Source organism: Pseudomonas sp. FGI182 (assembly GCF_000511325.1).
Lineage (GTDB): Bacteria > Pseudomonadota > Gammaproteobacteria > Pseudomonadales > Pseudomonadaceae > Aquipseudomonas > Aquipseudomonas putida_Z.
The window spans coordinates 4,427,200-4,483,287 of record NZ_CP007012.1; the positions used below are offsets into that span (position 1 = coordinate 4,427,200).

At 63.0% G+C, this 56,088-nt stretch carries 55 protein-coding genes, 2 tRNA genes and 2 pseudogenes (2 of these 59 cut by a window edge); 23 read left to right on the forward strand and 36 right to left on the reverse strand.

The window, feature by feature from the left end; translation table 11 throughout:
* The 3 genes from moaA to C163_RS19445 all read left to right on the forward strand — a co-directional run.
* Positions 1–610: the 3' portion of a GTP 3',8-cyclase MoaA gene (gene moaA / locus C163_RS19435; RefSeq protein ID WP_025340231.1), read on the forward strand. It extends 395 nt beyond the left edge of the window; only the last 610 of its 1,005 coding nucleotides appear in the window; its start codon lies off the left edge, out of view; it ends in the stop codon at positions 608–610.
* 20 nt (positions 611–630) lie between these two features.
* Positions 631–1,530: a bestrophin family protein gene (locus tag C163_RS19440; RefSeq protein WP_025340232.1), complete on the forward strand. Its 900-nt coding sequence runs from the start codon at positions 631–633 to the stop codon at positions 1,528–1,530.
* A 257-nt stretch (positions 1,531–1,787) separates the two neighbouring features.
* The gene (locus C163_RS19445; RefSeq protein WP_025337292.1) at positions 1,788–2,738 is read left to right on the forward strand and encodes an IS110 family transposase; all 951 of its coding nucleotides are present in this window, start codon (positions 1,788–1,790) and stop codon (positions 2,736–2,738) included.
* 233 nt (positions 2,739–2,971) lie between these two features.
* On the opposite strand, the gene moaB is transcribed toward C163_RS19445, so the two are convergent.
* Positions 2,972–3,511, reverse strand: coding sequence for a molybdenum cofactor biosynthesis protein B (moaB, locus tag C163_RS19450; RefSeq protein ID WP_003259533.1), 540 nt, complete (start codon positions 3,509–3,511; stop codon positions 2,972–2,974).
* A 140-nt stretch (positions 3,512–3,651) separates the two neighbouring features.
* Here moaB and C163_RS19455 point away from each other — a divergent pair, with 140 nt between their 5' ends.
* A complete protein-coding gene (locus C163_RS19455) occupies positions 3,652–4,539 on the forward strand; it encodes a LysR family transcriptional regulator (RefSeq protein WP_025340233.1) in 888 nt (295 codons plus the stop codon).
* A gap of 142 nt (positions 4,540–4,681) precedes the next feature.
* Positions 4,682–5,584, forward strand: coding sequence for a DUF6216 family protein (locus C163_RS19460; protein WP_025340234.1), 903 nt, complete (start codon positions 4,682–4,684; stop codon positions 5,582–5,584).
* Here the strand turns inward: C163_RS19460 and C163_RS19465 are convergent.
* Positions 5,550–6,320 carry an AraC family transcriptional regulator gene (locus tag C163_RS19465; RefSeq protein ID WP_025340235.1) on the reverse strand — a complete coding sequence of 257 codons (771 nt, stop codon included), beginning with the start codon at positions 6,318–6,320 and terminating at the stop codon, positions 5,550–5,552. The two genes, C163_RS19460 and C163_RS19465, sit on opposite strands and share 35 nt — an antisense overlap.
* A gap of 377 nt (positions 6,321–6,697) precedes the next feature.
* Between C163_RS19465 and C163_RS19470 the strand changes: the two genes are divergently transcribed.
* From C163_RS19470 to C163_RS19490, 5 genes are all read left to right on the forward strand, one after another.
* Complete coding sequence (locus tag C163_RS19470; RefSeq protein ID WP_013973778.1) at positions 6,698–8,314, forward strand: APC family permease; 1,617 nt, start codon at positions 6,698–6,700, stop codon at positions 8,312–8,314.
* Between the two features lie 23 nt (positions 8,315–8,337).
* Complete coding sequence (locus tag C163_RS19475; protein WP_025340236.1) at positions 8,338–9,264, forward strand: 4-hydroxyproline epimerase; 927 nt, start codon at positions 8,338–8,340, stop codon at positions 9,262–9,264.
* 45 nt (positions 9,265–9,309) lie between these two features.
* Complete coding sequence (locus C163_RS19480) at positions 9,310–10,257, forward strand: dihydrodipicolinate synthase family protein (RefSeq protein ID WP_025340237.1); 948 nt, start codon at positions 9,310–9,312, stop codon at positions 10,255–10,257.
* Between the two features lie 189 nt (positions 10,258–10,446).
* Complete coding sequence (locus tag C163_RS19485; RefSeq protein ID WP_025340238.1) at positions 10,447–12,024, forward strand: aldehyde dehydrogenase (NADP(+)); 1,578 nt, start codon at positions 10,447–10,449, stop codon at positions 12,022–12,024.
* A gap of 2 nt (positions 12,025–12,026) precedes the next feature.
* Positions 12,027–13,274, forward strand: a complete 1,248-nt coding sequence (locus C163_RS19490) for an FAD-binding oxidoreductase (protein ID WP_025340239.1) — start codon at positions 12,027–12,029, stop codon at positions 13,272–13,274.
* A gap of 118 nt (positions 13,275–13,392) precedes the next feature.
* Here C163_RS19490 and xenA read toward each other — a convergent pair whose 3' ends face one another.
* Positions 13,393–14,484 carry a xenobiotic reductase XenA gene (xenA, locus tag C163_RS19495; RefSeq protein ID WP_025340240.1) on the reverse strand — a complete coding sequence of 364 codons (1,092 nt, stop codon included), beginning with the start codon at positions 14,482–14,484 and terminating at the stop codon, positions 13,393–13,395.
* Between the two features lie 50 nt (positions 14,485–14,534).
* Here xenA and C163_RS19500 point away from each other — a divergent pair, with 50 nt between their 5' ends.
* The gene (locus tag C163_RS19500; protein WP_025340241.1) at positions 14,535–14,870 is read left to right on the forward strand and encodes a helix-turn-helix transcriptional regulator; all 336 of its coding nucleotides are present in this window, start codon (positions 14,535–14,537) and stop codon (positions 14,868–14,870) included.
* A gap of 148 nt (positions 14,871–15,018) precedes the next feature.
* Here C163_RS19500 and C163_RS19505 read toward each other — a convergent pair whose 3' ends face one another.
* The 4 genes from C163_RS19505 to C163_RS19520 form a co-directional block, all read right to left on the reverse strand.
* The gene (locus C163_RS19505) at positions 15,019–15,660 is read right to left on the reverse strand and encodes a metalloregulator ArsR/SmtB family transcription factor (RefSeq protein ID WP_025340242.1); all 642 of its coding nucleotides are present in this window, start codon (positions 15,658–15,660) and stop codon (positions 15,019–15,021) included.
* Positions 15,660–16,304 carry a hypothetical protein gene (locus C163_RS19510; RefSeq protein ID WP_025340243.1) on the reverse strand — a complete coding sequence of 215 codons (645 nt, stop codon included), beginning with the start codon at positions 16,302–16,304 and terminating at the stop codon, positions 15,660–15,662. The genes C163_RS19505 and C163_RS19510 overlap by 1 nt, the downstream gene beginning before the upstream one ends.
* Positions 16,305–16,565: 261 nt before the next feature.
* On the reverse strand, positions 16,566–18,203 hold the full coding sequence (mqo, locus tag C163_RS19515) for a malate dehydrogenase (quinone) (protein WP_025340244.1): 1,638 nt from the start codon (positions 18,201–18,203) through the stop codon (positions 16,566–16,568).
* Between the two features lie 329 nt (positions 18,204–18,532).
* Positions 18,533–18,724, reverse strand: coding sequence for a YhfL family protein (locus C163_RS19520; protein WP_003254720.1), 192 nt, complete (start codon positions 18,722–18,724; stop codon positions 18,533–18,535).
* 257 nt (positions 18,725–18,981) lie between these two features.
* Between C163_RS19520 and C163_RS19525 the strand changes: the two genes are divergently transcribed.
* Positions 18,982–19,599 carry a LysE family transporter gene (locus C163_RS19525; RefSeq protein WP_025340245.1) on the forward strand — a complete coding sequence of 206 codons (618 nt, stop codon included), beginning with the start codon at positions 18,982–18,984 and terminating at the stop codon, positions 19,597–19,599.
* Positions 19,600–19,728: 129 nt separating this feature from the next.
* On the opposite strand, the gene C163_RS27760 is transcribed toward C163_RS19525, so the two are convergent.
* From C163_RS27760 to C163_RS19535, 3 genes and pseudogenes are all read right to left on the reverse strand, one after another.
* Positions 19,729–20,364, reverse strand: coding sequence for a methyl-accepting chemotaxis protein (locus C163_RS27760; protein WP_371257965.1), 636 nt, complete (start codon positions 20,362–20,364; stop codon positions 19,729–19,731).
* 222 nt (positions 20,365–20,586) lie between these two features.
* Positions 20,587–21,633 (reverse strand): annotated as a pseudogene (locus C163_RS27765) (cache domain-containing protein); the annotation flags it as partial.
* Between the two features lie 78 nt (positions 21,634–21,711).
* Positions 21,712–22,953: an OprD family porin gene (locus tag C163_RS19535; protein ID WP_025340247.1), complete on the reverse strand. Its 1,242-nt coding sequence runs from the start codon at positions 22,951–22,953 to the stop codon at positions 21,712–21,714.
* 296 nt (positions 22,954–23,249) lie between these two features.
* Here C163_RS19535 and C163_RS19540 point away from each other — a divergent pair, with 296 nt between their 5' ends.
* Positions 23,250–24,191, forward strand: a complete 942-nt coding sequence (locus C163_RS19540; protein ID WP_025340248.1) for a LysR family transcriptional regulator — start codon at positions 23,250–23,252, stop codon at positions 24,189–24,191.
* A gap of 72 nt (positions 24,192–24,263) precedes the next feature.
* On the opposite strand, the gene C163_RS19545 is transcribed toward C163_RS19540, so the two are convergent.
* The gene (locus C163_RS19545; protein WP_025340249.1) at positions 24,264–25,214 is read right to left on the reverse strand and encodes a DUF979 domain-containing protein; all 951 of its coding nucleotides are present in this window, start codon (positions 25,212–25,214) and stop codon (positions 24,264–24,266) included.
* Between the two features lie 4 nt (positions 25,215–25,218).
* Positions 25,219–25,956 carry a DUF969 domain-containing protein gene (locus C163_RS19550; protein WP_025340250.1) on the reverse strand — a complete coding sequence of 246 codons (738 nt, stop codon included), beginning with the start codon at positions 25,954–25,956 and terminating at the stop codon, positions 25,219–25,221.
* 474 nt (positions 25,957–26,430) lie between these two features.
* Here C163_RS19550 and C163_RS27370 point away from each other — a divergent pair, with 474 nt between their 5' ends.
* From C163_RS27370 to C163_RS19560, 3 genes are all read left to right on the forward strand, one after another.
* Positions 26,431–26,574, forward strand: coding sequence for a hypothetical protein (locus tag C163_RS27370; RefSeq protein WP_170978869.1), 144 nt, complete (start codon positions 26,431–26,433; stop codon positions 26,572–26,574).
* A 510-nt stretch (positions 26,575–27,084) separates the two neighbouring features.
* Positions 27,085–27,348: a hypothetical protein gene (locus tag C163_RS19555; RefSeq protein WP_025340251.1), complete on the forward strand. Its 264-nt coding sequence runs from the start codon at positions 27,085–27,087 to the stop codon at positions 27,346–27,348.
* A 135-nt stretch (positions 27,349–27,483) separates the two neighbouring features.
* The gene (locus tag C163_RS19560; RefSeq protein WP_025340252.1) at positions 27,484–27,756 is read left to right on the forward strand and encodes a DUF3077 domain-containing protein; all 273 of its coding nucleotides are present in this window, start codon (positions 27,484–27,486) and stop codon (positions 27,754–27,756) included.
* 53 nt (positions 27,757–27,809) lie between these two features.
* Here C163_RS19560 and C163_RS19565 read toward each other — a convergent pair.
* The 5 genes from C163_RS19565 to dapA all read right to left on the reverse strand — a co-directional run bounded on the left by C163_RS19565 (position 27,810) and on the right by dapA (position 31,514).
* A tRNA-Ser gene (locus C163_RS19565) sits at positions 27,810–27,899 on the reverse strand.
* A gap of 90 nt (positions 27,900–27,989) precedes the next feature.
* Complete coding sequence (gene purC / locus C163_RS19570) at positions 27,990–28,700, reverse strand: phosphoribosylaminoimidazolesuccinocarboxamide synthase (protein WP_004375217.1); 711 nt, start codon at positions 28,698–28,700, stop codon at positions 27,990–27,992.
* A 30-nt stretch (positions 28,701–28,730) separates the two neighbouring features.
* Complete coding sequence (locus tag C163_RS19575) at positions 28,731–29,489, reverse strand: MBL fold metallo-hydrolase (protein WP_012273748.1); 759 nt, start codon at positions 29,487–29,489, stop codon at positions 28,731–28,733.
* On the reverse strand, positions 29,490–30,611 hold the full coding sequence (gene bamC / locus C163_RS19580; RefSeq protein WP_004375223.1) for an outer membrane protein assembly factor BamC: 1,122 nt from the start codon (positions 30,609–30,611) through the stop codon (positions 29,490–29,492). It abuts the gene before it with no gap.
* A 15-nt stretch (positions 30,612–30,626) separates the two neighbouring features.
* A complete protein-coding gene (gene dapA / locus C163_RS19585; RefSeq protein WP_025340253.1) occupies positions 30,627–31,514 on the reverse strand; it encodes a 4-hydroxy-tetrahydrodipicolinate synthase in 888 nt (295 codons plus the stop codon).
* A gap of 259 nt (positions 31,515–31,773) precedes the next feature.
* Here dapA and C163_RS19590 point away from each other — a divergent pair, with 259 nt between their 5' ends.
* Positions 31,774–32,334, forward strand: a complete 561-nt coding sequence (locus C163_RS19590) for a glycine cleavage system protein R (RefSeq protein WP_013973793.1) — start codon at positions 31,774–31,776, stop codon at positions 32,332–32,334.
* A gap of 11 nt (positions 32,335–32,345) precedes the next feature.
* Positions 32,346–32,819, forward strand: coding sequence for a peroxiredoxin (locus tag C163_RS19595; protein WP_013973794.1), 474 nt, complete (start codon positions 32,346–32,348; stop codon positions 32,817–32,819).
* 114 nt (positions 32,820–32,933) lie between these two features.
* Here C163_RS19595 and C163_RS19600 read toward each other — a convergent pair whose 3' ends face one another.
* Positions 32,934–34,004 carry an AI-2E family transporter gene (locus C163_RS19600; RefSeq protein ID WP_025340254.1) on the reverse strand — a complete coding sequence of 357 codons (1,071 nt, stop codon included), beginning with the start codon at positions 34,002–34,004 and terminating at the stop codon, positions 32,934–32,936.
* A gap of 19 nt (positions 34,005–34,023) precedes the next feature.
* Positions 34,024–34,263, reverse strand: a complete 240-nt coding sequence (locus C163_RS19605; protein WP_004375233.1) for a sulfurtransferase TusA family protein — start codon at positions 34,261–34,263, stop codon at positions 34,024–34,026.
* A gap of 122 nt (positions 34,264–34,385) precedes the next feature.
* On the opposite strand from C163_RS19605, the gene C163_RS19610 reads away from it, so the two are divergent.
* Entirely contained in the window at positions 34,386–35,822 is a 1,437-nt protein-coding gene (locus tag C163_RS19610; protein WP_025340255.1) for a M48 family metalloprotease, read from the forward strand.
* Positions 35,823–35,931: 109 nt separating this feature from the next.
* On the opposite strand, the gene nadA is transcribed toward C163_RS19610, so the two are convergent.
* Together nadA and C163_RS19620 are read right to left on the reverse strand one after the other, a co-directional pair.
* The gene (gene nadA, locus C163_RS19615) at positions 35,932–36,990 is read right to left on the reverse strand and encodes a quinolinate synthase NadA (protein ID WP_003254747.1); all 1,059 of its coding nucleotides are present in this window, start codon (positions 36,988–36,990) and stop codon (positions 35,932–35,934) included.
* Positions 36,991–37,263: 273 nt separating this feature from the next.
* Positions 37,264–38,772, reverse strand: a complete 1,509-nt coding sequence (locus C163_RS19620; RefSeq protein ID WP_025340256.1) for a YdgA family protein — start codon at positions 38,770–38,772, stop codon at positions 37,264–37,266.
* A gap of 447 nt (positions 38,773–39,219) precedes the next feature.
* Here C163_RS19620 and C163_RS19625 point away from each other — a divergent pair, with 447 nt between their 5' ends.
* The 4 genes and pseudogenes from C163_RS19625 to C163_RS19635 all read left to right on the forward strand — a co-directional run bounded on the left by C163_RS19625 (position 39,220) and on the right by C163_RS19635 (position 43,817).
* The gene (locus C163_RS19625) at positions 39,220–40,572 is read left to right on the forward strand and encodes an APC family permease (RefSeq protein WP_025340257.1); all 1,353 of its coding nucleotides are present in this window, start codon (positions 39,220–39,222) and stop codon (positions 40,570–40,572) included.
* Between the two features lie 285 nt (positions 40,573–40,857).
* Positions 40,858–41,844 (forward strand): annotated as a pseudogene (locus tag C163_RS27770) (HAMP domain-containing protein); the annotation flags it as partial.
* 102 nt (positions 41,845–41,946) lie between these two features.
* Positions 41,947–42,702, forward strand: coding sequence for a methyl-accepting chemotaxis protein (locus tag C163_RS27775; protein WP_371257966.1), 756 nt, complete (start codon positions 41,947–41,949; stop codon positions 42,700–42,702).
* 155 nt (positions 42,703–42,857) lie between these two features.
* Positions 42,858–43,817: a cation diffusion facilitator family transporter gene (locus C163_RS19635; protein WP_025340259.1), complete on the forward strand. Its 960-nt coding sequence runs from the start codon at positions 42,858–42,860 to the stop codon at positions 43,815–43,817.
* Between the two features lie 233 nt (positions 43,818–44,050).
* On the opposite strand, the gene C163_RS19640 is transcribed toward C163_RS19635, so the two are convergent.
* The 15 genes from C163_RS19640 to aspS all read right to left on the reverse strand — a co-directional run.
* Positions 44,051–44,126: transfer RNA gene (locus tag C163_RS19640), tRNA-Lys, on the reverse strand.
* 60 nt (positions 44,127–44,186) lie between these two features.
* Positions 44,187–44,861, reverse strand: coding sequence for a 7-cyano-7-deazaguanine synthase QueC (gene queC, locus C163_RS19645; RefSeq protein WP_025340260.1), 675 nt, complete (start codon positions 44,859–44,861; stop codon positions 44,187–44,189).
* Between the two features lie 17 nt (positions 44,862–44,878).
* Entirely contained in the window at positions 44,879–45,526 is a 648-nt protein-coding gene (queE, locus tag C163_RS19650; RefSeq protein ID WP_015271468.1) for a 7-carboxy-7-deazaguanine synthase QueE, read from the reverse strand.
* A gap of 160 nt (positions 45,527–45,686) precedes the next feature.
* Positions 45,687–46,493, reverse strand: coding sequence for a tol-pal system protein YbgF (ybgF, locus tag C163_RS19655; RefSeq protein ID WP_004375252.1), 807 nt, complete (start codon positions 46,491–46,493; stop codon positions 45,687–45,689).
* A gap of 6 nt (positions 46,494–46,499) precedes the next feature.
* Positions 46,500–47,000 carry a peptidoglycan-associated lipoprotein Pal gene (pal, locus tag C163_RS19660; RefSeq protein WP_003254755.1) on the reverse strand — a complete coding sequence of 167 codons (501 nt, stop codon included), beginning with the start codon at positions 46,998–47,000 and terminating at the stop codon, positions 46,500–46,502.
* Between the two features lie 53 nt (positions 47,001–47,053).
* Positions 47,054–48,325, reverse strand: a complete 1,272-nt coding sequence (tolB, locus tag C163_RS19665) for a Tol-Pal system beta propeller repeat protein TolB (RefSeq protein ID WP_038408273.1) — start codon at positions 48,323–48,325, stop codon at positions 47,054–47,056.
* 26 nt (positions 48,326–48,351) lie between these two features.
* The gene (gene tolA, locus C163_RS19670; protein ID WP_038408274.1) at positions 48,352–49,449 is read right to left on the reverse strand and encodes a cell envelope integrity protein TolA; all 1,098 of its coding nucleotides are present in this window, start codon (positions 49,447–49,449) and stop codon (positions 48,352–48,354) included.
* Complete coding sequence (tolR, locus tag C163_RS19675; protein WP_003254760.1) at positions 49,449–49,901, reverse strand: protein TolR; 453 nt, start codon at positions 49,899–49,901, stop codon at positions 49,449–49,451. The genes tolA and tolR overlap by 1 nt, the downstream gene beginning before the upstream one ends.
* Before the next feature lie 14 nt (positions 49,902–49,915).
* Positions 49,916–50,611, reverse strand: a complete 696-nt coding sequence (gene tolQ / locus C163_RS19680; protein WP_015271471.1) for a protein TolQ — start codon at positions 50,609–50,611, stop codon at positions 49,916–49,918.
* Positions 50,612–50,613: 2 nt separating this feature from the next.
* Positions 50,614–51,066 carry a tol-pal system-associated acyl-CoA thioesterase gene (gene ybgC / locus C163_RS19685; RefSeq protein ID WP_015271472.1) on the reverse strand — a complete coding sequence of 151 codons (453 nt, stop codon included), beginning with the start codon at positions 51,064–51,066 and terminating at the stop codon, positions 50,614–50,616.
* A 125-nt stretch (positions 51,067–51,191) separates the two neighbouring features.
* On the reverse strand, positions 51,192–52,238 hold the full coding sequence (gene ruvB, locus C163_RS19690; RefSeq protein ID WP_025340262.1) for a Holliday junction branch migration DNA helicase RuvB: 1,047 nt from the start codon (positions 52,236–52,238) through the stop codon (positions 51,192–51,194).
* Positions 52,235–52,852, reverse strand: a complete 618-nt coding sequence (ruvA, locus tag C163_RS19695) for a Holliday junction branch migration protein RuvA (RefSeq protein WP_015271473.1) — start codon at positions 52,850–52,852, stop codon at positions 52,235–52,237. The genes ruvB and ruvA overlap by 4 nt, the downstream gene beginning before the upstream one ends.
* Positions 52,853–52,961: 109 nt before the next feature.
* Positions 52,962–53,486 carry a crossover junction endodeoxyribonuclease RuvC gene (ruvC, locus tag C163_RS19700; protein ID WP_004375291.1) on the reverse strand — a complete coding sequence of 175 codons (525 nt, stop codon included), beginning with the start codon at positions 53,484–53,486 and terminating at the stop codon, positions 52,962–52,964.
* 185 nt (positions 53,487–53,671) lie between these two features.
* Positions 53,672–54,418, reverse strand: coding sequence for a YebC/PmpR family DNA-binding transcriptional regulator (locus tag C163_RS19705; RefSeq protein ID WP_013973810.1), 747 nt, complete (start codon positions 54,416–54,418; stop codon positions 53,672–53,674).
* A gap of 114 nt (positions 54,419–54,532) precedes the next feature.
* Positions 54,533–56,088 carry the 3' portion of an aspartate--tRNA ligase gene (gene aspS, locus C163_RS19710; RefSeq protein WP_025340263.1) on the reverse strand. Its footprint extends 220 nt past the window's final position, so 1,556 of the gene's 1,776 nt are visible here — the last part of the coding sequence; its start codon lies beyond the right edge, outside the window — the gene reads right to left on this strand; its stop codon occupies positions 54,533–54,535.

Sequence of the window (56,088 nt, forward strand, 5' to 3'; positions counted from 1 at the left end):
CTTCAAGCAACTGACCCGCACCGGCGACCTGCACCAGGTCATCGCCGGCATCGACGCCGCCCGCCAGGCCGGCTTCAAGCGCACCAAGCTCAACTGCGTGGTCCTCAAGGGCCGCAACGATCATGAACTGGTCGACCTGGTGCGCTTTGCCATCGACCGCGAACTGGACATTACCTTCATCGAAGAAATGCCCTTGGGCGTGATCAGCGAACATGAACGCGGCGAGTCGTTCTGCTCCAGCGATGAAGTACGTGCGCTGCTGGCCGAGCAGTTCACCCTGGTCGAATCGACCGAGTCGTCCCAGGGCCCGGCCCGCTACTGGCGCCTGGCCGAAGCCGCCAACACTCGGGTCGGCTTCATTTCGCCACACAGCCACAACTTCTGCTCCACCTGCAACCGCGTACGCCTCACCGTCGAAGGCCGTCTGCTGCTGTGCCTGGGCAATGAACACTCGGTGGACCTGAAGCAGGTGCTGCGCGCCCACCCCGGCAACCCTGAACGCCTGGAAAAGGCCATTCGTGACTCGCTGCACCTCAAGCCCTACCGCCATCATTTCGAAGTCGGTGGCGACGTGCAGATCCTGCGCTTCATGAACATGACCGGCGGCTAGGCAGCCGTCTCTGGATTTCCATGATCGTCCACCCCACCCCCGATGTGCTGCGTGTGCTGTTCACCCTCAAGGGTTCGATCGTCAAACGCATTGCCCTGCGCTGCCTGACGGTCACCCTGCTGGCCGCGCTGATCGTGTTGGTCGAGCGACATTTCCCGGCGTTTTTCTACCCGGTCAGCGCCACCCCGTTCACCTTGCTGGGCCTGTCGCTGTCGATTTTCATGAGTTTTCGCAACAACGCCTGCTATGACCGCTGGTGGGAGGGGCGCAAGGCCTGGGGCAAGCTGATCATCGAAACCCGTTCGTTCGTGCGCGAAAGCCTGGTAATTACCGACGAAACCCTGCGTGCCGAACTGTTGCGCAGCCTGTGCGGCTTTGCCCATGCGCTGAATGCACGGCTGCGCAGCGAGGACGAACTGGCCGCCGCCCGGCCCTGGCTGGCCCGGCCCGAAGCGATCAGCCCGCACAACGTGTGCGACGCCATCCTGCGCGAAATCGGCGGGCACTGCTCGCGGCTGGCAGCACAGCAGCAGATCAGTGACTGGCGCTACAGCCTGCTGGAGCAGCGGCTGGTGGGCCTGACCGAAGTGCAGGCCACCTGCGAGCGGATCAAGGGCACGCCGTTGCCGTTCCCCTACACGCTGTTGCTGCACCGCACCATCTACATCTTCTGCCTGCTGCTGCCGTTTGCCCTGGCCGAGCCGCTGGGCTGGCTGGCGCCGCTGTTCACCACCATCGTGGGGTACACATTCTTCGGGCTGGACGCGATTGGCAACGAACTGGAAGACCCGTTCGGGCGCGATGAGAACGACCTGCCGACCGATGCCATGGTGCGGACCGTGGAGCGCGATGTGCTGGCGGGGTTGGGGGAACAACAGCTACCGCCGGCGTTGTTGCCGGTGGACCATGTATTGAGCTGACTGAATGCACTGGCCTGTGCCGGCCCTTTCGCGGGTAAACCCGCTTGTGTCTTGATGGGGGATTAGAATTTGGAGTGAGAGCGGTGAATGGCAAGCTGAATGCCGTAGGTGCCTTGAGCACGTGTGGGAGCAAAAGCTGCCATTCACCGTTCCACTTTGGCGAGAGCCCGAACAGTTGGATGCGGCTCTGATCTCGAATCACAAGCGTGGGCCAAGCCAAAGTCCTCTCACTGTGTTGAGTTTAGGAGGTTTTGGTGATGGCTTCCTTCTTGGGTATCGATGTTTCCAGTCTCTCCCTTGATGCTGCGGTGCGGCCACAGGGCATCAAAATGCATTTAAGCAATGATCCAACAGGGTTTGAGGCGCTACTGGAGAGCCTTCGCAAGCTCAGTATCAAGCGCGTCCTGTTAGAGGCGACGGGTGGCTACGAGCGAGATGTCATGTGTTTTCTACAGGACGCTGGCTACAAGGTCATACGCGTCAATCCCAGGCGAGCCAGGTCATTCGCTGACTCTTTAGGCATCAAGGCCAAGACTGACGCCATCGACGCCGAGGTTCTGGCGCACTATGCCGAAGTCATTCCAGATCAACCCTCTCTGCGAGTCAGCCCCGAACGAGCGCTTCTGCGAGAGTTGCTTCAGCAACGTGATCGGATGGTTCAACAGCGAGATGACGACCTGCGGCGCCTGAAGCAGGTGCAATCGACTGCAGTTGCTAACTACCTGAATGCCAACCTGAAACACTTCAAGGCGCAGATCAAACGGGTTGAGTGTGAGATCGAACAGCAAATCGCGATGCTGAACGACGAACGGGTTGCCCAGCTGATCAAAGTGAAAGGCATTGGGATGGTGACAGCGGGCAAACTAATAGCGCTGCTGCCGGAGCTAGGTCGGGTTGAGTCCAGAGAAATTGCCTCCCTGGTTGGGGTGGCGCCCTTCAACCACGACAGCGGGAAATTCATGGGCAAGCGCTCTATCTCTGGCGGGCGATTTGCGGTCAGGCGATCGCTGTACATGGCATGCCTTGTGGCGATGAAATACAACCCAGCACTCAAGGCTCGTTATCAGTCACTGCGGGAGCGCGGAAAACTTCCCAAAGTCGCTATCGTGGCCTGCATGAGAACGTTCATCGTGCGGTTAAATGCCATGCTCAGAACGGGTACATCATGGCTCGATCTAGTGCTACCGCAGCCTGAAGGTACAACGTAAATCCAGAACGCAGCGTGAGCCGCCTGGAAGCGGGCTTGCCCGCGAAGCCAACACCGTGGTGGATGGCACGGGCTTCGCCCGTGTTCGCGGGCAAGCCCGCTCCCACAGGGATCGCGCCAGCTTTTTGAAATTGAGCAAGACAGTTGCTCCCACAGGGCCGCCACAGGTTTCGAACCCTGCGCGGTACCTGTGGGAGCGGGTTTACCCGCGAAGAGGCCGGTACAGGCGAAAACTCAGCCCCGGCTTGCACAGGCCTCGATCGGCTTCAGGTGCTTGACGAAGTTGCACGGCCGGTGCCGCGCATCCAGCTGCTCCGCCAGGATGCCCTCCCACGCCGTACGGCAGGCCCCGGTGGAGCCCGGCAGGCAGCACACCAACGTGCGGTTGGACAGCCCGGCCAGCGCCCGGCTCTGCACGGTCGAGGTGCCGATATCGAGAATCGACAGGGCCCGGAACAGTTCGCCAAAGCCATCGATGCGCTTGTCCAGCAGGCACTCGACCGCTTCCGGCGTGCTGTCACGCCCGGTAAAACCGGTACCGCCGGTGATCAGCACCACCTGCACCTGCTCGTCGGCAATCCAGGTGGCGACCTGGGCGCGGATCTTGTAAAGGTCGTCCTTGAGCAACGCCCGCGCCACCAGGCGGTGGCCGATCTCCACCGAGCGGCTGGCCAGCAGCTCACCGGAGGTGTCGTTGTCGTAGGTACGGGTGTCGCTGACAGTCAGCACGGCGATGTTGAGCGGTACGAAGACCGCGTCGGGTTGGACGCGCACGGTGGGGCTCCTCGAGTGGCAGTGCCGCCACGCTAGTGGCATGGCCCGGGGGCGTCCAATCGATATGGCGTACCGACTGATCAATGACATCTATCGCAGACGTGGGTTAAGGTCTGCATAACCCGATACCAGGCACTTCCATGGACATCAAGCAGCTCAAATTCCTCATCGCGCTCGACCAGACACGCCACTTCGGCCAGGCGGCGGCGCTATGCCATATCACCCAGCCGACGCTGTCCATGCGCCTGCGCAACCTGGAGGACGAACTGGACCTGGTGCTGGTCAAGCGCGGCCAGCGCTTCGAAGGCTTCACCGAGGCCGGCGAGCGCATCCTGGCCTGGGCCCGTACGCTGCTCGCCGCCCACGACGGCCTGCAGGCCGAGGCCGCCAGCTGCCGCGGCCAGGTAGTCGGCAGCCTGCGCCTGGGCACGGTGCCGCTGGCCAGCTTCAACCCCATGCACCTGCTGCTGCCGCTGCGTGAAAAATACCCCGAGCTGCACTTCCAGATCAGCTCGCTCAGCTCGGAACAGGTCATCGACGGGCTCAGCCGCAACCAGCTCGACCTGGGCATCTGCTACCTGGACCAGGTCAACACCAGCTTCTTCGAAGTGATCGAGCTTGGCACCACCACCATGGGCCTGCTGCACGATACCCGGCACTTCAAGTTCACCAGCGACACCCTGCGCTGGGACGAGCTGGGCGACATTCCGCTGGGCCTGCTGAGCAAGGGCATGCACTACCGCCAGTCGCTGGACCTGAGTTTCCGCAGCCGTGGCCTGGAGCCAAATGCGGTACTGGAAAGCGACTCGAGCTTCCAGCTGATCCAGGCCATCAACACCGGCATGTGCTGCGCGGTCATGCCGCTGGGCTGCGGCCTGGAAGACCTGAGCGAGCACCTGCGCATCCTGCCGGTGGCCGACGCCGCCATCCACAGCCCGGTCGGCCTGCTGCTACGCCGTAGCGAGCCGCGTTCGGCAATTGCCGAGCAGTGCTTCGATGAGGCACGGGCGCTGTTCGTCACGTGCTAATTCACTGGCTAGCGAATTTTCCTACTGCAACATAGGACATTTCGCTAGCGACAAGACGCTCTCCCCGCTTTTATCCTCCTTCGCTCACCAGGCGGTGCGAGAACGCGCAGCCGTTTCTTATCCCATTGTCCAAGGATCTGACATGACGACACCTCCAACCGCTGCCACGCCATTGGTATGGAGTGCCGAAAACTTAGCCCCGCTGGGAGGGCTCGGCCTTCTAGGGATGGTTCTGTTGCTGGTGTGGTTTATCCAAAGCAGAGCCGGGTCGCTCTATTTTCTGCGCGATCTAATCTGGCGAAGTTTTGGTGGAAAAAAAGAGTTCGACGACCTCTCGGAGCTGAACCAGATGCGCAGAGAGTTACGTGAAATCGAGTTTTTCAGATACGAATTCAATATTCCTGCAAACAACTTGCGCGAAGCACGACTCGCTCATCGCTGGATCGTCGCCAACGGTTTTGCCCCAAGCGATATCGGCCGCAGCCGCAGATACATGGATTGGAGCGATTTTGATTCTCCAACATTTGCGGTCAAGCGGTTCACTTGGTGGAAATACACGCTGGTTGTAACATCGATGCTTTTGCTCATCGGGGCATTTACGCCGTTTTCGCTTTTCGGGAATTCGAAGTACTTGATGGTTTCGTTGAAGAACTCACCCGACACGCCCTCGTTCTACCTATCTTCAGACAACATCAAGTTCAAAATGTGGCCAGATAGGGTTCTAATGCCAGAACAATGCCGCTCAGCCGAAACCTTGAAACCCTTTATAGAAGACTTTCCTGAAAAGGAGCTGGACACCGTCTGCTCGTTTTTTATGGACCCTGCCTACGAATCACACGTGACGAAAGGGCTTGAGGCGCAACGTTCGTTACTGGCTGGCATAGCGTTCGCCAGTATGATGGGATTGATTTTGCTGGTACTGAAGCTTGCCCGTATGCAGAGGGCGCAATCGCTGTACCAGCAGTGGCAGAACCGCACTCCGTCCGAGTCACAGGCAACGCCCTCGCCCATTACGCCATCGCCCGCCGATACTGCCTCGGCGTGAAGCCGGTCAGTTGCTTGAACTGGCGGCTGAAGGCGCTGTGGTCGGTATAGCCGCAGCACATCGCCACTTCAGTGATCGGCAGTTCCGAGTGCAGCAAACGGTGGGCGTGCTCCAGGCGCGCCTTGTGGATCATCTGCCGTGGCGTGAGGTGGAACACCCGCTTGCAGTAGCGTTCCAGCTGGGCCACGGAAATGCCGGCGATACGGGTCAGCTCGCCCATGCTGATCGGCTGGTGGAAATGCCGACGGATATGCTCGTCCACCGCCGCCAGGCGCTGGTAGGCGGGGTGGCTGTCGGCGGCTGACTGCAAGTCGACCGAGATGCCGACCAGGCCGATGATCTCGCCGGCCTGGTTGTACAGCGGGCGCTTGTGGGTCAGGCACCAGCCAGGCTCGCGGCTGCCGTACAGGTGCAGCTCCAGCTGGTCTTCCAGCACCAGGCCTTCCTTGAGAACGCGACGATCCTGCTCGGTGTAGCCGGGGCCCAGCTGTGCCGGGAACACTTCGGCGCTGGTCTTGCCCAGCAGCGGTTGCAAGCGCTTGAGGCCACAGCGCTGGACCAGGGTGTTGTTGGCCAGCACATAGCGGGCGGCCGGGTCCTTGATGAAGATCGCGGCGTTGGGGATGGCGTCGAGGATCGGCAGCAGCAGGGACACACCGGCGAGCAGGGCCTCGAGGTTGGCGGGGCGGTGCTGGTCGAGGGACTGGTACAGGGTTGCCAGGGGGGTGTTGGTCATCTGTCGGTTCTCTGTTGGCTGTGCCGGCCCTTTCGCGGGCACGCCCGCTCCCACAGGACCCCACAAATCTCGAATCCTGTGCCGTACCTGTGGGAGCGGGCGCGCCCGCGAAGAGGCCAACGATACCCACATACCTCTACAGCCCTTGCTCGGTATGGCTTACAGCCTATCCACCACCTTGCCATCCCGCCATTTCTTTTTTGCAACTGTGCCGATTTCGTCATCCACCCTGCAGAAAACCATCAAGAACCGCCGCCCCGATCGGTCCACTCTATGCCCCACGCAAGCCGCCCCAAGTCCTACAAGAGCGCGGCCCAAAAAGCCGCATCTCGTGACATCAGACCTGCCTATCCAATAACCAACAAAAAGGCGAACCCATGTCAGGTAAATTCAAAAAACAGTTGTCATTGCTGGACCTCACCTTCATCGGCCTAGGCGCCATCTTCGGCTCCGGCTGGCTGTTCGCCGCCAGCCACGTCTCGGCCATCGCCGGCCCGGCCGGCATCCTGTCCTGGTTCCTTGGCGGCTTCGCCGTACTGTTGCTGGGCATCGTCTATTGCGAACTGGGCGCCGCCCTGCCGCGTGCCGGGGGCGTGGTGCGCTACCCGGTGTACTCCCACGGCCCGCTGCTGGGCTACTTGATGGGCTTCATCACCCTGATCGCCTTTTCCAGCCTGATCGCCATCGAAGTGGTCGCTTCGCGCCAATACGCCGCCGCCTGGTTCCCCGGGCTGACCAAGGCCGGCTCCAGCGACCCGACGGTACTCGGCTGGCTGGTGCAGTTCGCCCTGCTGGGGCTGTTCTTCTTCCTCAACTACCGCAGCGTGAAAACTTTCGCCAAGGCCAACAACCTGGTCAGTGTGTTCAAGTTCATCGTACCGCTGCTGGTGATCGGCGTGCTGTTCACCTTCTTCAAGCCGGAAAACTTCGAGGTCCAGGGCTTTGCCCCGTTCGGTCTGTCCGGCGTTGAAATGGCGGTATCGGCCGGTGGCATCATCTTCGCCTACCTGGGCCTGACGCCGATCATTTCGGTGGCCAGCGAGGTGAAGAACCCGCAACGCACCATCCCCATCGCGCTGATCCTCTCGGTACTGCTGTCCACCGCGATCTACGCCCTGCTGCAACTGGCCTTCCTCGGCAGCGTGCCGACCGAAATGCTGAGCAACGGTTGGGCCGCAGTGACCAAGGAACTGGCCCTGCCCTACCGCGACATCGCCCTGGCCCTGGGTGTGGGCTGGCTGGCCTACCTGGTGGTGGCCGACGCGGTGATCTCGCCCAGCGGCTGCGGCAACATCTACATGAACGCCACCCCGCGCGTGGTCTATGGCTGGGCGCAGACCGGCACCTTCTTCAAGTACTTCACCCGTATCGACGCCGAGTCCGGCATCCCGCGCCCGGCGCTGTGGCTGACCTTTGGCCTGTCGGTGTTCTGGACCCTGCCGTTCCCGTCCTGGGAAGCGCTGATCAACGTGGTTTCCGCCGCCCTGGTACTGAGCTACGCCGTGGCCCCGGTCACCGTCGCCGCCCTGCGCCGCAACGCCCCCGACATGCCGCGCCCGTTCCGGGTCAAGGGCATGGGCGTGCTCGGCCCGCTGTCGTTCATCATCGCCGCGCTGATCGTGTACTGGTCGGGCTGGAAGACCGTGTCGTGGCTGCTGGCCCTGCAGATCGTGATGTTCGTGCTGTACCTGCTGTGCGGCCGCTTCGTGCCGACCCAGCACCTGTCGCTGGCCCAGCAAGTGCGCTCGTCGGCGTGGCTGATCGGCTTCTACGCGGTGACCATCCTGCTGTCGTGGCTGGGCAGCTTCGGCGGCCTGGGAGTACTCGGCCACCCGTTCGACACCGTGGTCGTGGCCGCTTGTGCGCTGGGCATCTACTACTGGGGCGCTGCCACCGGCGTGCCTGCCCACCTGGTGCGCCTGGAAGGTGAGGATGAAAGCGAAGCCTCCTCCGAAAGCTACCCAGGCCAGCGCCCTGCCGCCGTCGCCTCCTGACCCACTCTCGAATGGATATCCCCATGAAACATGTTCACGTCATCGACTCGCACACCGGCGGGGAACCAACCCGCCTGGTGATGAAAGGCTTCCCGCAACTGCATGGCCGCAACATGGCCGAGCAGCGCGACGAGCTGCGCGAGCTGCACGACCAGTGGCGCCGCGCCTGCCTGCTGGAGCCACGTGGCAACGATGTGCTGGTCGGTGCGCTGTACTGCCCACCGGTATCGGCCGACGCCACGTGCGGGGTGATCTTCTTCAACAACGCTGGCTACCTGAACATGTGCGGGCACGGCACCATCGGCCTGGTCGCCTCGCTGCAGCACCTTGGCCTGATCGCACCGGGCGTGCACAAGATCGACACCCCGGTCGGCCAGGTCAGCGCCACCCTGCATGAAGACGGCGCCATAACCGTCGGCAACGTGCCGTCCTACCGCTACCGCCGGCAGGTGCTGGTGGACGTGCCCGGCCATGGTCTGGTGCGCGGCGACATCGCCTGGGGTGGCAACTGGTTTTTCCTCGTCTCCGAACACGGCCAGCGCATCGAGCTGGGCAACCGCGAGGCGCTGACCGAGTACACCTGGGCGATGCTCAAGGCCCTCGAAGCCCAGGGCATCACCGGTGAAAACGGTGCCCCCATCGACCACGTCGAACTGTTCGCCGACGACGCCAACGCCGACAGCCGCAACTTCGTGATGTGCCCCGGCAAGGCCTACGACCGCTCGCCCTGCGGTACAGGCACCAGCGCCAAGCTGGCCTGCCTGGCCGCCGACGGCAAGCTCGACGAAGGCCAGACCTGGGTACAGGCCAGTATCACCGGCAGCCAGTTCCAGGGCCGCTACGAGCGCGACGGCGAACGCATTCGCCCGTTCATCACCGGCCGCGCCTACATGACCGCCGACAGCACCCTGCTGATCGACGAACAGGACCCGTTCGCCTGGGGCATCTGACCCCGGCTTTTTCCAAAAAATCGAATATCGCGAGGAGTGACAACAATGACCAACAACATCTTCACCGGCACCATGCCCGCCCTGATGACCCCCTGCACCGCCGAGCGCAAGCCGGACTTCGACGCCCTGGTGCGCAAGGGCCGCGAGCTGATCGAGGCCGGCATGAGTGCCGTGGTGTACTGCGGCTCGATGGGCGACTGGCCGCTGCTGACCGAAGCCGAGCGCCAGGAAGGTGTAGCGCGCCTGGTGGCCGCCGGCATCCCGACCATCGTCGGTACCGGCGCGGTGAACACCCGTGAAGCAGTATCCCACGCCGCCCACGCGGCCAAGGTTGGCGCCGCCGGCCTGATGGTCATCCCCCGCGTGCTCAGCCGCGGTGCCTCGCTGATTGCCCAGAAGCACCACTTCTCGGCCATCCTGGCAGCCGCGCCGAAGCTGCCAGCGGTTATCTACAACAGCCCGTACTACGGCTTCGCCACCCGCGCCGACCTGTTCTTCGAACTGCGCAGCGAGTTCCCCAACCTGATCGGCTTCAAGGAGTTCGGCGGCGGTGCCGACCTGCGCTACGCCGCCGAGCACATCACCTCCAAGGATGACGACGTGACCCTGATGGTCGGCGTCGACACCCAGGTGGTGCATGGCTTCGTCAACTGCAACGCCACCGGCGCCATCACCGGCATCGGCAACGCTCTGCCGCGTGAGGTGCTGCACCTGGTGAGCCTGAGCAAGCAGGCGGCCAAGGGTGATGCCAAGGCTCGCCGCCTGGCGCGTGAGCTGGAGGCGGCGCTGGCGGTGCTGTCGTCGTTCGATGAAGGCTGTGACCTGGTGCTCTACTACAAGCACCTGATGGTGCTGAACGGTGACAGCGAATACAGCCTGCACTTCAACGAGACCGACGTGCTGACCGACGCCCAGCGCAACTATGCCGAGCAGCAGTACGCACTGTTCCGCAGCTGGTACGCCAGCTGGGCAGCTGAGCAGAACATCGCCTAAGCAGCCACTGCTTTCTCTGTGGGAGCGGGCATGCCCGCGAAGCAGGCGACTCGGTGCCTGGCACCGGCTTTGCCGGTGTTCGCGGGCTCGCCCGCTCCCACAGGTTTGGTGCGAGGCTCAGAAAGTGCCCGCTCCCACAGGGTAAGCAGTACACCCTTGCAACTGCATGTGATTTCCAAAGGAGGCTCCATGACCCTCACAGGCAACCTGCTGATCGGCCAGACACCGGTAACCGGCAGCCGCGAAGCCATCCGTGCCATCGACCCGGCCACCGGCCAGGCGCTGGAACCGGCCTACCTCGGCGGCACCGGCGAACACGTGGCCCAGGCCTGCGCCCTGGCCTGGGCGGCGTTCGATGCCTACCGCGAAACCTCGCTCGAGCAACGGGCACAATTCCTCGAAACCATCGCCATGCAGATCGAAGCGCTGGGCGATGCCCTGATCGATCGCGCCGTGGCCGAAAGCGGCCTGCCCAAGGCGCGCATCCAGGGCGAACGTGGCCGCACCTGCACCCAGCTGCGCACCTTCGCCCGTGTGGTGCGGGCCGGCGAATGGCTGGACGTGCGGGTCGACAACGCCCTGCCCGAGCGCCAGCCCCTGCCGCGTGCCGACCTGCGCCAGCGCCAGGTGGCCCTGGGGCCGGTGGCGGTATTCGGCGCCAGCAATTTCCCATTGGCCTTCTCGGTGGCCGGTGGCGACACCGCCTCGGCCCTGGCCGCCGGTTGCCCGGTGGTGGTCAAGGCCCACGGTGCCCACCCGGGCACCAGCGAGCTGGTCGGCCAGGCAGTGGCAAAGGCCGTGAAGCAGTGCGGCTTGCCGGCCGGTGTGTTTTCGCTGTTGTACGGCTCCGGTCGTGAAGTGGGCATTGCGCTGGTCAGCGACCCGCGCATCAAGGCCGTCGGCTTTACCGGCTCGCGCAGCGGTGGCATTGCGTTGTGCCAGGCGGCCCAGGCCCGTCCGGAGCCGATCCCGGTGTACGCCGAAATGAGCTCGATCAACCCGGTGTTCCTGTTCGACACCGCCCTGCAGACCCGCGCCGAGGCATTGGCACAAGGCTTCGTCGCCTCGCTGACCCAGGGTGCCGGCCAGTTCTGCACCAACCCCGGCCTGGTGATTGCCCGCCAGGGGCCGGCGTTGCAGCGTTTCATCGACGCCGCCAGCGAGCACGTGCGCCAGGCTGCGGCGCAGACCATGCTCACCCCGGGCATATTCAGTGCCTACCAGGCCGGTGTCGGCGCCCTGGCCGCAAACGCCAATGCCCAGGCCGCCGCCAGTGGCCAAGCCGGGCAAGGCCCCAACCAGTGCCAGGCGCAGCTGTTCGTGACCCAGGCCGAAGCGTTCCTCGCCGACCCGGCGTTGCAGGCCGAAGTCTTCGGTGCGGCGTCGCTGGTGGTCGCCTGCGCCAATGATGAGCAAGTGCGCCAGGTGGCCGAGCATCTGGAAGGCCAACTGACCGCCACCCTGCAACTGGACGATGCCGACATCGCCAGCGCCCGCGCGCTGCTGCCGACCCTTGAGCGCAAGGCTGGCCGCATCCTGGTCAATGGCTGGCCGACCGGTGTAGAGGTATGCGACGCGATGGTCCACGGCGGGCCGTTCCCGGCCACCTCCGATGCCCGTACCACTTCGGTGGGCACGGCGGCGATCCTGCGCTTCCTGCGCCCGGTGTGCTACCAGGACTTCCCCGATGCCCTGCTGCCGCAGGCGCTGAAACACGGCAACCCGCTGCAACTGCGGCGCCTGCTCGACGGTAAACGGGAAGGCTGAGCATGGTCGAAACCGCTGAAACCGATATCGCCGTGGTCGGCGCCGGCATTGTCGGCGTCGCCTGTGCCCTGCAACTGGCCCGCCAGGGCCGCCGGGTAACCCTGGTGGACCGCCAGGCACCCGGCCAGGGCGCGTCCTACGGCAACGCCGGGCACCTGGCCACCGAGCAGGTATTCCCGATTGCCGACCTGTCGATTCTCAAACGCCTGCCGCGCATGCTGCTGGACCCGATGGGCCCGCTGCGCCTGGACTGGAAGTACCTGCCCAAGGCCATGCCGTGGTTCACCCGCCTGCTGCTCAACCTGCGCCCGGGCCCGTTTCAGCGCAGCGTGGCCGGCATCCGCACGTTGAACGAAGGCAGCCTGGGTGCCTGGCAGCGGCTGCTGGGTTCGATCGGGCGCAGCGAGCTGTTCCAGGAAGATGGCTCGTTGCTGGTGTTCGAGCGGCCGGAGTCGCGCCAGGCCCTGGAGGCCTTGCGCGCACGCATGCAACAGCAGGCGGTGCCGGTGGACTTCTGGTCGGCCGACACCGTGCGCGAGGCGGCGCCGCAACTGAGCCCGTCGTTGCAGGGTGGGCTGTTCTTCCCACGTACCGGGCACTTCATCGACCCTTACCGGGTGGTGTGCGAACTGTTCGAAGCGGCCAAGGCCAGTGGCGTGCGCTTTATCCAGGCGCAGGTCGATGGCGGGCGGCTGCACAGCGGTGGGGTCAGCCTGGCCAGCGACCAGGGCACGCTCGAGGCCCGCCAGGTGCTGATCAGTTGTGGCGCGCATTCTGCGCGGTTGACCGGCGTGCTGACCGGCAAGCAGGTGCCGCTGGACACCGAGCGCGGCTACCACCTGATGTTGCCTGGCGAGCATCAGCGTTTGCCGTTTGCAGTCACATCGTTGGAGCGCAAGTTCATCATGACGCCCATGGCCGAGGGCTTGCGCCTGGCCGGCACGGTGGAATTCGCCGGGCTGGACGCGCCGCCGAGCATGCAGCGGGCGTGGCAGTTGCACCGCTTGAGCAAGGGGTTGTTCCGGAGGGACCTGAGTGTTGAGGGAGCGACGCCGTGGATGGGCTTCCGGCCTTCGTTGCCAGATTCGTTGCCGGTGATCGACCGGGTGTGTGATGGGCGGGTGCTGTTGGCGTTCGGGCATCAGCACCTGGGGTTGACCCAGGCGGCGGTGACGGCGGAATGGGTGGGGCGGTTGGCCGACAGGGACAGCGGTGCTGATATGGCGGCTTACCGGTTGGATCGGTTTTAGATTCGGGGGCCGCTTTGCGGCCCTTTCGCGACACAAGGCCGCTCCTACAGGGGACCGCGTACGCTTGTAGGAGCGGCCTTGTGTCGCGAAAGGGCTGCGCAGCAGCCCCCGGCATCACTCAGCGATAACGCTCGAGCCAGTGCGCATACGGTGCCGGCAAGGTCCAGGAGGCTTTCTCCACGCCCAACTCCTTGGCCGCAAAGTAAGCCCAGTGCGGGTCTGCCAGGTGCGCACGCCCTACCGATACCAGGTCCAGCTGGTTGGCCTGCAGCGCCGCTTCCGCCAGTTGCGGCGTACCAAACCCCCACGCCGAGGTCACCGGCAGCTTCGCCTCACGACGCACGCGCTCGGCAATCGGCCCCATGAACGCCGGGCCCCATGGGATCTTGGTGTCGGGAATGGTGAAGCCGACACTCACGCTCAGCAGGTCGAGGCCGCCAGCCTTGAAACGGCGCGCCAGTTCGATCGACTCTTCCAGCGTCTGCTCATCCCGGCCGTCGTACTCCAGCACACCAAAACGCGCGGTCAGTGGCAGATTCTCTGGCCATACCTCACGCACCGCTGCCAGGGTTTCCAGCAGGAAGCGGCTGCGGTTGTCGAAGCTGCCACCGTAAGCGTCGGTACGCTTGTTGGAGTGTTCGGAGAAGAAGCTCTGGCCCAGGTAACCATGGGCAAAGTGCAGTTCGATCCACTCGAAACCGGCATCGCGCGCACGGCGGGCGGCATCGACGAAGTCCTGCTTGACCCGGGCAATGTCGTCCAGGGTCATCTCGCGCGGCACTTGTGGCAGGTGCGCGCCGAAAGCGATGGCGGACGGGGCGATGGTTTCCCAGCCGCGAGCGTCGTCGGCGGCAATGTGGTCGTCACCTTCCCACGGGCGGTTGGCGCTGGCCTTGCGCCCGGCGTGGGCAATCTGAATACCCGGCACGGAACCGGCGGCCTTGATTGCCTGCACCACCGGCACGAAAGCCTGGGCGTGAGCATCGCTCCAGATACCGGCGCAACCGGGGGTGATGCGCCCTTCCGGTGCCACGGCAGTGGCCTCGACCACCAACAGGCCGGCACCGCCACGGGCCAGGCCGGCCAGGTGCACGTGGTGCCAGTCGTTGATCATGCCGTCCTCGGCCATGTACTGGCACATCGGCGGAATGGCAATGCGGTTGCGCAGGGTGACGTCCTTGAGGGTATAGGGTTCGAACAAAGCGGACATGGGCAAGCTCCCGGGTTATCTGATTACGATAGTTCGATCATAATCGAACTATGGCAATTAATGATAGCCCCGTTATCATGACGACCATGCGAGCCTATCAACATCCCAATTCTGAAGACCTCACCCTGGAACGCCTGCTCTATGCCCTGAGCGACCCGGTGCGCCTGGGTATCGTGCGCCACCTGGCGGGCGTGGCCGAAGCCAGCTGCGGCGAGCTGGACGGTGGCCGGCCGAAGTCGAGCATGTCCCACCATTTTCGCGTGCTGCGTGATGCGGGGTTGGTGCATACCCGCAATGTGGGGACTACCCATATGAATTCGTTGCGTAGCGAGATGCTGGGGGAGCGGTTTCCTGGGTTGCTGGACTGCATTCTGCGCCAAGTTTGATCTGCCAGGCTGACACGGTCCTTGTAGGAGCGGCCTTGTGTCGCGAAAGGGGCGCGTAGCGCCCCCAGATTTTCAGCTTCGCCGCTCAAATTGCCGGGGCCGCTTTGCGGCCCTTTCGCGACACGAGGGCACTCTTACACTGACCGCATCAGCCTGCAGGTTTGGAATGGACAGCAGGGTTATTTTTGCCCAGGGCAAACCGGCACACCTGCCCTCCCCTGAGCATGCACTCCTCATGGCTGACCTCGGCCCCACCCAAGGCCCCGATCAGCGCCAGGTCCAGCTCGCACACCACCGGGTGCGCCTTGGCCAGGTGATGGAATACGCAATTGTGCGCAACGATCTGCGGCTCACCCCCCGAGCGGAAGAACACCTGCGCCTCGTACCCGGCATTGTTCATGTGCTCGACGATGCGTGCTTCATCCACCACTTGATGCTCCAGGTCCGCCGCCAGCTTGCGCCCCAGCTGGCGCATCAGCGCCAGCAACGCCTCCTGCCCCAGCAAGCCGGCCACTTCCGCAATCAGCAGGTTGGCCAGCAACGGATACTGCCGCGGGAACAGTTCGCGGGCCTGTTCGGTCAGCTCGTGCAGCTGCTCCGGGCGGCGCCCGGTGGGCCGGGTAGCGCCACGCTTGACCAGGCCGTCGCGCTCCAGAGCCGCCAGGTGCTGGCGCACCGCCGTGCGGGTGATGGCCAGGGCCTGCGCCAGGTCGTCGATGCTCATGCCGGCCGGCTGGAGCAGCAACGCATGGAGCAGGTCCTGTTGGGTACGGCCCAAGCCTTCGAGCATCAGAATTTGTCCGGGAACTGTTTGACCAACGCCGCAGCCAGGGCGTCGGACAGGGTCAGAATATGCTCGCGCATCATCGCCCAGGTGCGCGCCTCGCCCACGTAGTCAGCGGCCGCCAGCTGGTCGATCTGGGCCACGTGGTGCCCGCCGTGGGCGCTGAGCAGCGTCAGCAGGGTCGGCTCGGGCAGGTTCGGGTTGGCCTTGGCCAGGAACGCAGCGATGGCCTTGGCATTGCTGGTCAGCTCATTGACCGCGGCTTGCTGGCCTTTTTTGTCCTTGGCCACGGCGGCGTCGCTGTAGTGCTTGATGGCGCCCCAGTGGCCGGCCAGCAGTTTCAGCAACTGATCGGCGGCGGGCTGGCCGTACAGCGGGGCAATGCTGTTGGCGATCCTGGTGGCGTCGGTAACCACCTCCTTGGCAGCGACTTCAGCCTCCTTGGCGTTGCCGGCCTGGTTGGCGACAGCATAGTTGCGCACCCAGAAGATGTGCTCGACCCAAAGGTCGCGCAGGGCCATGCGCGTGGTCATTGCAGCAGATTCGGCGGGTTTGGCGGCGGGGGTTTCGCTGGAGTAGGAGTAGCTTTGGCTCCATGCCGGCTGGGTACACAGGGCGAGCAGCAGTAAGGCGGCAATCTTGATGTTCATGACGGCACCCTCCTGGAGGGGGATCGACTGACAAGATTAATTTAAGCATCAAAATATGTTTTTATTGGATTCAGCCCAGATTTCAGATCAGTGGTTCTGCTGTACCGGCCTCTTCGCGGGCTTGCCCGCTCCCACAGGTACACCACAGCTTTCGAGAACCGTGATGTACCTGTGGGAGCGGGCGAGCCCGCGAAAGGGCCGGTACAGGCAACAAAAAAGCCACGAGGTCTCCCCCGTGGCTTCTGTCACAACAATGGCCGCTTACAGCGCCATGTCATTCTCAGGCTTGCTTTCGACCGACTGGCTCGGTGCAACCGTGGTGCCGACGCTTTCGTCGATCACCGGTGGCTTCTCGAGCTGCAGCACTTCAGCGGTGTAGTTCCACTCTTTCTGGGTGGCCGCCGCCGAGTCGTTCAGCTTGGTGCCGTAGCTCGGCACGATCTGCTTGATCTTGGCCTGCCACTCAGGGGTAGCGACCTTCTCCTTGAACACGGTTTCCAGCACGTTCAGCATGATCGGTGCCGCAGTCGAAGCACCTGGCGATGCACCCAGCAGGCCGGCGATGGTGCGGTCTTCGGAAGCGACCACTTCGGTGCCCAGCTTCAGCACGCCGCCCTTCTCGGCATCACGCTTGATGATCTGCACGCGCTGACCGGCCTGCCACAGGCGCCAGTCTTCCTTCTTGGCGTTCGGGAAGTAGGTACGCAGGGCTTCGAAGCGGTCGTCGTCAGACAGCATCAGCTGGCCAGCGAGGTATTCCACCAGCGGATACTGATCGATGCCTACCTTGGTCATCGGCCACACGTTGTGGGTGGTGGTGCTGCTCAGCAGGTCCAGGTACGAGCCGTTCTTCAGGAACTTGGTCGAGAAGGTGGCGAATGGGCCGAACAGGATCACGCGCTTGCCATCCAGCACGCGGGTGTCCAGGTGCGGAACCGACATGGGTGGCGCACCGGTCGAGGCGATGCCGTAGGCCTTGGCCATGTGCTGCATGGCCACGGTCGGGTTCTCGGTCACCAGGAACGAGCCGCCCACCGGGAAGCCTGCGTATTCCTTGGCTTCAGGAATGCCCGACTTCTGCAGCAGCTTCAGCGCGCCGCCGCCGGCACCGATGAACAGGAACTTGGCGTCGGTGGCCGATTCGCTACCGTCCTTCAGGTTCTTGTACTCGACGTGCCACGAGCCGTCCTTGTTGCGGGTGATGTCCTGCACTTCGCTGGACAGCTTCAGGTCGAAGTTTTCCTGGGTTTTCAGGTGGCCGACGAACTGGCGGGTGATCTCGCCGAAGTTGACGTCGGTGCCGATTGGCGTCCAGGTCACGGCCAGCTTCTGGTTAGGGTCGCGGCCTTCCATCATCAGCGGGACCCACTTGGCGATCTGCGCGTGGTCCTCGGAGTACTGCATCGGGCGGAACAGCGGGCTGGCCTGCAGTGCGTCGTAACGCTTCTTCAGGAACTTGATGTTGTCATCGCCCCACACGAAGCTCATGTGCGGCGTGGTGTTGATGAACGAGTGCGGGTTCTTCAGCACGCCCTGGCGGACCTGCCACGACCAGAACTGGCGGGAGATCTGGAAGGCCTCGTTGATTTCGATGGCCTTGGTGATGTTGACGTTGCCGTCCTTGTCTTCCGGGGTGTAGTTCAGCTCGGCCAGCGCGGAGTGGCCGGTACCGGCGTTGTTCCAGCCGTTGGAGCTTTCTTCAGCCACGCCATCCAGGCGCTCGACCATTTCCATCGACCAGCTTGGCTCCAGCTCGTGCAACCACACGGCCAGGGTCGAGCTCATGATGCCGCCGCCGACCAGCAGCACATCTACTTTCTTGGTTTCTGCGGCGTGCGCTTGCATGACGCTTGCAGCGACAGCCAGACCCAGCAAGGTCTTGCCAGCTTTCTTGAACATTGATCGATTCCAGTCAGGAGAACAGGGGGCGGGCCTGTGGCTGGCCCAGGTAAAGCATGTTCTGCAGCGCAGGCTTGTTGTTGATCATTGTTCAGCAGCCAGAGAACCAGAAAACGACTCGGCCTTTTGTCGAATTGACCGACAAGGCTGAATCGTTTTTCCGATTGTAGCTTAAATGCCAGCACAAACAAATTGCCACCCGGAGCGTCAAGGCGACGGGTTGCCTCAGTGGCAGATTGTCACGCGGAAAAACAAAAACCCCCAATCACGTAAAATGACCGGGGGCCTTGGATCACGCCGCAAGCGTCGCGATCAGGGTACCGCCAAGATTACTGCTGCTGAGGCAGTTTATCGATCGGGCCGCAGCCACCGATGATCTTGGAGATGGAAACCGAAGGGTGGAACAGGTAGTCGTAGGTGCAGTTTTTCGGCTGGTTGTAAACCTGGCCAGTGCAACCCGACAGCAGGGCAACACCCGAAACGACAGCAACGGCTACGGTAGCCTTGAACAGCTTTTTCATACTAAGTCCTTTAAATGAATCATCTTCGGCCATCATTCTGATGGCGGCGGGATGATACAGAACCCAGGCATTGGATCCAAGCCGCAAAGTGCACTGGCTGGTTGCACGTGTGCAACAACAAGTTGCCCTTGTAGGAAATTTCTCGCACTTCTGAAAATTCAGAGCTTGTTTCCAATTTCCTGGTAGACGGTTGAAAAGCGGGCCGGTGGCGACGATAGTCTTGAGCTCTGCCTACGCACCACCAACAGGAGTTCCCCATGCTCGGCGTCACCGACTACGGCGCGTTCGTCATCGCCTTCATCATCGTCCTGGCCATCCCCGGCCCGGGCAACTTCGCCCTGATCACCGCCACCGGCAAGGGCGGGATCAAGGCCGGCATGGCCGCGACCTGCGGGGTGATCCTGGGTGACCAGGTGCTGCTGTGGCTGGCGGTGGCTGGCGTTGCCACCCTGTTGGCGGCCTACCCTGCCGCCTTCCACGTGGTGCAGTGGGCCGGTGCTGCGTACCTAGCCTACCTGGGCCTGCGCATGCTGCTGAGCAAACCCGGAGGCGCGCCGCGGGCCAGCCGCATGGACAACGGCCAGTACCTGCGCCAGACCATGATGATCACCCTGCTCAACCCCAAGGCGATCATGTTCTACATGGCGTTCTTCCCGCTGTTCGTCGACCCGGTGAAGCACCAGGGGCTGGTGACCTTCGGCTTCCTCGCGGCGACAGTGGCGGTGGTGACGTTCCTGTACGGGTTGATTGCGGTGGTGCTGACGCACCAGTTGGCCGAACGCATGCGCGCCAATCCACGGATTGCCAATATGTTCGAGCGGTTGGCGGGGGCTTGCCTGGTGGGGTTTGGCATCAAACTGGCGGCAATGCGCTGAAGGCCCTGGGGGGCGCTTTGCGCCCCTTTCGCGACGCAAGGCCGCTCCCACAGGGTGGATGACTGCCTCCCTAGTACTGCGCTGAACCTGTGGGAGCGGGCATGCCCGCGAAGAGGCCGGCCCAGGCAATCAGATACGGAAGCTGCCCACCAGTTCGCGCAGACGCTGTGCCTGAGCTTCGAGGTCGGCACAGGCTCGCAGGGTGGCCTGCAGGTTCTCTACACCCTCCTGGTTGAGCATGGTGATTTCGGTAACCTCACGGTTGACCATATCCACCACCGAGGTCTGCTCCTCTGTGGCGGCGGCGACCGACTGGTTCATGCCATCGATTTCACCGATCCGCCCGGTCACAGCCAGCAGCCGCTCGCCCGCCTGGTTGGCGATCTGCACGCTCTCGACACTGCGTTGCCGGCTTTCGGCCATGGTGTCGACCGCGGTGCGGGAACCGACCTGCAGCTCCTCGATCATTCGGTGGATTTCCTGCGCGGAGGTCTGGGTACGATGCGCCAGGTTGCGAACCTCATCGGCAACCACAGCGAACCCGCGTCCGGCCTCCCCGGCCCTCGCCGCCTCGATGGCGGCGTTGAGTGCCAGCAGGTTGGTCTGTTCGGAAATGCCCTTGATGACGTCGAGGATCTGCCCGATGTTGGCGGTCTTGCCATTGAGCGCTTCGATATGCCCGCGCGAACCCTCGATGCTCGCCGACAGGTCGTTCATCGCGGCAATGGTACGCGCGACCACCAGGCGCGCCTCATCCGACTGCACCCGGGCGTCCGAGGCCCTGGACGAGGCATCCGCGGCGTTATGGGCGATTTCCTGGGCCGCGGCCCCCAGCTCCTCGATGGCAGTGGCAACGCTGTTGGTACGGGCCGCCTGGCCGTCGGACTTGGTCAACGAAGAGTTGGAGGCCTCCAGTACTTGCCGGGCGACCTCGCCGAGGCTGGAGGTGGCAGTGGCTACCTCGCAGATCGAGGTATGTATCCGCTCGACGAAACGGTTGAAGGCGCCAGCCAGCCGACCGAACTCGTCGTTGCTGCGGACGGCAAGACGCCGGGTCAGGTCACCCTCGCCATCGGCGATATCCTGCATCGCACAGTCCATGGCACGCAGCGGCCTCATCAGCAGGCGAATCCAAATGCCCAGCAGCAACAGGGTGATGAGCACGGCAACCAGCGTGGCGACGACCGCGGAAACGCGGAAGTCGGTCAGCGCGGCATAGGCCTTGCTCTTGTCCAGCGAGAGCCCGACATACCACTTCACCGAGGGCAGCCCCTGTACTGGCACGAAACCGACCAGACGGGTGGCGCCATTTTCCGCCACTTCGCTGAAACCGCCGTCGAGGGATGGCGAACCTGCCGGGAATAGCTCGGCGAGACTTTTGCTTACCCATTGCTTGTCCGGGTGGACAAGGATCTTGCCGTCGGCGCTGACCAGGAAGGCATAGCCCACGCCATCGAAGTCCTGCGCGTTGATCATCTGCGCCATCCTGTCCAGGTTCAGGTTGACGCCCAGCACACCCAGCGTCCGGTCGCCGGCGCGGATCGGCGCGGCCTGGGTGATCACCAGGTAATCTGTACCGGCACCTATATAGGGTGTGGTAAGAGCCGGACCGCTCTTCAGCGCGTCCTGATACCAGGAGCGCTGTCGGGCATCGTAGCCATCGGGCATGGTCCGCGGCGGATAGATGGCAAACTCGCCGCTCTCCCGCCCGACGTAGCTCGCCACGAAAGTGTCAGTCAGCGCCGGCGACTTGAGCAGGGCCAGCACACGCTCCCGCGAGTCGTCCACCGCTATCGCCTGGGCCATACCCAGCGTAAGCAGCAGCCGCCCCGACAGCCAGCTCTGAATGTTCAGCGCCAGTACCTCGCCAATGTTGCGCAAGCTGTGTTCGACCTCGTTGCGGATCTCATTGCGCTGGCGGTAATCGTTGTAGCCGGCGAACACGACGAAAACGAGGATGATCACCGCAGAGGCAGCCAGCAGGATCTTCTGGCTGAACTTCATCGGCAGGGTCATGGCGTATCGACTCCTCATGAGAAAACGCGATGTGGCAGATAATGGCGATCCCGGTCGGAACGGCCGGGCATGCCCGCTTGCCGGGCAGAGCCCGCGCTACCAGAGGGCCAGGCTGTAGCTGAGGATCAGGCGGTTCTCATCCAGGTCGTTGCCGAAATTCGAACGCACCGTGGCATTGCGCCACTTGATGCCGACGTTGCGCAACGGGCCGCTCTGGATGACGTAGCCAATGTCCATGTTGCGCTCCCATTCCTTGCCCGAGTTGCTGCTGCCGACCAGTACGTTGTCGCCGGAGATATAGCGGGTCATGAAGGTCAGCCCCGGAACACCGAGGGAAGCGAAATCGTAGTCGTAGCGCAGCTGCCAGGAGCGCTCCTGGGTGTTGCCGAAATCGTTGATCTGCACGAAGTTGACCAGGTACGGGTCGCTGTTGGCGATGTACGGGAAGGGGTCGTCGCCGTCCATGCGCTGGTAGGCAGCGCCAAAGGCGTGACCAGCCACGGCGTAGGTCACCATGGCGCCCAGCGCCTTGTTGTCCAGGTCACGGAAGTTGCCGTCCTCGGTACTGCGGGCATAGCGCAGGTCGAGCTTGAGCGAACGCTTGTCGGCCAGCGGCAGCAGGTACTGCAAGCCGCCGTAGTATTGCTTGTAGATGTCTTCGAGGTTGCCGTAGTGCAGGCTGGTGGTGAGTTGCTGGGTCAGCCGGTAGTCGCCGCCGGCAAACACGAACGAATCGCTGGTACCACCGATGCGGTTGGCGGACATCTCGACGAAGTCGGATGAGCTGTTGAACTTGATCCGGTCGATCTTGCCGCCCTGCAGGGTCAGGTTGTCGACATCCTGCGAGGTAACCATTGCCCCGCGGAAGGTACCGGGCAGCAACCGCGTGTCGTTGTTCGACACCACCGGGCTGCGGAACGCCAGCGTGCCGATACGCGCAACCGACTTGCCAACCCTGGCCTTGGCGGTCAGGCCGAGCTTGGAGTACTCATCCTGCGAACCACGCCCATGGGCCGAACCGAGATCAGCCGGGAGCAGCCCCGTACCGCCGGTACCATCGCCCCCGTCAAGCTTCACTCCAAGCATGCCCAGCGCGTCGAGACCGACACCGATGGTGCCCGGGGTGTAACCCGACTCGAATCGGAACATGAACCCTTGCGCCCACTCCTCAGCCTTGTCGCGCTGGCTGGTTGGCGGCCCATTACGGAAGTCACGATTGAAGTAGAAATTGCGCAAATCCAGGCTGGCCTTGCTGTCGGCGAAGAAGTCAGCGTGGGCGAGGCCCGGCAAGGCACTGCCTGTGATCAATATGCCGGCGAGGCGCTTCAAGGGAGTCATGCGGTGTGGTCTCCTGGCTCCAGGACGCGCGGCAAGGGGCGTTTGCCTGCCTGGCTGGGCGCATTCCGGATACTGTTCTTGTGATTGTTTTTCGCTTGCTGGTTTCCCGGCCGCCGGGCGATTATTTGGAGGTAGCCTTTTGCCGTCCAACGAGAAAATCCGGCCGCATGCCATAAAAATTTTCCGTTGTCCCCGCACTCGCCAGATGCGTGAGGCTGGCGCACCACTTGATTCCCACGCCAAAACGTTTTTCTCTGGATGCGACACAGCGGCCAGGCGCCGGAGGGCTATTTCCCGTGAACATGCGTTTTCTAGAAACCTTCGTCTGGGTCGCCCGGCTGAAGAGTTTCCGTCTCACCGCCGAGAAGCTGTTCAGCACTCAGGCCTCGATCTCCAGCCGCATCGCCGCGCTGGAAGACGAGCTGGGCGCACGCCTGTTCCTGAGGGATTCCAAAGGCGTCACCCTGACGCCCGAAGGGCAGCGGGTACTCGAATACGCCGAGCACATGATGGATACGCTGCAGGCACTGAAGCGGTCGATCAGCAATGCCGGCAACGTGAAGGGGCTGGTACGGCTGGGCGCGATGGACTCGGTGATCCACACCTGGCTGAGCCTGCTCGTGACGCAGCTGATGGAGCGCTATCCGGGCGTGGAGATCGAGCTGACTGCCGACACCGCGCGCAATCTCAACGAACAACTGCACAAGGGTTATCTGGACCTGGTGTTCCAGACGGACGTAGTGCGCGGCGATACCCTGCGCAACCAGGCGCTGGCCCATTATCCGGTGGAGTGGATCGTCTCCACCAACTCGCTCTACCACCGTACCTACAACTCACTGGAAGAACTCACCCGGGAGCGTGTGGTGACCTTCTCGAAGAACTCGCGGCCGCATCAGGACATCCTCAACCTGCTGCACACCAGCAACATCGCCAACCCACGCATCAACTGCGTGAACTCGGTAGCGGCCATGACACGGCTGATTCGCGACGGCTTCGGCATCGGCGCCCTGCCCGCTTCGCTGGTCGCCGAGGAGCTGGAGCAGGGCAGGATGACGGTGCTGGAGAATGTACCCAAACCGGCGGCGATGGAAATCATCGCCACCTGGCGCAGCGGGGTCGGGCTGGGGCTGGTGGAGCAGGTCGTGCGCCTGGCCCAGGAGGTCGTCCAGCAATATGCCGAGCAAATGGGCCCGCATCGCGTGACACTCGCCCACACGGGCGAGGTAGCGAATCTGTAGCAGGCCACTGTGCCAAAACGAACAAGCCCTGCTGGTGCAGGGCTTGCTCGTTTTCATACCTGCGGCAATGCGCTACATCAGCACGTACAGCAGCACCACGTTGCAGGCGAGCACCATCAGGGCCGTAGGTACCTGGGCCTTGATCACCGCGTTTCGGTCAGGCAGGTTCAGCAATGCCGCCGGTATGATGTTGTAATTCGCGGCCATGGGCGTCATCAGCGTGCCACAGTAGCCGGAGAACATGCCGATCGCCGCGACTACCGCCGGGTTGCCGCTGAAGTGGCCTATCAGCACCGGCACACCGACACCACCGGCCATCACTGGGAAAGCCGCAAAACCATTGCCCATGATCACGGTGAACAGCGCCATGCCGAGCACGTACACCAGTACCGCGACCAACTTGAAGTCCATGTCGATATAAGCGGTGGCGACATGGGCAACGGCTTTGCCGACGCCAGCATCGTTGAACAACAGGCCGAGCATGGCCAGCAGTTGCGGCAATACCAATGCCCAGCCCAGCGCCTCGGTCAGGCGTCGCGACTCGCGCAGCCCCTGCACGGGGCCTTCCCGGACCATCCAGCAAGCCATGCAGAAGGCGACCAGGCTACCAATCCCCAGTGAAACGAAAGTGATGTTCTTCGGGTCCAGCAACGGCACGCCAGCGATCGAGAAGTCCTTGCCGACCAGGGTGCCGAATACGGTGACGACCGGAATGGCCAGTGCCGGGATAAACAGTCGGCTGCCCAGCCGCCGCGCGCTGGCCTGGCGCTTCTCGGCGGCGAGTTCGTCATAGCGCCCCAGGCCGACGCCGCCGAATCCGGCGATCAGCGCCATGAGCAGAACGCCTGCGCCCACCAGCACCGGCGGCAACTGGTCGCCCACCAGGAAGGCCAGGGCAAACAGGCTCCAGAACAGGCCGGTGCTCCAGCGCTTGCCATGTTGCTTGTCGGCAAAGGTCATTGCCGCGGTGATGGCCAGAACGAAGCCCGCCAGCCAGTACAGGTATTGAATCGAAAGGATCATGGCATCACTCCTGGATCGCGGCCAGCGACTGCGGTTGCATCTGTGCGGGGGATTGCGACTGTAGCCGGCGCTCCAGGCGGGTATTGAATCGGTGTATACGCGCGGCATGGATGAGGAAGGCGCAGATCGCCGTGGGGATACCCCAGAGCGCAATATGAATCGGCTCCACATCGATGCCGTTGCCGATCAGGAAGGTATGCATCAGGGCGATGGCACCAAAGGCAACGAAGATGTCCTCGCCGAAGAACAACCCTACGTTATCGGTCGAAGCGCAGAAGGCGTGGAGCTTGTGGCGCAGGTCGTCAGGCAGCTTGCCGTAGCGGTTCTCCACCGCACCCTCGGCCATCGGCGCCAGTAATGGGCGCACCATCTGAGCATGCCCGCCCAGGCTGGTGAGCCCCACCGCCGCGGTCATTTCCCGGACAAACAAATAGAGCACCAGCAGGCGCCCGGCGGTAGCGGTCTGGATACGCGAGATCCAGTTCTGCGCGTGCTCGCGCAAGCCATGCCGCTCGAGCATGCCAATGACTGCCAGAGGCAGGAGGATGATCAAGGGAAGCATGCGGGTCTTGATGAAGCCATTACCGATGGAGGCCAGGATCGTCTCCACCGGCATGGCAGCGGCAAGGCCGGTCACCACGGCGGAAAGTACGACTACCAGCATCGGGTTGAAACGCAGGATGAAGCCGATGACGATCACAAGGACGCCAAGCAGCGGCCAGAGACTGACTGCAGTTTGCATAGGGAACTCCCGTGCGCCGAGTCGACCAAGGCAGAGTGGCCGCGCGGCGGGTGGGAAGCGTAGAAGCTTCCCTTTCTTGTTTAGGTGGACGCCGAAAGGCGCTTGTTGTTGTTCTACTGACTCGACGCCCATGTCGGCACGGGGTGCTGTACAGGGCAACCGTCCAACCGTTCAGGATCACGCTTGGCCGGTTGGCGTACTTAACGAAAGACACGCCCAGGTCGTCCAACAAATAAAAGTGTTCACCCGCGATATGGAACCCCGGGGGTTGGGTGATCAGCGGTATTTTCGAACGGCTTTCAAATAGATTTTATTCAGCCTTTACGCCACCCGACAGAAAATCAACAACAACTTGATCAGCAAAGCCGATAGTCTCTCATGACTTGGAAAGTCGGTAATTTCGAGTGGCAATACCTTGCCCCAAGAAGCTCCGCTTGCCCTCTGCTTTAAAAGCCATCTTGCAGGACAGAGCCTATGGAAAGCCCAGATATCGCATTATTCATACTGGCATTGATTGCTATTACAGGGACACTTATCAGTTTGTTCGAGCACCGCACCATCAAGCCAGGAAAGCCTCAAATGAAGAGCAAGGCCACCAAACTTCAGCAGCGGCCTTGAAGAACTTACCCCCCTGCTGATATCACTACCTTGGCGTCCTCGCAACACTATGTTCGAGTGGTTGGCAGCGATGCGCCGAGGGGCGCTTTGCGCCCCTTTCGCGACGCAAGGCCGCTCCTACAAGCGATCGCACCAGGCTGGACCTGTGCGCAATCCCCTGTAGGAGCGGCCTTGTGTCGCGATGGGCCGCAAAGCGGCCCCCGGTCCTACAGCTGAAACTCAGAATTATCCCCTTCCCTGTAGGCCATTTCCCAAACATACTGCCAACCCGCTCAAACTGTTGCGACGGATTGGGTCGCGCTCTAGTCTCGGCTTGTCGTTGTCAACTCAACGACCGGCTTTGACAGGCCGACAACTTCTCCGTGCACGTACACCCGTTATGGCGGCAGTACGTGGGGCACCTCGTGTGCGCCGAGTCTCCGGAGTCCTCGGTCTGTCAACCCGCGTACCGCTGCCACCCTCTTGTTTGACAGCAAGTCCGTAGCAGCTCGACTGACTCTGGAGCTAACTATGCGCAAGATGGTCCCCGATCCACCCCACTCCCTCGATTCCACCCAGGCTCTGCAAGACACCCTGGTCCAGTCCTCAGAGTACGTACTCTGCGCCCTGTTCGTGGCCCGCCAATCCGTGCAACTCAAACCCACGGCCCCGAGTTCGATCGTGATGCAGGCCGTGATCCATGAAATGGAGGCGGTACAGGGCCTGGTCGAGTCGGCATTGATGCAATTGCAGATGCAGGCCCATTTACCGGCTGAGCCACGAACTTTGCACTAGCAGGCCTGGCCTCTTCGCGGGCACGCCCGCTCCCACAAGGGTAATCATTGCCCTCAAGTACTGCACAGTACCTGTGGGAGCGGGCGCGCCCGCGAAGAGGCCGGCCCAGACACCCAAGATTCCAGGGAGAAAACAATGCCCACCGACGACACAAAGCAACCCACCACAGTCGGCAAGACCTGCTTCTACCAAGGCGAAAACAACACCCACCCGCTGTTCCGCATCGAACCCGGCATCCCCTGCCAGGACGCCCGCGAACAAGCATCCGAACTGATGGGCTACGTCCGCGACCTGATCATCACCGGTTTGATGGATGGCGACCAGAAGCTGATCTGGGCCTCGCATTACCTGAGTGCGATGGCCAAGGCGCTGCTGGATGATGCTGAATTGGGGATGATGAAAAAATAAGGCACAACGAAAAAGCCCCTGGGAACTTTCGTTCCCAGGGGCTTTATCTTGTATGGCGGAGAGATAGGGATTTGAACCCTAGGTACTGTTGCCAGTACAACGGATTTCGAATCCGTCCCGTTCGACCACTCCGGCATCTCTCCAATGCCGCGCATCATACCAGCGTTCTTCTAAAACGCAAACCTTTTTTAAAAAAAATCGCGTGGTATCAGGCGCTTGCGTGAACGTGCCGCTTACAGCGGCACGCCCAGGCGCTTGGCAACTTCTTCGTAGGCTTCGATCACGTCGCCCAGGCCCTGGCGGAAGCGGTCCTTGTCCATTTTCTTGCGGGTCTCTTTGTCCCACAGGCGGCAGCCGTCCGGGCTGAACTCGTCGCCCAGCACGATCTGGCCGTGGAATACGCCGAACTCCAGCTTGAAGTCGACCAGCAGCAGGCCGGCGTCATCGAACAGCTTGCTCAGCACTTCGTTGACCTTCAGCGACAGCTTTTTCATTTCGGCCAATTGCTCGGCGGTGCCCCAGCCGAACGCGACAACGTGGGATTCGTTGATGAAGGGGTCGCCCTTCTCGTCGTTCTTCAGGAACAGCTCGAAGGTGGACGGCTCCAGCTTGATGCCCTCCTCCACGCCCAGGCGCTTGACCAGGCTGCCGGCGGCGTAGTTGCGCACCACGCACTCGACCGGGATCATGTCCAGCTTCTTCACCAGGCACTCGTTGTCGCCCAGCAGCTTGTCGAACTGGGTCGGCACGCCGGCTTCTTCCAGTTTCTGCATGATGAAGGCGTTGAACTTGTTGTTCACCATGCCTTTGCGGTCGAGCTGTTCGATACGCTTGCCGTCGAACGCCGAAGTGTCGTTACGGAACAGCAGGATCAAGCGGTCGGCGTCGTCGGTCTTGTAAACCGATTTGGCCTTGCCGCGGTAGAGTTCGTCGCGTTTTTCCATGATTGGGCTCCGCTTGCTTGAGGTGTTGGGCTAGGCGATTTCGCGCCAGTCGAGCCCGTGTTCCTGATTCGCCACCTGGAGCCAGTCCGGGTCGCACCCAAGGGTGTCGACGAAGCACTGGCGAGCCAAGTGTGGCAGGTTGTTCTTGCTGCTGAGGTGGGCCAGCACCAGGTGTTGCAGGTTGCTCCAGCCCAACTCGTGCACCAGGCGCGCGGCCTGGTGATTGTTCAAATGCCCTTGCATGCCACCCACCCGCTGCTTCAGGAAGGCCGGGTAGTGACCGCGTGCCAGCAGGTCGCGGCAGTGGTTGGCCTCGATCAGCAGTGCATCCAGGCCCTGATAACGCTCCAGCAGCAGCGCGTCGTACGAGCCCAGGTCGGTCAGCATGCCGAAGCGCCGCTGGCCGTCGCTGACCACGTACTGCAGCGGCTCGTAGGCGTCGTGCTCGACCCGCGCCGCGGTCACTTCCAGGCTGCCGATACGCAGGCTTTCGCCACAAGCGAGAAAACCGGCCACCTCCACCGGCTTGCGCATGCCGCGCAAGGTCCCCTGGCTGAGGTAGACCGGTACATTGTAGCGCCGTGACAGCAAGCCGACCCCATGCACGTGGTCGGCATGTTCGTGGGTGACCAGTACCGCACTGAGCTGGGCCGCCGACACGCCGAGCAGCGCCAGGCGCCGCTCGGTCTCGCGCAGGGAAAACCCGCAATCGACCAGGATGAACGTGTCACCACTGGCGATCAGCGTGCCGTTTCCCTGGCTGCCGCTTCCGAGTACCGCGAAGCGCACTTAGCCCAGGTGGTCCTGAATGGCGCTCAGCACGCGGCGGGCGACATCGGCCGGGGCCACGGTGTTGATGTTCTTCTCGACCGTGACCTGCACGCTCTCACCCACCTTGCTCAGGCGAACCTGGTAGCGCTCGGCACGGGCTTCACGCTCTTCCTTGGTCGGCTCGCTGCCGAACATGCGGCCGAAGAAGCCAGGCTGGTTCTGCTTGTCTTCAGGCTTTTCAGACAGGTTGATGTAGTACAGGCCCAGGCTGCGGTTGATGTCCTCGACACGCCACTCGCCACCCTGCTCCAGGGCACGGCCCACGCTGGACCAGGCGCGGTCCAGGTCGGCGCCCAGGTACAGCACCGGGTTGCCGCTGCCGTCTTCGCTCAGGCTGACGCGGCTTGGCGCGTCGAAATCGCGCGCGGCCAGCAGCGATACCGAACCGCCCTTCTCGGCGCTGCGGTTCATGCTGGCAAGCATTTCGTCGACCAGCAGGGCATCGGCACCGGTGTTGCTGGAGGTGGACGGGAAATCGGGCTCGGCAGTGCTGCCAGCCGGGCGCTCGACGCTGACCACATACACCTCGGAGGTGTTGCGCTGCACGCCAGGCTCCATGCGTACACGCACGCGCACTTCGCTGTCAGCGCTGCTGGCAGTGCTGGCCAGGCGCTGGCCGAGCGAAGCCGACAGTTCGTCGAAACGCTGCCAGGTGGTGTTGAATTCACCGGTCTGCGGGCGCTCTTCGGCGATGCGGAAGCCGTTGTCCTCGAAGAACTGGCGAGCCACCGGCCATACCTCGGCCGGCGAATGCTGGGCCAGCACCCAACGGCTGCTGCCGCTGCGCTGCAGGCTGTAGTCGGTAACCTGGGCGGCGCCACCGGTCATCGGTTGCGGGCGCGGCACCTCGAACTCGCCGGTTGCGCTGTCGTCGGCGACGTTGCGCGGGATCGGCAGCAGCGGGTCAAGGCGCTTGACGTTGCTGGCGTCCGGCGGCAGCTGCATCGGCGCAGTCGGGCGCGCCTGCAGGTAATCGCTGCCGCGGTCGCGGAAATAGCCATCCTCGCCCCACAGCCAGCCACACCCACTGGTGCTGGAGATGATCAGGGCAAGGGCGGAAAGACCAGCCAGTCGCTTCATGCGGTGTACTTCCTCTTAAACCAGTACGCCGGACTGGCGCAAGGCAGTACGGACTTTTTCGTGGCAGCCTTCGCTCAGCCAGGTCAGCGGCAGGCGAATGCCTTTGTGCATCAGGCCCATTTCGACGAGTGCCCATTTCACCGGGATCGGGTTGGACTCGCAGAACAGGTCTTTGTGCAGCGGCATGAGTTTTTCGTTGATTGCGCGGGCCTTCTCGGCATTGCCCTCAAGGGCGGCCTCGCACAGGTCGGCCATTTCGCGCGGGGCGACGTTGGCGGTGACGGAAATGTTGCCCTTGCCGCCCATCAGGATCAGCTCGACGGCGGTCGGATCGTCGCCGGACATGACGATGAAGTCTTTGTCGACGCCATCGAGGATGGCCTTGGCGCGTACCAGGTCGCCGGTGGCTTCCTTGATACCGATGATGTTCTTGACCTTCGACAGGCGGATCACGGTATCGGCCTGCATGTCGCAGGAGGTGCGGCCGGGTACGTTGTAGAGGATCTGCGGGATGTCGACGGCTTCGGCGATGTGCTTGAAGTGCTGGTACAGGCCTTCTTGCGTCGGCTTGTTATAGTACGGCACTACCAGCAGGCAGGCGTCGGCGCCGGCGCTCTTGGCGTTCTGGGTCAGGTGCACGGCTTCGGCAGTGGAGTTGGCACCGGTACCGGCGATGACCGGGATGCGGCGGGTGCTGCGCTTGACGCGCTCGACCACGTGCTTGATGACCAGGATGTGTTCTTCGACATCCAGCGTGGCGGACTCACCGGTGGTGCCGACAGCGACGATCGCATGGGTGCCGTTTTCCAGGTGGAAGTCTACAAGTTTGTCGAGGCTTTCCCAGTCGAGACGCCCTTGTGCATCCATGGGAGTGACCAATGCCACCATACTGCCCGCAATCATGTAACTGCTCCTGCCGGAAAAAGAGAGCGGTAATGGTACTGGGGGCATCGGCCTTGCACAAGCGAAGCAGGCGGGCGGAGCATTCCCCTCGGCGCCTTATTTCGCTACCCTTGATGCTTTGATCGGTGCAGCGCGGCCCGCCGGGCCGTCGACCTTGCTCCCCGCCAGCGTCCACGACCTCGCATGCGAGCCCCGGGCCCTGCCGACAGGAGGCTTTCGCCCGTCCTGTGCCGACCGCTCATCGCTTTAGGAATGCTGCATGTCCACCCCCACCGTCCGCGAACAATTCCTTGTCATCAGTGCCCTGGGCCCCAACCCCATGGAGCTGGCCAACGTCCTCAGCCGCGCTGCCTTCGAAAACCGCTGCGCGGTGGTCACCTCGCGCCTGAGCCGCCACGGCGAGACCAGCGCCCTGGTACTGCAGGTAGGTGGCAGCTGGGACGCCCTGGCGCGCCTCGAAGCCATGCTGCCGGGCCTGGGCAAGAAGCACGGCCTGACCCTGGACGTGGTGCGCAGCGCCGACCAGGAAGTGCGCCCGCAGGCCCTGCCCTACGTGGCCTACGTCAGCGCCGCCTACCGGCCGGACATCATCAACGAGCTGTGCCAGTTCTTCCTCGACCACCGCGTCGAGCTGGAAGCCATGACCTGCGATACCTACCTGGCACCGCAGACCGGCAGCAGCATGCTCAATGCCCAGTTCACCGTGATTCTGCCGGCCGGCACCCAGATCAGCTGGCTGCGTGACCAGTTCCTGGACTTTGCCGATGCCCTGAACCTCGATGCGCTGATCGAGCCATGGCGTCCACAGAACCCAATGTAAGGAAACCGACCATGGCCGTAGCACTCGACCAACCCGTTGCCGACTTCCAGGCCCAGGCCACCAGCGGGCAGACCGTCAGCCTGGCCGAGCTCAAGGGCCGGCAAGTGGTGGTGTACTTCTACCCGAAGGACAGCACCCCAGGCTGCACCACCGAAGGCCAGGGTTTCCGTGACCAGCACGATGCCTTTGCCGCAGCCAACACCGTGGTGTTCGGCGTGTCGCGCGATGGCATCAAGTCGCACGAGAACTTCAAGGCCAAGCAAGGCTTCCCGTTCGAGCTGATCAGCGACAAGGACGAAGCCCTGTGCCAGCTGTTCGATGTGATCAAGCTGAAGAAGCTGTATGGCAAGGAATACATGGGCGTTGACCGCAGCACCTTCCTGATCGACAAGGACGGTGTGCTGCGCCAGGAATGGCGCGGGGTGAAGGTGCCCGGGCATGTGGATGCAGTACTGGCTGCTGCCCAGGCCCTGAACAAGGCTTGAGATCGTTGGGGGCGCTTTGCGCCCCTTTCGCGACACAAGGCCGCTCCTACAGGAAATCGCGTATCCCTGTAGGAGCGGCCTTGTGTCGCGATGGGCTGCAAAGCAGCCCCAAAATTACAGCATCGGTGACACACTAGGCTCCTGCCGCGGCCAGGCATCCAGCACGGCCTTGATCAGCGTCGCCAGCGGGATGGCAAAGAAGATCCCCCAGAACCCCCACAACCCGCCAAACAGCAACACCGCGCAGATGATCGCCACCGGGTGCAGGCTCACCGCCTCGGAGAACAGCAGCGGCACCAGCACGTTGCCGTCCAGCGCCTGGATGATCGCGTACACCGTCATCAGATAGATGAACTGGTCACCCCAGCCCCACTGGAACAATGCGATCAACGTCACCGGCACGGTCACCACCACCGCGCCCACGTAAGGCACCACCACCGACAGCCCCACCAGCAACGCCAGCAACGCGGCGTAGTTGAGCCCCAGACTGATGAAGGCGATGTAGGTGGCGATGCCGCAGATCAGGATCTCGATGCCCTTGCCGCGGATGTAGTTGGCGATCTGCCGGTTCATCTCGCTGCCCACCCGGTTCAGCAGGCTGCGCTGGCGTGGCAGGTAGCCGCTGACCCAACGGCCGATCAGTTCGCGGTCCTTGAGAAAGAAAAACACCAGGATCGGCACCAGCACCAGGTAGATCATGGCGTTGACCAGCAGCGGCAGGCTCGATAGCGAGAAGGTCAGCGCCCACTGGCCGAACTTGCCGATTTCCCCGCGCACCGACTCGATGGCATGCAGCACCTGCTCGTCCGACACCAGGTGCGGGTAGCGCTCGGGCAACAGCAACAACAGCGACTGCCACTTGCCGAGCATGCCCGGCAGTTCGTTGAACAGGGTGATCAACTGGTGCCACAGCAGCGGCACCAGCACCAGCATGAACACCGCCAGCGCGCCCATGAACAGGGTAAACACCAGCATCACCGCCAACCGGGTGGGTACCCGCAAGCGCTCCAGGGCATTGACCAGCCCCTGCATCAGAAACGCCAGCACCATGCCCGCCAGCACCGGCGCAAGCATGCCACCGAGGGTGAGTACCGCACTAAAAGCCAGGAACAACAGGACCGCCAGCACCACCGCTTCCTCATCGGAGAAGTAGCGCTGCATCCAGTCGCGAAGCACTTTGAACATTGACGATCCTTGGAAAGACTCAGGCCTTGCGCAGCCAGTAAGTGTAGGTACCGGCCTCGGCCGTTTCCCGCAGCAGGGTATGACCGGCCAACTGGGCGAAAGTGCGGAAGTCGCGCTGGGAGCCGGCGTCGGTGGCGATTACCTTGAGCACCGCGCCGCTGGCCAGGCGGTTGAGCTCCATCTTGGCCTTCAGCAGCGGCAAAGGGCAATTCAGCCCGCTGGCGTCCAGTTCGGCGTCACAGGTCAGGGTTTCACTCATTGCGGGGCTCTCCAAAGGCATTGCCAGGCTGTATCTGGATTTGGCCGGCTAGGATAGCGCCACTGGTCGCCAACGTGTGAGCCCGCTACAGTAGGTATCTTTGACCGACGCGAGCTTCATGCATGAATCTACTGCGCCCTACCCTGCTGACGCTGGCCTGCCTGTTGGCCCTTCCCGGCCATGCTGACGACCTGCCATCACTGGGCGACGCCAGTTCCGCGATCGTCTCGCCACAACAGGAGCACCAGCTCGGCCGTGCCTGGCTGAGCCTGCTGCGCGGCCAGGTCAACCAGCTCAACGACCCGCAGCTGAAGGACTACGTCGAAACCAGCGTGTACCGCCTGGCCGAAACCAGCCAGCTGCAGGACCGCCGCCTGGAATTCATCCTCATCGATAGCCGCGAGCTCAACGCCTTTGCCGCCCCCGGCGGCATCGTCGGGGTCAACGGCGGGCTGTTCCTCAACGCCCAGACCGAAGGCGAGTACGCCTCGGTACTGGCCCACGAACTGGCGCACTTGTCGCAGCGCCACTTCGCCCGCGGCGTCGAGGCCCAGCAGCGCATGCAATTGCCGATGATGGCAGCGCTGCTGGCCGGTATCGTGCTGGCGGCCGGTGGCGGCGGTGATGCCGGTATCGGTGTGATCGCCGGCACCCAGGCGGCGGCGATCCAGGAACAGCGGCGCTTCTCGCGGCAGAACGAACAGGAAGCCGACCGCATCGGCATCCAGAACCTGGAAAAGGCCGGCTACGACCCGCGCAACATGCCGACCATGTTCGAGCGCCTGGCCCGGCAGTACCGCTACGACGCCAAGCCGCCGGAGTTCCTGCTGACCCACCCGGTAACCGAATCGCGTATCGCCGACACCCGCAACCGCGCCGAGCAGGCCCCCAAGGGCGGCGTCGAGGACAGCATGCGCTACCAGCTGATCCGTGCCCGGGTGGCGCTGACCTACGAAGGCACCCCGGGGCTGGCGGCCAAACGCTTCCGCGCCCAGCTGGACGAAGACCCCAAGTTGGACGCCGCGCGATACGGCCTGGCCCTGGCGCAGATCAAGGGCGGCCAGCTGAACGAGGCGCGTGAACTGCTCAAGCCGCTGCTGGCCAAGGCGCCCAACGACATTACCTACAACCTGGCGCAGATCGACCTGGACATCACCAACAATCGCCTGGCCGACGCGCAGCAGCGCGCCGAACGCATGCAGGGGTTGTACCCGGGCAACTACCCGCTGAAGCAAGTGCGTGCCGATCTGCTGGTGAAGCTGAACAAGCCCGCCGAGGCGGAAAAGGTGCTGAACGAACTGGTGAAGAGCCGGCCGGATGACCCGGACGTATGGTACGACATGGCCGAAGTGCGGGGCCTTTCGGGCAATACCATTGGCTTGCACCGGGCGCGGGCCGAGTACTTCACCCTGGTGGGCGATTTCGACCAGGCCATCCAGCAGCTGGATTACGCCAAGCGCCGGTCGGGTGGGAACTTCCCGCTGGCGGCACAGATTGACCAGCGCCAGCGCGAGATCATGGAGCAGCAGCGCATGGTTCAGGAAATGATGGGGCGCTGAGGACCCTTTCGCGGGTAAACCCGCTCCCACAGGGACCGCACCGCCCGTGAGCGCTGCGCTGTACCTGTGGGAGCGGGTTTACCCGCGAAGAAAGCGACGCGGTCTGGCGTCAGGCGTTACCAGACAACTTCAGGCGCGCTGCCTGGGTAAAGTCCAGCATCCGGTTCAGCGGCTTGATCGCCTTCGGCACCAGCGCCGGGTCGACAAAGATCTCGTTCGTGCCATTACGCAGGCAATCCAGCACACGCTCCAGGGTGTTCATCGCCATCCACGGGCAGTGCGCACAGCTGCGGCACGCCGCGCCGTTACCGGCGGTGGGGGCTTCGACGAACTCCTTGTCCGGGCACAGCTGCTGCATCTTGTAGAAGATGCCGCGATCGGTGGCGACGATGAAGGTCTTGTTCGGCAGGGTCTGGGCAGCCTTTATCAGCTGGCTGGTGGAGCCCACCGCGTCGGCCAGCTCGATCACCGCTTCCGGCGACTCGGGGTGCACCAGAATCGCCGCATCCGGGTACAGCGCCTTCATGTCGGCCAACTGGCGCGACTTGAACTCTTCGTGAACGATGCAGGCACCGTCCCACAGCAGCATGTCGGCACCGGTTTGCTTCTGGATGTAACGCCCCAGGTGCTGGTCCGGGCCCCAGATGATGGTTTCGCCGTTGTCCATCAGGCTTTCGACGATTTCCAGTGCGCAGCTCGAGGTCACCACCCAGTCGGCGCGGGCCTTCACGGCAGCGGAAGTGTTGGCGTAGACCACCACGGTACGCTCGGGGTGCTGGTCGCAGAAGGCCGAGAACTCTTCTACCGGGCAACCCAGGTCGAGCGAGCAGGTGGCCTCCAGGGTGGGCATCAGCACGCGTTTTTCCGGGGTGAGGATTTTCGCCGTCTCGCCCATGAAGCGCACACCGGCAACGATCACGGTTTCGGCCGGGTGGTTCTTGCCGAAGCGGGCCATTTCCAGCGAGTCGGACACGCAGCCGCCGGTTTCTTCGGCCAGCGCCTGGATGACCGGGTCGCAGTAATAGTGGGCGACCAGCACGGCGTTCTGGGCCTTGAGCTCGGCAGCGATGGCCGCACGGTATTCGGCCTCCTGCTCGGCTGTCAGCGGGTTTGGCTGCTTGGCGTCGAGGTGGGCCTGAACCAACAGGCGTTCGGAAATCTGGGTCATGATCGCTGGACCTGCAGGCGCGTGCGCGCGTCAAATCGAGTGTATCACCCGGCCCTGACAGATCGGCTAAGGGTGCCGGACGGCACAAAGGCCGCCACGGCCCTCTGCGGGCGCGGATTATTATCGGAGGCCGAAGGCTACAGACAATCCAGCGATTTCTAAAGTGGTTTTTGTGTTGCCTGTGCTGGCCTCTTCGCGGGCACGCCCGCTCCCACAGGTACAGCGCTGCCCTCGGGGGCAAAGAGTAACCTGTGGGAGGAACAGGAGAAACGATCAGCCCTGCGGCGACAGGGCCGCCAGCTGCGCCGCCATGAGCATGGCGAACTCTTCCACGGTCATCTTCTTGCCGTTGAAGTCGACCATGCCGTCGGCATAGTGCAGGCTGCTCACCACATCATTGCCCTGCACGGTGGCCATGCCACTCTGCAGCGCCATCATGCCGACCATTTCCCCGGCCTGGCTCGATTGCATGGCAATGGCCTGGGCGTCGGTCTGGCCATCCAGCAGTGCCTGCAAGGTTGCCAGGTCACCGATCATCGGCTTGGACAACGACAGCTTGCTCTTCACCTCGGTGATCAGTTGCTTGCTCAACTGGTCAGGCGGCAGGTCGAAGCTGGCCGGGGCGGAGAAGCCCATCGACAGGTCAAAGCGGCTTTCGCCATTGGCGGTCCTGAACGACAGGTTTTCCACCGCCACCCGGGGCTTGGCAGCCAGCAGTTTCTGCAGCTCGCCCTGGAACCTGGCCTTCTCCTCATCGTCCATCTGGATTTCCGGCACCGGCTGGCCAGCGGCAGCCGCGGCCTCGAATTCCGGCAGGTGCGCCTGGTACCACGTCGACAGCGCCTGTAGCGCCGGCGCGTTGACTGACGTGATGCTCACCGCCATCTGCGCCTTGCCCACCGCACGACCATCCCAGGTGATATCCCCTACCTTGTACTCCACGCGGCCACCCACGGTATCCGGGCCGTCAAGGGTTTGCAGGGCATTCTGCTCCAGCCCCTTGACCACCAGCACCTGCTGTTTGGGCCCCAGGGTGACCTTGGTTTCGGCCAGCGCCAGGTCGACATTGCCCACGTAGATGGCCTGGTGCGCGGTGGCCGCCAGCTGGCCGCCGACCTTCAGGCCATTGAGCTCGAAGGTGGCAGGCGGCTGGTCATCGCGTACCAGTTTCATCACGAACCGATCGGCCTGGCCGTGGAAGCTCGAGGCCTTGCCTTCCTGGTCACCACTGACTTGCAGTTGCATGCCCGAGAAGTCGAGGCTGTTGCCATCCGCTTCGTCGAGCTTGACCGGTGCCAGCTGCACCTGGCTGACCACATTGCCGTCGTAGCCCAGGCTGGTCTGCGCGCTGACCGGGGCCTGCTCGCCCGCTGCGGCGAACCACGGCGCGGTGGCGTCGTCCTTCTGCAACGTGCTGTTGCTGACTGCCAGCACCGGCATCAGCTTCAGTGCCTTTACCCGCGACCAGGGGAACGGGCCGTGCTCGATCTGGTCGGTCACGCCAACGTCGAAATTCACCACTTCGCCTTCGCCCAGGTTGATATCGCGGGCCTTGAGCCGGTACTGGGCGGTACTGCTGAAGAAATGCTGCTCCAGCGACACGCGTTCGATGCTCATGCTGCCACCGGTACTCACCAGGGCCTTCTTGAGTTCCGCGTTGCTGCGGACCAGGGCGTTGTCCAGCTCCGCAGGCAGCTGCTTGCCGGTGTACCAGGCGCCAGCGGTGGTTGCGACGGCGATGGCGATAGCCAGGCCGGAAAGGATGCCAACTGATTTCTTCATGAATAGAACCGATTGCTGTCCATATGGGCTTCGTAGGCGGCCAAGGGCCACACAGGACGCCAAGAGTACCACTGCAGCCCAGCCCTGGCGCTGGCCAGGCTCGAGAAATCCGGTTTTTGGGAAACGCCTGACAGACCTTCCAAGGGAAACCGGCATTCGTTAATTTTTGCGAACACCAGAATTGATCATAACCGCAAAAAAACGCGCAAAAACCGAACAAAACCCCACTTTAATCGATAAATATTTCAATCCAGCAACATCTTGTCATGTTTAACTTGACACTAAGCTACCCATCGTTTTTTATTTTCACCACTTTGCGCGCTCCCCCCCGCGTCCCCGCTGCTCCAACAATAAAGGTGAACAACATGGAGCCCACCCGCTCGCCCTTGCCGCATGCGCAGTACACCGTGCCCGCCGTTTACGCCCAGCCGCAGGAGCCATGCCAGCATGCAGCCTGACCACAGCGCTTCCGGCAACGGCCAACTCCGTAAAACCCTGCGTCTCTGGCACGTGATCATCATCGGCCTGGCCTACCTGACCCCGATGACCGTGTTCGACACCTTCGGTATCGTTTCCGGGATTACTGCCGGCCACGTACCCAGCGCCTACATCCTGGCACTGGCCGGGATCCTGTTCACCGCCGTGAGCTACGGCACCCTGGTAAGGCGCTTCCCGCAGTCGGGCTCGGCCTATACCTACACCCAGCGCGCGATCAACCCGCACGTCGGCTTCCTGGTCGGCTGGTCGTCGTTGCTGGACTACTTGCTGCTGCCAATGGTCAACGCCTTGCTGGCCAAGCTGTACCTTTCGGCCATGTTCCCGGAAGTACCGGAGTGGATGTGGGTGGCCGGCTTCGTCACCCTGATCAGCCTGATCAACATGCGCAGCGTGAACCTGGTGGCGCACTTCAACCTGCTGTTCGTGGCCGTGCAGGTGGCGATCATCGCCGTGTTCATCTACCTGTGCGTGCGCGGCCTGGACCAGGGTGAAGGGCTGGGTACCGCCTGGAGCCTGCTGCCGTTCGCCGACGACCAGACCCAGTTCAGCGCCCTGGCCGCCGGTGCGACCATCCTGTGCTTCTCGTTCCTCGGCTTCGACGCGGTCACCTGCCTGTCCGAAGAAACCCGCGACCCGGGCAAGACCATCCCTCGCGCGATCTTCCTCACCGCCCTGATTGGCGGCCTGGTGTTCATCACCGTGTCGTACTTCATCCAGGCCTACTTCCCAACCATGTCCCGCTTCCACGACCAGGAAGCGGCACTGCCGGAAATCGCCCTGTACGTCGGCGGCAAGCTGTTCCAGTCGATCTTCATCGCCTGCACCGTGATCAACACCATCGCCTCGGGCCTGGCCTCGCAGACCAGCGTGTCGCGCCTGCTGTACGTGATGGGCCGCGACAACGTGATCCCGGCCAGCCTGTTCGCCCGCCTGCACTCGCGCTACAAGACGCCGGTGCTGAACATCGCGGTGGTGGGGCTGATTTCGCTGTCGGCGATCTTCTTCGACCTGGTCACCGCCACCTCGATCATCAACTTCGGTGCGCTGGTCGCGTTCAGCTTCGTCAACCTGTCGGTGATCAACCACTGCTACCTGCGCGAAGGCAAGCGCCAGGGCCTGGCCAACCAGCTGACATACCTGGTGGCACCCACCATCGGCTTCTGCATCATCGTCTCGCTGTGGCTGGACCTGAACGCACACTCGCTGCTGTTCGGTGGCGTCTGGGCACTGCTCGGCCTGCTGTACCTGGCCTGGCTGACCAAAGCCTTCAGGGACTCCCCGCCCAACTACATCGCTGAATGACCCATGCTGCCGACAACGCCCGCGCCTGATCGCGGGCGTTGCATTTGATCGAAAAGGAAAGCCCTCATGCCGCTGCGTCGCCTCTCCATCCAGTGGAAGATCACCCTGCTAGCCGGCCTGTGCCTGCTGGCCATTGTCGCCCTGCTGGTAACCACATCGCTGGCCCAGGCGCGGCGCAGCGCGGCATTGGTCAACCAGGCCAACACCGAAATGCTCGACAGCAGCGCACGCCTGCGCCTGCAGGCCCATGCCGAAACCCAGGCCCTGCGCATCCAGCGCTATTTCATGGACGCCTACCAGTACGGCAATGGCTTTGCCCGCCTGGTGCAGGTGCTCAAGGCCCGTGGCGGCAACGACCTGCGCGCCGAACTGACGCGTCAGGCCCGCGCCAGCCTGGCCGGCAACCCGGATGTGATCGGCCTGTACCTGGTGTTCCAGCCCAACGCCCTGGACCCGGACAGCCAGTACCTCGGCCAGGATGCAATGGGCAGCAATGAGAGCGGGCGTTTCTCGCTGTACTGGTCACAACCCAGCCCCGGCACCCTGGAGCTTGAAGCCATGCCGGAATCGATGCTCGGTGACGCCAGCATCGGCAGCAACGGTGTGGCGAAGAACCGCTGGCTGACCTGCCCGCAGGATACCGCCAGAACCTGCATGCTCGAGCCATACCTCGACGAAGTGAATGGCCGCCAGGTGCTGATGACCAGCATTGCCCTGCCGCTGCTGGAGCACGGCAAGGTGGTCGGCGTGGTCGGCCTGGACATTGGCCTGGCCAACCTGCAACAGCTGAGCCTGGACGGCCGCCGGGAGCTGTTCGACGGCCAGGGCCAGGTCAGTATCGCCAGCGCAGCCGGCCTGCTGGCCGGCAACAGCCGCGACGACAGCAAGCTCGGCGAGCCCATGGACAAGGCGGTAGCCGACGGCCTGCTGCGTGTTGCCCACCCGTTCACGCCAATCCCTGATGCCGCCCCTTGGCAGGTATTGCTGGAACTGCCGGAAAGCGTGCTGCAGGCGCCTGCCGTCGCCCTCAACCAGCGCCTGGATGCGCACAACCACAGCGCCAACCTCACCAGCCTGCTGGTTGGCCTGGGCGCTGCGGTAGTCGGTTTGCTGCTGGTGTGGCTGACCGCACGCGGGGTGACCCGGCCAATCCTGGCCGTGGCCGCGCGCCTGGAAGACATCGCCAGCGGCGAAGGCGACCTTACCCGCCGCCTGGACTATGCCCGCCAGGACGAACTGGGCCAGCTTACCGGTTGGTTCAACCGCTTTCTCGACAAGCTGCAGCCGGTCATAGCCCAGGTCAAAGATTCACTGCAGGAAGCCCGCGGCACCGCCGACCAGTCGGCAGCCATCGCCAGCCAGACCAGCAACGGCATGCAGCAACAGCACCGCGAAATCGAACAGGTGGCCACCGCCGCCAATGAAATGAGCACCACCGCCCTGGATGTCGCCCATAACGCTTCGCAGGCGGCCCAGGCCGCGCGCGCTGCCGACCAAGCCAGCCGCGAGGGCCTGCAACTGATCGACAGCACCCGCCAGGGCATCGACCGACTGGCCGCCGGCATGAACACCGCCATGGGCGAGGCACGCGCGCTGGAAGGCCGCAGCGGGCAGATCGGTTCGGTGCTGGAAGTGATCCGCACCATTGCCGAGCAGACCAACCTGCTGGCACTCAACGCCGCCATCGAAGCCGCCCGCGCAGGCGAAGCCGGGCGTGGTTTTGCCGTGGTGGCCGATGAAGTGCGCGGCCTGGCCCAGCGTACCCAGGTGTCGGTGGAGGAAATTCGCCAGGTCATCGAAGGCTTGCAGCAAGGCACCCAGGATGTGGTGGGCGCCATGCACGAAGGCCAGCGCCAAGCCCAGGACAGCGCCGCGCGGATGGAACAGGCGCTGCCAGCGCTACAACGTATTGGCGAGGCAGTGGCGGTGATCAGCGACATGAACCTGCAGATTGCCTCGGCGGCTGAAGAGCAGAGCGCCGTAGCCGAAGAGGTGAACCGCAATGTGGCCGGCATTCGCGATGTGACCGAGTCGCTGGCAGGCCAGGCCGATGAGTCAGCGCGGATCAGCCAGGCCCTGAACCGGCTGGCCAACCAGCAGCAGGCGCTGATGGAGCAGTTCCGCGTCTAACCTGTCAGGGCCGGTGCGCCTTCTTCGCGGGCATGCCCGCTCCCACAGGAAATGCCCAGCCCTTCGGGGTGGCGCCATACCCTGTGGGAGCGGGCGAGCCCGCGAAGAGGCCCCAACAGGCAATACAGCATTATTGATTTTATCGAGCACAACCTATGCAAAACCCGACTCAACCCACCTTCTTCGACATCACCAGCGAACAGGGCCTGTTACGCACCTCGATCGCCGTCACCCTGTTCATCGCCGTCATCGGCATCGCCTTCGGCCTGGCCTCCGGCTCGTTCTCCATCGTGTTCGACGGCGTCTATTCGCTGGTCGACGCCAGCATGAGCGGGCTGTCGCTGGTGGTGGTCAGGCTGATTACCGCGCACACCACCAGCGTGCAGATGTCACGCAAGTTGCGCGAGCGCTTCACCATGGGCTTCTGGCACCTGGAGCCCATGGTGCTGGCGCTCAACGGCATCCTGCTCAGCGGCGTGGCCATCTATGCGCTGATCAACGCCGTCAGCAGCCTGCTGCAAGGCGGGCGCCACCTGGAGTTCGGCATCGCCATGGTCTACGCGGTACTGACCGTGATCGCCTGCGTGACCATCGCCATTGTCGAGGCCCGCGCCAACCGCAAGTTGGGCTCGGACTTCGTGCGCATGGACGTCAAGGGCTGGGTGATGTCGGCCAGCATCACCGCCGCGCTGCTGATCGCCTTCTGCTTTGGCTATGCAGTGCAGGGCACATCGCTGGAGTGGGTGTCGCCGTATATCGACCCGGCGGTGCTGGCGCTGGTCTGCCTGGTGATCGTGCCGTTGCCGATGTCGGTGGTGCGCCAGGCCCTTTCGGAAATTTTCCTGGTGACCCCTGGCGACCTCAAACTGCACGTAGATGAAGTCGCCAAGGCCTTCGTCGCACGCCATGGGTTGCAGTCGTACCGCGCCTATGTGGCCAAGGTCGGGCGCTCGCGGGAGATCGAACTGTATTTCATCGTGCCGAAGGCCATGGCCGCGAAAACCATCGATGAATGGGATGCGTGGCGTAACGAGATCGGTGATGCCGTGGGTGGTGAAGGTCCGGACCGTTGGCTGACCGTGGTATTTACCGGGGATCCGGAGTGGGCTGAGTAAGCCATCTGGAGTCTGCACAGCCCCTGTAGGAGCGGCCTTGCGTCGCGATCGGGCTGCGCAGCAGCCCCAGCAATTTTTGCATTTTTGCTGAAACCCTGGGGCTGCTGCGCAGCCCGATCGCGACGCAAGGCCGCTCCTACAGGCGATCGCGCAAACCGAGCAAAAAAACTCGGCCAACGGAAAACGAAAAAGCCCGCCACCGTTGCCGGTAGCGGGCTTTGACGTACTGCGTATGGTGGGTCGTGTAGGATTCGAACCTACGACCAATTGGTTAAAAGCCAACTGCTCTACCAACTGAGCTAACGACCCGTTGGATGGCGCGTATAATACTGATTTCTAACGGGAAATCAACACCCCATCAAACTTTTTTCAAAAATACCGCGTCGGGTCTTCGACTCCGGCGGCCTTGAAGCCGTCGGCACGCAGGCGGCAACTGTCGCATTTGCCGCAGGCACGGCCGTCATCGTTGGCCTGGTAGCAGGAAACGGTCAGGCTGTAGTCCACGCCGCGAGCCATACCGGCCTGCACGATCTGCGCCTTGCTCATGTTCTGCAGCGGCGCCTGGATGCGGAAGCCCTGCCCTTCGACGCCAGCCTTGGTCGCCAGGTTGGCCATGCGCTCGAAGGCTTCGACGAACTCGGGGCGGCAATCGGGGTAGCCGGAGTAATCCACGGCATTCACACCAATGAAGATGTCACGGGCTTCCAGCACCTCTGCCCAGCCCAGGGCCAGGGACAGGAACACGGTGTTGCGCGCTGGCACATAGGTGACCGGGATGCCTTCACCCGGGGTTTCCGGCACGTCGATGCTGCTGTCGGTCAATGCCGAGCCGCCGATGCCGTCCAGGTTCAGGCCAATCACCTTGTGCTCGACCACGCCCAGGTCGCGGGCAACGCGGGCGGCGGCGTTCAGTTCGGCGCGGTGGCGCTGGCCGTAGTCGAAACTCATGGTGTAGCAGCTGTAGCCTTCGGCCTTGGCCATGGCGACCACGGTGGCCGAGTCCAGGCCACCGGACAACAGGATTACTGCGCGTTTGTCGGTCATGTGTGCTTGCTCCTCAATCAACGTCCGGGTTCGTCGTTCCACAGCAGCTTGTGCAGCTGCAGCTGGAAGCGTACGGGCAGGTTGTCGGCAACGATCCAGTCCGCCAGCTCGCTGGCGTTCACCTGGTGGTGGCTGGGCGAGAACAGCACCTCGCCGGCACGCTCGGCCAGGTTGTACTGGATCAGCTTGGAGACCGCCCAGTCGTAGTCCTCGCGGGAACAGATGACGAACTTGACCTGGTCGTTGCGGGTCAGCTGCTCGATGTTCTCGTAGCGGTTACGGTGCGACTCTTCGGAGCCAGGGGTCTTCAGGTCGACCACGCGGCTGACGCGGGTGTCGGTGCCGGCAATATCCAGCGCGCCGCTGGTTTCCAGCGACACCTCGTAACCGGCATCACACAGGCGCTGCAACAACGGCAAGGCGTTGGGCTGGGCCAATGGCTCGCCACCGGTGACGCAGACGTAGCGCGGCTTGAAGCCGGCGACCTGCTCAAGGATCGAATCGAGGGTGCGGACGGTACCGCCACTGAAGGCATAGGCACTGTCACAGTACTGGCAGCGCAGGGGACAACCGGTGAGGCGCACGAATACCGTGGGCAACCCAGCCGTTCGCGTTTCACCCTGCAAGGAGTAAAAGACTTCGGTGATGCGTAATGTGTCTTGCATGCTCGCCACGGGCGTGACAGCTAAACAGGCTGCCCGCCTCCGTCAGGCACTGTCGCGGACTCGACATAGCGTTATCCGCAGCAGCGTGTTTACGAAAAAAGGGCAGTGATTCTAACGAAAAAACCCGCGACAAGCGCGGGTTTCTTTCAAGCGGTACTGCTTAGAGCTTCTGCAGGTCACGCTGGGCCAGTTGCGCGGCCGAGGTGCCGGGGTACTGGGTGATTACCTGCTGCAGGATACCCTTGACCTTGTCGGTGTGGCCCATGCGGCGCTCGACGTCGGCCAGCTTGTACAGCGAATCCGGCACCTTGCTGTGCTTCGGATACTTCTGGCTGACCTGGGCGAAGGCCTGGCTGGCAGCCGGCAGGTCGCCCTTGGCCAGGTTCACTTCACCCAACCAGTACTGTGCATTGCCGGCGTACTGGCTGTTGGGGTACTTGCGCAGGAAGGCGTTGAACGCCTGGCTGGCCTTGTCGAAGTCTTTCTGCTTGATCAGGTCGAAAGCGGCATCGTAGTAGAGCTTTTCTTTCGCCGGATCACCGGGCTCGCTACTGGCGGCCGGTTGTTGCGCAGCAGCACCTGCTGCTGCATCGGGGGCGGCATTGGATGCACCACCACCGGAGGAATTGTCAGGGGTCGCGGCAGGCGCGGCGCCACTGTTGATGCGACGGTCCAGGTCCTGGTAACGCTCCAGGTTTTCCTGCTTCATGCGCGACACATCGTTCTGCAGCTCTTCGATGATGCCTTGCTGGCGGGAAAGCTGATCCTGCATCTGTTGCAGCTGCATGAACAGCTGGCCCTGTGCAGAGGCAGGGGCCGAAGCCCCTGACCCGGCATAGGCGCCGCTCGTGCCATAACCCGCAGGCGGATAGCTGCCTGCGTTGTCATCAACTACAGGGACCTCAGCCCAGGCCGCGAGCGGCAGGCTGAGTGCGAGGACGGTTACTACACGGCGGCACATACGCATAAGAACTTACTTACGCAGTTCTACGCGACGGTTCTGAGCCCAGGACTGCTCGTCGTTGCCAGTGGCAACCGGACGCTCTTCACCGTAGGAGACCAGTTCCAGCTGAGCAGGGGAAACGCCCTGCAGAACCAGGTAGCGCTGAACGGCCTTGGCACGACGCTCACCCAGAGCCATGTTGTACTCGCGGGTGCCGCGCTCGTCGGTGTTGCCTTCCAGGACAACGCGGTTGCCGTTGGCTTTCAGGTCCTTGGCGTGAACGTCCAGAGCGCGCATGGCTTCTGGCTTCAGGTCCGAGCTGTCGTATTCGAAGTAGAAGGTGGTGATTGCGCGCAGGGCTGCTTCTTCGCTCAGGGAGCCGTCAACAGCGCCAGTGTTGGCACCGTAGCCAGCGTTCGGATCTACAGCAGCGCCTTCGCCTGCGTTGTCACCGCCCTTCGAGGAGCAACCTACAGCTACGGCCATGGCCAGAGCCAGCGCAGCAAATTTACCAAACTTCAGCATTTCCATCGTGAAACTCCTAATGAAACCCCAGTGTGTTAAGCAAAAGTATTACGCCGCAATCAGTTCAGGTAAGGGGACCAGGACGGTTCTCTGACTTCGCCTTGAGCGGTAGGAAGTGGGAGCCTCACGCGGCCATTAAGCGACACGAGCATCAAGACTCCCCGGCCCTGCTGGCGGGTGGCGTAGATTAGCATGGTGCCGTTTGGCGCAACAGTGGGAGACTCATCAAGACTCGTTTCCGAGAGAATCTTTACACTTCCGCGTTGCAAATCCTGGGCCGCAACTTTGAAGTTGGTGAAGCCCTGCTGGCGATGGATCATCACCAGGGTCTTTTCGTCCGCCGACAGTTTCGGGTTGGCGTTGTAGTTACCCACGAAAGTTACACGCTCGGCACCACCGCCACCGACCGACTGCTTGTAGATCTGCGGCTTGCCGCCACGGTCGGAGGTGAAGTACAGGGTGTTGCCATCCTTGCCCCAGAACGGCTCGGTGTTGATGCCCGGGCCGGCGGTGACACGGCTGATCTGGCGCGAAGCCACGTTCATCACGTAGATGTCCGGGTTGCCGTCCTTCGACAGCACGAACGCCAGGCGCGTGCCATCCGGCGACCAGGCTGGCGCACCGTTCAGGCCTTCGAAGTTGGTGACCTGCTCGCGGCGACCGGTATCGATGTGCTGGACGAAGATGCGCGGGCGCTTCTGCTCGAACGACACATAGGCGATGCGCTTGCCATCCGGAGCAAAGCGTGGCGACAGGATCGGTTCACGCGATTGCAGCAGGGTAACCGCACGTGCACCGTCGTAGTCCGAACGCTGCAGGGTATAGCGGGTGTTGTTGGTGGAGAAGCGCTCGGCCGTCACGTACAGCATGCGGGTGGAGAACGCACCTTTGATGCCGGTGAGCTTCTCGAACGACTGATCGGCAATGTAGTGCGCCATGTCGCGCAGCTGGTCGACGCTGCCCGCCACGCTACCGGTCAGCACCTGCTGCTCGGTGGCGACGTTGAACAGCGCGTACTGCACCTGCAGGCGACCGCCCGACGGCACGATGCTGCCGACCATCACGTACTGCGCGCCCAGCGCTTTCCAGTCACGGAAGATCACTTCGCTGGCCTGCGACGGCTGGCTGATCATGTTCTGCCGCGGAATCGGCGAGTAGTAGCCGGAGTTGCGCAGGTCGTTGCCGATGATGTCGGCCATGTCTTCCGGCAGCACGCTGCCGCCCTGCAGACCGAACGGCACTACCGCGATGGGCGTGGCCCGGTCGCTGCCGCTGGTGACCAGGATGTTCTTTTCCTCTGCCACGGCCATGCCTGCCACGCAGCACAGCATGACCAGCAGTCCTCTCAGACGTTTAATCACAACGCTAGATCCTCAGGTGTAAATGTCATCTTGAACGAACGATATTGGTTGAAATCGCTCGGCTTCATACCCTGCATCTCGGTCAGACGACCGATGTTCTTCACTGCTGCCACCGCCGAGCTGTCGTACGGGCCGTCACCACTGGACCGGGCCACGCTGACGCTGGTGATGGTACCGTCCGGCAACATGTTGATCTGCAGGACCACCGTCATGCCCTTGCGCGCGGAAGGCGGACGTGCCCAGCCCTCAGCCGCGCGCATGCGGATCAGGTCGTCAAAGTCGCCGGCCACCTGGTCACCCTGCTCGTCGGCCAGCGCCTGCTGCCGTTCGGTGGTGTCGGACAACAGCTCGGCCAGGGCCTGGGCTTTCTTGTCTTCCGCCGCCTTGCGGGCCGCTTCCTGTGCCTTTTTCTTCTGGGCATCTGCAGCGGCCTTTTTCTTGGCCTCTTCAGCTGCCTTCTTCTTCGCTTCCTCGGCTACCGCTTTCTTCTTGGCGTCCTCGGCTGCTTTCTTCTTGGCCTCTTCGGCCGCCTTTTTCTTGGCGTCCTCGGCGGCTTGTTTCTTCGCCTCTTCAGCGGCCTCTTTCTTGGCCTCTTCTTCGGCTTTTTTCTTTTCTTCCTCGGCCTTCTTCTTGGCGATGTCGGCCTGCTGCTTCTCGGCAGCCTTCTTCGCCTCTTCGGCCTTCTTGGCTTCGGCGGCTTTCTTGGCCTCGGCGGCTTCGGCAGCTGCCTCGGCTTTCTTGGCTTCGGCGGCCTCGCGAGCCTCTTCGGCCTTTTGAGCGGCGTCGGCTTTCTTTTGTTCCGCGGCCTTCACGGCCTCCTGCTCGACCTTCTTCTGTTCCAGCTGCTCGACCTCGGTCTGGCGCGAAGCGGTTTTCTTCGCTTCCCCGGCAATCTTCTGATTGGTCTGGGTGGTCGCCTGGCTCTTGGACTTGAGCTGGTACAGGGTAGCCTGGACGATCGGCTTGGATGGCGGCAGCTCAGGCGTCATGGCAAAACTGACGAACAGCAGGGCGAACACCAGCACATGCAGGCCGATGGCCCAGATACTGGGCCAGAAGTAGCTTTCCGAGGCGGATGGCTCTCGCTGTTGCATCAGGGCGCCTCGGTAATCAGGCCAACGTTACCGACACCGGCCTTCTGCAACCCGCCCATGGCACCCATGACCGCGCCATAGTCGACAGCCTTGTCGCCACGAATGAACACCTGGGTCTGCTTGCCCTGGTCACGGCCGGCGGCAATGATCTTGGTCACCGCGTCGGTCATGGCAGGCAAGGTCATGGCCTTGTCCATCTGCTTGTCGGTATCGACTTCGCTGCCGAGGTTCCAGTAGTAGGTCTTGTCGGCCTTGATGGAGATGGTGAGGATCTGGACGTTGTTGTCCTGCGGCAAGGCTTCACTGGAAACCTTGGGCAGGTCTACCTTCACGCCCTGGTTGAGCATGGGCGCCGTCACCATGAAGATGACCAGCAGTACCAGCATCACGTCGATGTAGGGCACCACGTTCATCTCGGCGACGGGCTTGCGTTTGTGGCGAACTCGGGCCATGGGCTTCTACCTGATTACTCTTCGCTGGTGTGCACTTTGCGGTGCAGGATCGCCTGGAACTCGTCGGCGAAGGTGTAGTAACGGCCGATCAGCACTTCGCTGCGGGCCGAGAAGCGGTTGTAGGCGATGACCGCCGGAATTGCCGCGAACAGGCCGATGGCGGTGGCGATCAGCGCTTCGGCAATACCCGGGGCAACCGTGGCCAGGGTGGCCTGCTGGGCGCTGGCCAGGCCGCGGAAGGAGTTCATGATGCCCCATACGGTACCGAACAGGCCGATGTACGGGCTGGTCGAACCGACGGTGGCCAGGAACGGCAGGCTCTGCTCGAGTTTTTCTTCCTCGCGCGAGATGGCTACGCGCATGGCACGGGCAACACCCTCCATGACCGCGTCCGGGTCAACGCCCGGCTGCTGGCGCAGGCGCGAGAATTCCTTGAAGCCGGCACGGAAGACCTGCTCGACACCGGAATCCGGGTCTGGGTTGCTGCCTGCCTGGCGGTACAGCTTGGACAGGTCGATGCCCGACCAGAAGCGCTCCTCGAAGGCATCCAGCGCACGACGACCGGCGCGCAGCATGGTGCTGCGCTGGAAGATCATGACCCATGAGGTGACCGAGGCGGCCACCAGGGTCAGCATTACCAGCTGTACCAGCACACTGGCATTGCTGACCAGACTCCACATGGAGGTATGGTCGACGACGTTAGCTTCCACGCTTATTCTCCTGCATTCGATTGAGTACCCGAGCCGTCCGCCGCAAAGGCGTCACGCAGCTCCGGGGGTATGGCTCGGGGTTTGAAAGTGTCGGCGCGCACGGCGGCCACCAGGAACTGCCCTTCGCAGAGCAGCGTTTCATCCTTTTCCCGCCAGACCTGCTGCACGAAGCGCAGGCTGGCGCGATTGAGTTCAAGTACTTGCGCGGTGACCCGCAACTCGTCGTCCAGCCGCGCCGGCGCGTGATAGCGCGCTTCGCTGGAGTGGACCACGAACAGCAGGTTGTCTTCGGCCAGCTGCGCCTGGGAAAAGCCCAGGTGCCGCAGCCGCTCGGTACGCGCGCGCTCCATGAATTTCAGGTAATTGACGTAATACACCACGCCACCGGCATCGGTATCTTCGTAATAGACGCGACAACGGTGTGCGAACGGTTCCAGGCCATTTTGCGCGCGCATACTCTAGTGCTTACTCCTCAGCTTGCCAATCCGCTGTGGCAACTGTTTTTTCTTCATTAATGTCTTATTGCCAGCGCACCCTCGGCATGCCAGCGGTAGGACCACGAAAAGCCGTTTTCGATCTGTCACTCATCGCCCGCTTCGGAAAAATCCCCACCCTCCCCCAGGCGCCCGGGCACGTTCAGGCCAAAGTGCAGGTACGCATGCCGGGTGACCACGCGGCCGCGCGGCGTGCGCATGATGTAGCCTTGCTGGATCAGGTACGGCTCGAGCACATCCTCGATGGTGTGGCGCTCTTCACTGATGGCCGCGGCCAGGTTGTCCACGCCGACCGGGCCACCGTCGAACTTCTCGATCATGGTCAGCAGCAGGCGGCGGTCGGAGTGGTCGAAACCGCGCTCGTCGACGTCCAGCAGGTTGAGCGCCATGTCGGCCACGGCCTTGGTGATATGGCCCTTGCCGCGCACTTCGGCGTAGTCGCGCACGCGGCGCAGCAGGCGGTTGGCGATACGTGGCGTGCCACGGGCCCGGCGGGCGATCTCGTAGGCACCCTGGTCTTCGATGGCCAGGCCGAGGATGCCGGCGGAACGGCTGACGATGGTGGCCAGGTCCTTGTCGCTGTAGAACTCCAGGCGCTGGACGATACCGAAACGGTCCCGCAGCGGGTTGGTGAGCATGCCGGCACGGGTGGTGGCTCCGACCAGGGTGAACGGCGGCAGGTCGAGCTTGATCGAACGGGCCGCTGGCCCTTCGCCGATCATGATGTCGAGTTGGAAGTCCTCCATCGCCGGGTACAGCACCTCTTCGACGACCGGTGACAACCGGTGGATCTCGTCGATGAACAGCACATCGTGCGGTTCGAGGTTGGTCAGCATGGCCGCGAGGTCGCCCGGGCGCTCGAGGATGGGCCCCGAGGTGCTCTTGACCGACACGCCCATTTCCTGGGCGATGATGTTGGCCAGGGTGGTCTTGCCCAGGCCGGGCGGGCCGAAGATCAGCGTATGGTCGAGCGACTCGCTGCGGCCACGGGCGGCCTGGATGAACAGCGCCATCTGCTCGCGCACCACCGGCTGGCCGATGTACTCGTCCAGCCGCAGCGGGCGGATCGCACGGTCCTGGACTTCTTCACGGTCGCGGCCACTGGCGGCGATCAGGCGGTCGGCTTCGATCACTTGGTAATCATCCCTTTCAGGCTGCGGCGGATCAGCTCCTCACTGCTCAGGCCGGCCTTGTCCTTGATCGCGGCGATCGCCTTGCTGGCTTCCTGCGGCTTGTAGCCCAGGGAAACCAGGGCGCTGACGGCATCGGCTTCGGCCGTGGACGCGCTGGCGACCGGCAGCGGCCCGTCGGAGACCAGGGTGAACATGGCCGGGGACGTTTCCCAAGCCTTGAAGCGGTCCTTGAGCTCGACCAGCAGGCGTTCGGCGGTTTTCTTGCCAACACCGGGCACGCGCACCAGGGCCGAGGTGTCCTGAGCCTGCACGCAGCGCACCAGCTCGTCCACTTCCAGCCCGGACATCAGCGCCAGGGCCAGCTTCGGCCCTACGCCATTCAGGCGAATGAGTTCGCGGAACAGTTCGCGCTCGCGCTTTTCGGCAAAACCGTAGAGCAGGTGAGCATCCTCGCGCACCACCAGGTGGGTGTGCACGGTTACGGGTTCGCCCACCTTGGGCAGACGGTACAGCGTGGTCATGGGAACTTCCAGTTCGTAACCTACGCCGTTGACGTCGATAATCAGGTGCGGCGGCTGTTTTTCCGCCAGGGTGCCGCGCAAACGTCCAATCACGTTCCGATCCTTCCTCTCGGGGAGCCGGTCAAAGACCGCTCAACCCTATCAGCAAATGCAGCGGGTGAACGCATCACCCGAACAAAATGTGTATCAGCGCATGAAGCGCCTACAGACGCAAGCGCCCGCCGCGTCGCCGTGCCGTGGCCAGGCCATGCGGCACCAGGCTGGAACGGGTATGGGCGTGGCACAGGGCGATGGCCAGGGCGTCGGAGGCGTCGATCTGCGGCTTCTGCGTCAGTTTCAGCAGGTGCATGACCATCATCATCACCTGCTCCTTGTTGGCCCCACCGGTACCGGCTACCGCCTGTTTGACCTGGGTGGCGCTGTATTCGGCGATTTCCAGGCCGGCTTCGGCGGCGGCGACGATGGCTGCGCCACGGGCCTGGCCGAGCTTGAGCGCCGAGTCGGCGTTACGGGCCATGAACACCCGTTCGATGCCCATGGTTACCGGGCCGTGCTGGGCGATGATTTCACCCACGCCACGAAAAACGATCTGCAACCGCTCGTGCAGCTCGCCGCTGCCGGTGCGGATGCAGCCCGACGCCACGTACTCGCAACCACGCGCGGTCTGGCGTACCACGCCATAGCCGGTGATGCGCGAGCCGGGGTCGATACCAAGAATCAGAGTCATAGTGCCTGTCGAAAAATTGATGCATCTCTGCAAACTGTACCGGCCCTTTCGCGGGTAAACCCGCTCCCACAGGTACTGCACCGACTCTGAATGTGGTGCAGTACCTGTGGGAGCGGGTTTACCCGCGAAAGGGCCGGTACAGGCGCTGACAAACTTGAAGAACTGGCATGGATCGCCAGGACACCTTAGCCGAGGTTTTCCATGATCTCATCGGAAATCTGGGCATTGGAGTAGACGTTCTGCACGTCATCCAGGTCTTCGAGCATGTCGATCAGCTTGAGTACTTTCTCGGCACCGTCCTGGTCGAGTTCGGCGCTGGTGGTCGGCTGCATGACGATTTCCGCGTCAGCGGCCTTGAAGCCCGCCTCTTCCAGGGCATTGCGCACGGCGTAGAAGCTGTTGAACGAGGTGAACACGTCGAACGAGCCGTCGTCGTTGGCCACCACGTCATCGGCATCGGCTTCCATCGCCGCTTCCATCAGCGCGTCTTCTTCCACGCCCGGGGCAAAGCTGATCTGCCCCTTGCGCTCGAACAGGTAGGCCACCGAACCGTCGGTGCCCAGGTTGCCACCACACTTGGTGAAGGCATGACGCACGGCAGCGGCGGTACGGTTGCGGTTGTCGGTCATGGCCTCGACCATGATCGCCACGCCACCCGGGCCGTAACCTTCGTAGCTGAGCTCTTCGACGTTGTCGCTTTCGTTGGTGCCGGCACCACGGGCCACGGCACGATCGATGATGTCGCGGCTCATGTTGGCGCCCAGGGCCTTGTCCAGCGCCAAACGCAGGCGCGGGTTGGATGCCGGGTCAGCACCACCCTGCTTGGCAGCGACCGTCAGTTCACGGATCCACTTGGTGAAGATCTTGCCTCTCTTGGCATCCTGGCGCTCTTTGCGGTGCTTGATGTTCGCCCACTTGGAATGACCAGCCATAACGACTCCGAATCCTTTGAATCACAAACAGCCCCGCCCCTGTACGGGGCGGGACGGGAAATTGCCTGCGCCGAAACGCAAAGGCGCATCCATGTGGATGCGCCCGGGGACTGCTTACTCGACCTTGGTCTGTTCGCGCAGTCGGATGTGCAGCTCGCGCAGGGCCTTGGCGTCGACCATGCCAGGGGCCTGGGTCATGACGCACGCGGCGCTCTGGGTTTTCGGGAAGGCGATCACTTCACGGATCGACTGGGCGCCGGTCATCAGCATGACCAGGCGGTCCAGACCGAAGGCCAGACCACCGTGAGGTGGTGCACCGAACTTCAGGGCGTCGAGCAGGAAGCCGAACTTCTCTTCCTGTTCTGCCGCCTCGATGCCCAGCAGGCGGAACACGGCCTGCTGCATCTCTTTACGGTGGATACGGATCGAACCGCCACCCAGCTCGGTACCGTTCAGGACCATGTCGTAGGCACGGGACAGGGCCACGGCCGGGTTGGCCTCGAGCTCTTCCGGGGTGCACTTCGGCGCGGTGAACGGGTGGTGCAGCGCGGTGAAGCTGCCGTCCTCGTTCTCTTCGAACATCGGGAAGTCGACCACCCACATCGGTGCCCACTCGCAGGTCAGCAGCTCGAAGTCGTGACCCAGGCGGATACGCAGCGCGCCCAGGGCTTCGCTGACCACCTTGAACTTGTCGGCACCGAAGAACACGATGTCGCCGTCAACGGCGCCAACGCGGTCGAGGATGGTGTTGAGGTTGGCCTCGGGGATGTTCTTGACGATCGGCGACTGCAGGCCTTCGACGCCCTTGGCGCGCTCGTTGACCTTGATGTAGGCCAGGCCCTTGGCACCGTAGATGCCGACGAACTTGGTGTACTCGTCGATCTTGCTGCGCGGCATGCTGGCGCCGCCTGGCAGGCGCAGGGCGGTAACGCGGCACTTCGGATCGTTGGCCGGGCCGGCGAACACCTTGAAGTCGACATCCTTGAGCTGATCGGCAACGTCGACCAGTTCCAGCGGAATCCGCAGGTCCGGCTTGTCGGAACCGTAGCGGCGCATGGCCTCTTCGAAGGTCATGTGCGGGAATTCGCCGAATTCCAGGTCCAGCACTTCCTTGAACAGCTTGCGGATCATGCTTTCGGTCAGGCCCATGATCTCGCTTTCATCGAGGAAGCTGGTCTCGATGTCGATCTGGGTGAATTCCGGCTGGCGGTCGGCACGCAGGTCTTCGTCACGGAAGCACTTGGCGATCTGGTAGTAGCGGTCGAAGCCGGCGACCATCAACAGCTGCTTGAACAGCTGCGGCGACTGCGGCAGGGCGAAGAAGCTACCGGCGTGGGTACGGCTAGGCACCAGGTAGTCACGCGCGCCTTCCGGGGTGGCACGGGTCAGGATCGGCGTCTCGACGTCGAGGAAGCCGTTCTCGTCGAGGAAGCGACGGATGCTGCTGGTGATGCGCGAACGCAGGCGCAGCTTGTCGGCCATTTCCGGGCGACGCAGGTCGATGAAACGGTAGCGCAGGCGGGTTTCCTCGCCGACGTCGGAGTATTCGTTCAGCGGGAACGGCGGGGTTTCCGCTTCGTTGAGCACGTTCAGCTGGTAGCCGAGGATCTCGATGGCGCCGGAAGCCATGTTGGCATTCACCGCACCTTCAGGGCGCTTGCGGACCTTGC

Coding starts and splice junctions, on each gene's coding strand:
- C163_RS19440 (WP_025340232.1), top strand. CDS start 631: ATGATCGTCCACCCCACCCCCGATGTGCTGCGTGTGCTGTTCACCCTC.
- C163_RS19445 (WP_025337292.1), top strand. CDS start 1,788: ATGGCTTCCTTCTTGGGTATCGATGTTTCCAGTCTCTCCCTTGATGCT.
- C163_RS19455 (WP_025340233.1), top strand. CDS start 3,652: ATGGACATCAAGCAGCTCAAATTCCTCATCGCGCTCGACCAGACACGC.
- C163_RS19460 (WP_025340234.1), top strand. CDS start 4,682: ATGACGACACCTCCAACCGCTGCCACGCCATTGGTATGGAGTGCCGAA.
- C163_RS19465 (WP_025340235.1), bottom strand. CDS start 6,320: ATGACCAACACCCCCCTGGCAACCCTGTACCAGTCCCTCGACCAGCAC.
- C163_RS19470 (WP_013973778.1), top strand. CDS start 6,698: ATGTCAGGTAAATTCAAAAAACAGTTGTCATTGCTGGACCTCACCTTC.
- C163_RS19475 (WP_025340236.1), top strand. CDS start 8,338: ATGAAACATGTTCACGTCATCGACTCGCACACCGGCGGGGAACCAACC.
- C163_RS19480 (WP_025340237.1), top strand. CDS start 9,310: ATGACCAACAACATCTTCACCGGCACCATGCCCGCCCTGATGACCCCC.
- C163_RS19485 (WP_025340238.1), top strand. CDS start 10,447: ATGACCCTCACAGGCAACCTGCTGATCGGCCAGACACCGGTAACCGGC.
- C163_RS19490 (WP_025340239.1), top strand. CDS start 12,027: ATGGTCGAAACCGCTGAAACCGATATCGCCGTGGTCGGCGCCGGCATT.
- xenA (WP_025340240.1), bottom strand. CDS start 14,484: ATGTCCGCTTTGTTCGAACCCTATACCCTCAAGGACGTCACCCTGCGC.
- C163_RS19500 (WP_025340241.1), top strand. CDS start 14,535: ATGGCAATTAATGATAGCCCCGTTATCATGACGACCATGCGAGCCTAT.
- C163_RS19505 (WP_025340242.1), bottom strand. CDS start 15,660: ATGCTCGAAGGCTTGGGCCGTACCCAACAGGACCTGCTCCATGCGTTG.
- C163_RS19510 (WP_025340243.1), bottom strand. CDS start 16,304: ATGAACATCAAGATTGCCGCCTTACTGCTGCTCGCCCTGTGTACCCAG.
- mqo (WP_025340244.1), bottom strand. CDS start 18,203: ATGTTCAAGAAAGCTGGCAAGACCTTGCTGGGTCTGGCTGTCGCTGCA.
- C163_RS19520 (WP_003254720.1), bottom strand. CDS start 18,724: ATGAAAAAGCTGTTCAAGGCTACCGTAGCCGTTGCTGTCGTTTCGGGT.
- C163_RS19525 (WP_025340245.1), top strand. CDS start 18,982: ATGCTCGGCGTCACCGACTACGGCGCGTTCGTCATCGCCTTCATCATC.
- C163_RS19535 (WP_025340247.1), bottom strand. CDS start 22,953: ATGACTCCCTTGAAGCGCCTCGCCGGCATATTGATCACAGGCAGTGCC.
- C163_RS19545 (WP_025340249.1), bottom strand. CDS start 25,214: ATGATCCTTTCGATTCAATACCTGTACTGGCTGGCGGGCTTCGTTCTG.
- C163_RS19550 (WP_025340250.1), bottom strand. CDS start 25,956: ATGCAAACTGCAGTCAGTCTCTGGCCGCTGCTTGGCGTCCTTGTGATC.
- C163_RS27370 (WP_170978869.1), top strand. CDS start 26,431: ATGGAAAGCCCAGATATCGCATTATTCATACTGGCATTGATTGCTATT.
- C163_RS19555 (WP_025340251.1), top strand. CDS start 27,085: ATGCGCAAGATGGTCCCCGATCCACCCCACTCCCTCGATTCCACCCAG.
- C163_RS19560 (WP_025340252.1), top strand. CDS start 27,484: ATGCCCACCGACGACACAAAGCAACCCACCACAGTCGGCAAGACCTGC.
- purC (WP_004375217.1), bottom strand. CDS start 28,700: ATGGAAAAACGCGACGAACTCTACCGCGGCAAGGCCAAATCGGTTTAC.
- bamC (WP_004375223.1), bottom strand. CDS start 30,611: ATGAAGCGACTGGCTGGTCTTTCCGCCCTTGCCCTGATCATCTCCAGC.
- dapA (WP_025340253.1), bottom strand. CDS start 31,514: ATGATTGCGGGCAGTATGGTGGCATTGGTCACTCCCATGGATGCACAA.
- C163_RS19590 (WP_013973793.1), top strand. CDS start 31,774: ATGTCCACCCCCACCGTCCGCGAACAATTCCTTGTCATCAGTGCCCTG.
- C163_RS19595 (WP_013973794.1), top strand. CDS start 32,346: ATGGCCGTAGCACTCGACCAACCCGTTGCCGACTTCCAGGCCCAGGCC.
- C163_RS19600 (WP_025340254.1), bottom strand. CDS start 34,004: ATGTTCAAAGTGCTTCGCGACTGGATGCAGCGCTACTTCTCCGATGAG.
- C163_RS19605 (WP_004375233.1), bottom strand. CDS start 34,263: ATGAGTGAAACCCTGACCTGTGACGCCGAACTGGACGCCAGCGGGCTG.
- C163_RS19610 (WP_025340255.1), top strand. CDS start 34,386: ATGAATCTACTGCGCCCTACCCTGCTGACGCTGGCCTGCCTGTTGGCC.
- nadA (WP_003254747.1), bottom strand. CDS start 36,990: ATGACCCAGATTTCCGAACGCCTGTTGGTTCAGGCCCACCTCGACGCC.
- C163_RS19620 (WP_025340256.1), bottom strand. CDS start 38,772: ATGAAGAAATCAGTTGGCATCCTTTCCGGCCTGGCTATCGCCATCGCC.
- C163_RS19625 (WP_025340257.1), top strand. CDS start 39,220: ATGCAGCCTGACCACAGCGCTTCCGGCAACGGCCAACTCCGTAAAACC.
- C163_RS27775 (WP_371257966.1), top strand. CDS start 41,947: ATGCAGCAACAGCACCGCGAAATCGAACAGGTGGCCACCGCCGCCAAT.
- C163_RS19635 (WP_025340259.1), top strand. CDS start 42,858: ATGCAAAACCCGACTCAACCCACCTTCTTCGACATCACCAGCGAACAG.
- queC (WP_025340260.1), bottom strand. CDS start 44,861: ATGACCGACAAACGCGCAGTAATCCTGTTGTCCGGTGGCCTGGACTCG.
- queE (WP_015271468.1), bottom strand. CDS start 45,526: ATGCAAGACACATTACGCATCACCGAAGTCTTTTACTCCTTGCAGGGT.
- ybgF (WP_004375252.1), bottom strand. CDS start 46,493: ATGCGTATGTGCCGCCGTGTAGTAACCGTCCTCGCACTCAGCCTGCCG.
- pal (WP_003254755.1), bottom strand. CDS start 47,000: ATGGAAATGCTGAAGTTTGGTAAATTTGCTGCGCTGGCTCTGGCCATG.
- tolB (WP_038408273.1), bottom strand. CDS start 48,325: ATGCTGTGCTGCGTGGCAGGCATGGCCGTGGCAGAGGAAAAGAACATC.
- tolA (WP_038408274.1), bottom strand. CDS start 49,449: ATGCAACAGCGAGAGCCATCCGCCTCGGAAAGCTACTTCTGGCCCAGT.
- tolR (WP_003254760.1), bottom strand. CDS start 49,901: ATGGCCCGAGTTCGCCACAAACGCAAGCCCGTCGCCGAGATGAACGTG.
- ybgC (WP_015271472.1), bottom strand. CDS start 51,066: ATGCGCGCGCAAAATGGCCTGGAACCGTTCGCACACCGTTGTCGCGTC.
- ruvC (WP_004375291.1), bottom strand. CDS start 53,486: ATGACTCTGATTCTTGGTATCGACCCCGGCTCGCGCATCACCGGCTAT.
- C163_RS19705 (WP_013973810.1), bottom strand. CDS start 54,418: ATGGCTGGTCATTCCAAGTGGGCGAACATCAAGCACCGCAAAGAGCGC.